Here is a 57,671-nt window from a genome sequence, read left to right on the forward strand (position 1 = left end):
GACCTTCAACAGGGTAGTAGCTGCCATCTTCAAGTTTTAATTTTACTTTGGTGTTGTTGCTGCTATTTAAACTACCTTGGCTCAATTGCTGACGTAAACGTAGTAACTCTGCGCTGGACTGATTGATGTCTACATAAATTGGGTCTAAGCGTTGAATCGTCACCAACGGTTCCGCCTGACTAGCCGTAACCAATGCACCTGCAGTCACAGTAGAGCGGTTGGTTTGCCCTGAAATTGGGGCACGTACAGTCGAATAACCTAAGTTAATTTCGGCATTGCGTACTTCTGCTTGAGTCGCAGCAACATCGGCTTCGGCAAGTTTTACTTGTGCCACAATGTCATCATATTCTTGTTTAGAGATTGCATTGCTGCCCACCAACTGACGGTAACGACCTTCTTTAATGCGTAACACATTCAATTGCGCTTGCTGGCGGGTAAGTGCTGCACGGCTACTGTCTAGACTGGCACGGTTGGTACGTGAGTCAATTTCATAAAGCGCCTGACCTTCACGTACGTAGCTGCCTTCGGTAAATAAGCGTTTCAGAACCACACCACTGGTTTGTGGGCGAACTTCTGAAATTTCAAAGGCTGTGGTACGTCCAGACAGTTCTACAGACTGTTCCACGCTTTGTGGCTGTGCCACCAGTACGCCAACCTCAGTCGGTGGCATTTGCTGAGCTGCACCTGCTTGCTGTGCATCTTTTGGATCTTTGCTACAACCCACAAGTGCTAAACTTGTGGCTAATGCGCAAGCAGTCAGGGCAGGAGCCCAAAGCTTTGCAGACATCATTCTTTCACCTCTATTAGATTTTTATCTAAACTTATATATTGGTTTGTCTTGCAGATATTGAGCGCAAAACAGATACCACAATGTGATCCAAATAAAACTTATGCTCCAACCAGAGAGGACATCTGAAGGATAGTGCACTCCCAGATACACACGGGAAATGCCCATCAGCAACATCCACAACCATGCACATACAGATAAAATTTTATGCGCTGAATGTTGCAAACTCAGGTAAATCACCAAACAACCTAAAGTTGCAGCATAGAAACTATGGGCGCTTGGAAATGATGTGCCAAAAGTTTCCACTAAATGCAATGCTTCAGGCGGGCGAGGTCGCGCGAATAGGTATTTGAGCAGCCATGAAAGCGCAATACTTACGACCAGTCCTACACTGATAAAAACAATTTTTGTGTATTTTTTATACCATGCCAAATAGAAACACCATAGGCAGGTTAAAAATAATACAAATGGCATGCCACCTAATACAGAAAGTGTGATTGCCAATTGATTCAAATGTGCGGTGCGCTGGGTACTTAAAAACTCCACACTGGCAACATCAAATTGTTGCCAACTTGGAATGTTTAGCACTAACACACTGATTATAAATAGTAAACTACCGAGATAAAGCAGTATTTTAGGCATGCTAAAAATCCCTGTAAGTTTAACCGATTTGAGCACGGTTGATGAATGGAATAAAGTGTACTAGTCAGTACACTTTATTTCAAGCCAATGTAAATGAGAAGAATTTCTTTTTTTGTTACTTTGTGCGCAATGTAAATGTGCACTAAATTTTAGCATTTCGTTCAGTATTTGAGGATGCATCGTCATCCACTGTAATTGGTTGTTTCGGTGGCCAAAAGAAATCACTTGGACGGGTTAAGAAGTGAGTCAGCACCAATTTTGCCAAAGGTTTCCACTGTTCAAAACGTACCCGACGCGCACGCAATGCCACAATAATGGTTAAAGTAAAGCTGACAAATAAGTTGGTTAAACCAATTAGTAGTACGCCTAAAAAGGACACAATAATCAGGCCAATTTCAGGTGAGCCATTAATATTCATTAAACCCTGAATAAAGTTGGCAGAAGCGAAGGCAATGTGGCGAATATCAATCGGTAAACCCAAAATATAACCCAGTGTGGCGGTACTGCCGAGCATAATCCCGAACAGGAAATTACCTGCCAAAGCCCCTAAGTTTCGTTCTATATAATTGGCAAATATATTGAGACGTTCTTGCCCGAGTAGCTTTTTTAAATGCAGATGGGCTTTTAGGCGTGGCCCGACTTTACGATACACGGCCATGTTATCGAAATAACCTGCAATCAAACCAGACAGAAATAAAAATACCCCTGCAATGGCGGCATGTGGAATGGCAAGTGAAGTAAACGGATTCAAGTCGTGCAGCATATTGGATGCTTTGGCATGTGACATCAACGGTTCATGCAACATGGCATCCCAACTAAAAGCAATTAAGGCTGCGACTGGAATGGCAATCGAGATATTGCCCAAAATGGCGACGAACTGCGTGCGGATAATATTAATAATTAAGGCAGCAAGTTCGGCAATTTGTGCCATTTTAGAGCCTTTACGATGCTGTACCGTAGAAGCCAATGCTGCAGCAGTCATTGCGGGTTGTTTGGTGGCAACAGTAAAGTGCAAGACATGAATCAGCATAAAACCAAATGAATAAATCATGCTGTTGATGATGGCCTGCATCATCGGAGCGAGCACTAAACGCGAGGCGAGGGTTTTTAAAGTCGCCATCGTGGCAATTAAAACACCTGCACCTGCCGCAGCTTTATACATGCCCCAAAAGCCGTCTTTGTCGGTACTTACATAATGCTCACCCGTTTTACTAGCATTTTCAGTGACTTGTAAGGCAATTAACTCACTGTTTTCTGCAAGCAAGGAGCGTACACTGCGTTCGCTATACAATGCCGCAGTTACATCTACCAGTAATTGTCCTGCCGAAACATAACGGACTTTGTCTTGCGCCACGATTAAATTCAGCAACAGTTCAATCCGCTCTAAACATTGTTCAAGTAAAGACAATAAGTAGGTCAGACTGATGCTGACGCCAGTTCGTTTGGTGGCACGACGAATTTTACTGCTGACATCATGACATTGGTCAATCATCACCAAAGCTTGAGAGGCATCGGGTGGTTGAATGGCACTGATTTGATCGTGTTGTTGATCGGCAACTTTATAAAGCTGAATAAACTCGTTGATTTCGCGGTTTTGTGCCAAAAAAGGTGAATCATATTCACTTAGTTCAGGATAGGCACTAATAAATTCAGGATATAAACCAATGCCGCTGACCCGATATGACAGCACTGTTAGAGCTTTAATAATTTCACTGCGAATCAGGCGTTTTTGTGTTTGTCCGCCATGTCCGCGATTCAGTAAAGTAAATAATTGCTGCCATTCGGTATCTTCAATATTGTCGAGCCAGTATTTATCACTACGTAGTGGAAAAACTCGACGGACTAAATCTTGCAGTTGGCTTTCATCATTAATCAGCGGTAAAAAGTGCGCGCCCAAACGCTGAAACAACTGATTCCAAAAACCATCGAGCGATAAAATTCCCGTGTCGGCATATAAACTGGTTTGTTTGTATTGATTGATTAGACGTAAAACAAAATGTTGCAAGGTTGAGCTGGCATCGGGTGTCAGCAGCAAGGCTTGTAAGAAAGCTTGAAACTTTTGATGAGTTTCTTCTAAATCTTGAGTGTCACTTGGACGGATACGATTGACCAGTTCAATCAGCAGATTTTCATCCAGAACAGCTTTTGGTGTATCCAGCTGTTCTTGCATTTTTCTAAATAAATCGTTGAGTTTTATATGCATAAGCTGCTTAAATTATTGAATGCGATGTAAAGCCAATAAGGCTAAATTCTTTAAGGCCTGACGATACTCCGAGTCTGGCAGTGCTTCTAAAGCGGCAATAGCGGCTTCTGTTTCTTCTGTGGCACGTTGGCGGCAATAATCGAGAGCGCCAGAGGACTGCACAATGGCAATAACCTGATCGAGGTCAGAAGTACCACCTGTCGCAATACTGCGACGAATAATTTGATGTTGTTCGCCAGTGGTATTTCTTAATGCAGAGATTAAAGGCAAAGTTGGTTTGCCTTCCATTAAATCATCGCCAATATTTTTACCTAATGTTTCAGCGTCTGATGTGTAATCTAAAATATCATCAATAATTTGGAAGGCATTGCCAAAGTGTCCTGCAAATAAACGCAACGGCTCACGGTACTGTGGCGTGCCTGTTAAAATTGCTGCACCTTCAGTGGCAAGTTCAAATAAACGTGAAGTTTTGCCGTGAATAATGTCTAAATAAATTTGTTCTGTAGTGTCAGGTTGATGCTGTGCCTGTAATTGTAAAACTTCACCTTCGGCAATTTCACAAGTCCCTGTAGAAAAGTCTTTTAGCAATACCAAATCGTTTAAATCGACCAATAAGTCAAAGGCGCGGGAGATTAAAAAGTCACCGACTAAAACCGCTGTTTGGTTATTCCAAGTGGCGTTAGCAGTAGGTCGACCACGACGTAAACCAGACTCATCCACCACATCATCATGCACCAAAGTTGCGGTATGCAGCATTTCAATAATTGCAGCCAGTTTACGTTGACGCTCTAAATCTTCTGCACCACAAGCTTTGGCAGCAAGTAAGCACATAATTGGACGCATGCGCTTACCGCCAGCTTCGACCACATGCTTACTAACCGCCATCACTAACGCGACTTTAGAGGTAATCCCTTCATTAATAAATGTATCCATCGCGGCAAAATCAGAAGCAACAGGGGCGAGAATGTCTTGCTTAAAGTCGATGGTCATGTGAAGAGAAACCTCAATAATATTGAATGACAACTTAGTTGAATCAGTTGTAACTTATGTTACAGCCAAGAAAACTGCTTAAGTCTGCGAAAATAACGCAATGAATGCAATAGTTAGGCACCTGCCAAATGCTGTAATTGTTAATTCTACTAGAAAACGAAGTCAATAACTTTGTGGGTAAATTCAGTTATTTGCTCAAGTTGGGCATGATTTTAACAAGCACAGCAGTTTACGCCAACACAATCTGTCTGTATTGATTGATCCATTGAATATGGATGAGGCTGCAGAAAGTCATTTACGCGGCTGGGTATTAAATAATCAACCTTGTTGTGCAATAATTGCCGTAAATGGCTTGTTGTTTGTGCGAATATCGCTTAAAATCTTTGCCCTTGAATAACCCCCAGTGGCGTTCGTTTTAAGATCGATATATCCCTTTATCGGCACGACGACACGGGCATGTTTGGAGTACATTATGTACGCAGTAATCCAAAGCGGTGGTAAACAGCACCGTGTTGTTGAGGGTGAAACCCTTAAAGTTGAATTATTGAAAGCTGAAACTGGCGCAACTATTACGTTTGATGACGTATTAATGGTTGTAAACGGTGACAACGTTCAAATCGGTGCTCCAGTTGTTGCTGGCGCTAAAGTAACTGCAGAAGTGGTTGGTCATGGTCGTCACGACAAAATCCGTATTGTTAAAATGCGTCGTCGTAAACACTACCGTAAGCAACAAGGTCACCGTCAATGGTTTACCGAGTTGAAAATTACTGGTATTGCAGGCTAATCACTAGGAGTAAATAGACATGGCAACTAAAAAAGCCGGTGGATCGACTAAGAACGGTCGTGATTCGAATCCTAAGATGTTAGGTGTTAAAGTTTACGGTGGTCAAACTGTAACTGCTGGTAACATCATCGTTCGTCAACGTGGTACAGAATTCCACGCTGGTGCAAACGTAGGTATGGGCCGTGACCATACTTTATTTGCTACTGCTGACGGCGTAGTAAAATTCGAAGTGAAAGGTCAATTTGGCCGTCGCTACGTATCTGTTGAAGCGTAAGCTGAAATAGTGAAAAAACCCACAAGTGATTGTGGGTTTTTTTATGCTTGTATGATGGAAAATTAGGGTCAAAGGATAACTTTTAGTTCTTCATCATGATGGATAAATTTCTACATTTTATATTAATAAGCATACAAAACTTCTTATTTTCTATCATATTAGCGCCAGAAATTGGTTTAAGATGGGACATCCAAAACATTGCGATTGAGCAAATATAAAAAGGTGAATCTATGAATATGCTTCGTAAAACGATGTGTGCTGTGGCATTGGGTGCAACCACTTTAGCGCCAATCATGAGTACTACAGTGTTTGCTGCGCCAGTGGCAGCATCGGAGCAACAAGCGACAGCAAACCTTGTTAAACAATTGAATGGTATTAAAAGTTTTACCGCCAATTTTGAGCAAACCACAAAAGTTAGCAACAATGGCAAGGCTTTGCCAAACCGTGGTTTATCGGCACAGCACATGAACCAGAATTTTAAAGGGGTTATGAAAGTTGAGCGTCCAGGTAAATTCTTTTGGGAAACCACCAGTCCAGCCAAACAAACAATTGTGACTACGGGTAAAACCGTATGGATTTATGACCCAGACTTACAACAAGCTGTACGCCAAAGCCTAGATGATCAAGTGGCAAATACGCCTGCGTTGTTGCTTTCGGGCAATACCAATCAAATCATGCAGTCGTATCGTGTGACCCAGCCGAATAAGTCAAAGACTTATTACACCTTATACCCAAAAAGTGATGATGGCGTATTTCAGAGTTTAACCATTAGTTTTGGTGCGCGTAACGCGCCAACCTTAATGATTTTACAGGACTCATTGGGACAAACCACGCATGTGCGCTTTAATAATGTAAAAGTCAATGCGGCGATACCAGCCTCAACTTTTAATTTTACTCCACCAAAAGGCACGGACATTATTGATCAATAATTGAATGTTTTCATACATTCTTTTAAAAGCATAATTTGTTATTCCTTATCCTAGCCTTCTCCCACAGGGAGAAGGTTTTCAGCTTCAGCATAGCGGAAATTTATTTGAATATTCTTCCCGAGAAATCCACAATTTCTGTGGATAAATCTTGGGATAATTCACATTTTGCAGTATGCAGGATATAGACTGAGTCATCACAGATCATCATTTTGCACTAATGATGTGTTATCAATATTTTGATTTATAATGAAAAAATAAAAATAATCATACAAAAATATGAGCATTAATTTTAAGCAACTTTATCCCCCGATTATTCCGTTACACAACTGCTCTAGGATTGAACAGCGAGAGTTATCTATAGTCTTGACTAATTCAATTGAAGCAATTTTATCGCAAGATTTGTGCAGGTTTGCATTTCTAATCATTGGACTTTATGAATCGTGGTAGAAGGGGAATTTAATGCAATATTTAAAATCACAGGTGTTTTTGGGTGCTGTCGCTTTAAGTTCGGTTCTGTTGTTGACTGCATGTCAGCCAAAGAGTGAGGCAACTTCTAAAACCGAAACTGAGCAAGCTGCGCCTGCATCTGTCACAGCCGAGATTCCTGTGATTCAAGCTAAAGTGGTGGCGCTTAAATTGCCACAACAGCAAATTTGTGATGAAGAAGGCTGTACTGCTTACGATATTCAGACAGTAAAAACCAATGTGGCGTGGATTGATGAATATTTTATGCAGCGTTTGCAAAAGGCAGACCCAATTGCATTTTCTGAAGCTGCGGCATCAACTGCAACGCCAAAGGTAGAAGAAACCGATCCTATGCGACTGAGTCAGAGTTCGAGCTATGTGCGTTATATCGGGCAACATGCCAATTTAGCGACGTTTAGTTTGCAAAGCTATAGTTACCCTGCGGGTGCAGCACATGGTATTCATCACCAAGAATTTGTGACTTTTGATTTAAAACAGAAAAAGCGTTTGGCGTTGCAAGATATTATGCTGCCCAATACGGAAGCCAAAATGACAGAAGAATTATTTAACCATAATTATAACTGGCTAGATGAACATGATATTTCCCGTGAAAAGTTTAAACTGAGCGATAATTTTTATTATGGCGCCAATGGTTTGGTCTTTGTCTACCCGTTGTATGAATTGGCATCTTATGCAGAAGGTATGCCTGAGTTGATTCTGCCTTACTACGCGACAGAAAAATTAATAAAGTCTGAATATTTGCCAAGTTTGCCGCAGTATCCTAGCCAATAAAATTGCACAAAAATACGCAGAGATTGCTGTAATAAGGTGCAGCCGTGAATCGGGTTACTGTATTTTTTAACCCGAAGCGCTTACACTATAGCCAGTTTTTTTCTTATTCCAAGATTGGCTATGATTGACCCGAAATTACTCAGAAATAATATTGAGGCTGTAAATTTAGCCTTGGCAAAACGTGGTGTGCAATTAGATGTGGCAGAGTGGGCAGCACTTGAAGCACGTCGTAAAGAATTGCAATCTAAAACCGAAGCATTACAGGCAGAGCGTAATTCGGGCGCAAAACAAGTCGGTCAGATTAAAAAAGCAGGTGGTGATGCTTCTGAAATTATGGCTCGCATGGCTGCTATTGGCGATGAAATCAAAGCCGCTGAAGTGGCTTTGGCAGAGTTACAAGATGAGTTAGAAGCTAAATCATTGTCTATTCCAAACTTGCCAGATGAGTCTGTGCCTGAAGGTAAAGATGAAGCTGATAATGTGGAAGTATTGAAATGGGGCACACCACGCCAGTTTGATTTTGAAATTAAAGATCATACCGACCTTGGCGAAATGATGGGTGGTTTGGAATTTGAAACTGCAACCAAATTAACAGGTTCTCGTTTTAGCGTTCTGAAAGGGCCATTGGCGCGTTTACAACGTGCGATTACACAGTTCATGTTAGATACGCATACTGTTCAAAATGGTTATACCGAAGCGTATGTACCGTATTTGGTCAATGCAGATTCATTGCGTGGTACTGGTCAGCTGCCTAAATTTGAAGAAGATTTGTTCAAGCTACAAGGTGAAAAAGAACACTATCTAATTCCAACTGCCGAAGTTCCAGTAACCAACTTTGTGCGTGATGAAATCATTGATCCTGAACGCTTGCCATTAAAATATGCCGCTCATACCCCTTGTTTCCGCAGCGAAGCAGGTTCTTATGGTCGCGATACTCGTGGTTTAATCCGCCAACACCAATTTGATAAAGTCGAAATGGTGCAGATTGTAAAACCAGAAACCTCAATGCAGGCTTTAGAAGAATTGACTGGACATGCAGAAGGTATTTTGCAGGCACTTGGTTTACCGTACCGTAAAATTATTCTATGTGGTGGCGATATGGGCTTTGGCGCAACCAAAACCTATGACTTAGAAGTTTGGGTGCCAAGTCAAAACACTTACCGTGAAATTTCATCATGCTCAAACATGGGGGATTTCCAAGCGCGTCGTATGAAAGCACGCTACCGTGCCGACCAAAAGAAAACTGAATTTGTGCATACATTAAACGGTTCAGGTTTGGCGGTAGGACGTACTTTATTGGCTGTTATGGAAAACTATCAACGTGCCGATGGTTCAATTGAAATTCCTGCAGTATTACGTCCGTACATGGGCGGTTTAGAGTTTATTGACTAAGTTGAGTGCAGGTCGACTTAGGATGAAATTGCTTACAATCAGATTTAAATATTGAGGTTTAGTGTGGATATTTTTCCAATCTCGTTAAAGTTGCAGCAGCAACCTTGTCTGATTGTGGGCGGTGGGCATATTGCTTATCGCAAAGCGGTGTTACTGGCTAAAGCGGGCGCAAAAGTTGATGTGCTTGCCCCTGAAATTGATGTCAATTTATTGCAACTGGTGCAACAAAGTCAGGGGCAGTATGTACAGGATGTTTTTAGTCCATCTACTGCGTTACGTCACTATCGTTTGGTGATTGCTGCAACGGATAACAATTTGGTCAATCAGCAAGTTTTTGCAGCTTGCGAAGCCGAAAATGTGCTGGTCAATAGTGTTGATGATCCACCACATTGCCGTTTTATGGTGCCTGCCATCATTGACCGTTCGCCTTTGGTGATTTCAGTCGCGAGTAATGGCACATCGCCTGTATTGTCACGTCAAATTCGTACACAACTGGAAAGTACCATTCCGCATGGTATGGGCAAACTGGCAGAGTTTTCAGGTCAGTGGCGTGCCGCAGTAAAACAGAAAATTGTAAATCCAGATGAGCGCCGTATTTTTTGGGAGGAGCTATATGCCAGTCCTCTTAAAGAACAGGTGTTCAACGACAATCTTGACGCTGCAAACCAAAGTATCCAACAGGCTTTAGCGGAATGGCAAACACCGAAAGGCGAGGTGTATTTGGTTGGTGCAGGGCCAGGTGATCCTGAGTTACTGACCTTAAAAGCCTTGCGTTTAATGCAGCAAGCCGATGTGGTGATTTATGATCGTTTGGTGTCTGCACCTATTTTAGAATTGTGTCGCCGTGATGCCGAAAAAGTCTATGTCGGAAAAGCACGTTCTAACCATGCTGTACCGCAAGAAGGCATCAATGCATTATTGGTGAAATATGCACAAGCAGGTAAGCGAGTTTGCCGTTTAAAAGGTGGCGATCCGTTTATTTTTGGGCGTGGCGGTGAAGAAATTCAAGAATTGTATGAAGCAGGTGTGTCATTTCAGGTCGTACCAGGCATCACCGCAGCCTCGGGCTGTTCGGCTTATGCAGGTATTCCACTGACTCATCGAGATTATGCGCAAAGTGTGCGTTTTCTTACTGGACATTTAAAAGAAGGTTCGCCTGAATTGCCGTGGTCAGAATTGGTGTATGAACAGCAAACTTTGGTGCTGTATATGGGCTTGGTTGGCTTAGAAAGCATTTGTGAAAAACTGATTGCACATGGACAACGGGCGGATATGCCTGTCGCCTTAATTTCTAAAGGCACGACACCTGAACAAAAAGTGGTGGTGGGGACGTTGGCGGATATTGCCAGTAAAGTCGCACAGCATCACATTCAGGCACCTACCTTGACCATTATTGGTGAAGTGGTCAATTTACGTGAACAGTTGAAATGGTAATGAATCTCCCCCAACCCCTCTTTTAAAAAGAGGGGAGTTCCCACATTTTCTAAAGGGAGCTGAGGAGGGATTGTGAAAAGTAGAGAAAATTTGTGATCCACGTTGTTTTATATGAGCCTGAAATTCCAGCCAATACAGGCAATATCATTCGTTTGTGTGCCAATACAGGTGCGCAATTGCATTTGATTAAGCCATTGGGTTTTGAGCTGGATGATAAAAAGCTGAAACGTGCAGGTTTGGATTATCATGAATGGGCACGTATGCAAATTTGGGACAATCTTGAGCAATGCTTGGCTAATTTAGACAGCAAAGGCGTGGGGTTGGATGCGATTTATCCATTAACCACCAAAGGCACAGAAACACCACATACTTCGGATTTAAACCGACCTGTTGCCTTGTTGATGGGGCCTGAAACACGTGGTTTGCCAGAAGCAGTACGCATGTTGTTTCCGCAGCAGCACTGGATTCGTTTACCCATGGCAGAAAACTCACGCAGTTTAAACTTGTCTAATGCAACGGCTGTGATTGTGTATGAGGCATGGCGTCAGCAAGGTTTTAAAGCATTGCTCTAATTTGAGCATCAATTCATTTCAAATTTAATGCGATCTTTAGCATCAATGCGTACAATTGATAGATAAAAAGCTGAGACAAAATTGTACTCAGCTTTTTTATTTTCGCTATTTTGCTGCTTTAAAGCTGAAACCCATTTGAGGCATAAGAAAAGGCGCATAAAGCGCCTGATCTTAAGAGGTTGAGATGCTATTTGTCTTAGCGATCATCAAACTCATTGTGCTGCGGAGCAGGGTGTTTAAAGCCTTTGGTTTTATAACCGAGGTATAAAACCCCAAACATCGCCCACCATAAGCCATACTTCAATGAAGTTTCATCGACTTCGAGCCATAAAGCAAAGACTGCAATAAAGCCGCACAACGGTACGATCACAAAATTGAGAAGGTCTTTAAAGCCTTTGGTGCGACCATCACGTAGCGCATAACGTGAAATCACCGATAAATTCACAAAGCTAAATGCGGTGAGGGCACCAAAACTGATTAATGAAATGACAAAATCCAAGTTCATAAAACCAGCAGTTAACGCCACAGCACCTACAATTAAAATATTGTATGAAGGTGTATAGCTACGTGGGCTGATATGACCAAAGATTTTTTTGTTGATCACGCCATCACGACCCATCACGTACATTAAACGCGATACGCCCGCATGAGCCGAAATACCCGATGCCATTACCGTTACAATAGCAAAGGCAAGCACATATGACTGGAACAACGAGCCGCCGACCAAGAGCAGAATTTCTGGCTGTGTTTCAGCAATATTTTTAAAGTAGCTGCCTGGTTCATTCGGGAAGAAAATCTGCATGAAATAGGTGCTGACAATAAAAATCACACCCGCAATCAGCGCAGTTAAGAACATTGCCTTCGGTAAGGTTTTTTCAGTGTCTTTGGTTTCTTCTGCAAGCGAGCTGAGTGAGTCAAAACCTGTAAATGAAAAGCAGAGTAGGGTTGCACCTGTAATCAATGCGCCTACCGAAGTCAGTTCATTCCAGAAAGGTTCTAAGCTCCATAACTGATAGCGTTGCTCGGCAGTGATTGGACCATCGGCATTGAAACCTGCCTGAAGTTTGGTGTACATCATCCATGTAAATACGCCAATGACCACCAACTGTACCAAAACGATCATACTGTTAAAGTTGGCGACAAAACGCGCACCACGCAAGTTGACACCCGTCATAAATGCCGTGAGTACCACTACCCAAATCCAGTGATTCACATCAGGGAATAAGGCTTCCAGATAAATCACCGCCAAGATGATGTTGACCATTGGCGAGAGTAAATAATCTAGCCAAGATGACCAACCCACCATAAAACCAACGTTGGGGTGAATCGATTTTTGTGCATAGGTATACGCCGACCCAGAAGAAGGATAACGACGAATCATATGACCATAACTTAAAGAAGTTAAAAGAATGGCAACCAGTGCAAAAATATAAGATGTGGGTACGTGAAAATGACTTTCTTCCGATACTAAGCCGAAAGTGTCGAATAACGTCATCGGTTGAATGTAGGCTAAACCAATAATAATAATGTGCCAGAGTCCTAGCGTTTTTTGCAGTTTAGCTGCCGATTGAGTCCCAGAGATATTTGTCAATGGCGTTATCCTCTTAATCGTTGATCAAGGATCAGTCATGTTTGTTCAGGATTGTTTGAGACGAACAATCCCCCCTACATAAAAAGTAAAAACGCGCCAATCTACTCCATAATGACGCGCCTTGTCAGTATCTTTGCTTTCTTTTTTAGCAGAAAAAACGCCATATTGATGAAAAAACATCAGACGCAGCAGTCTACCAATGAAAAGCCCGATGTTTAGAAAAACATCAGGCTAGATTTTCGGCTATGTTCGCCTATTTTGTAGGAATTACCAAGCCTTTTTTAAGATAGCTTTGAGTTCTTCTAAATTGGCTTCTTTCGGGTTGTAAATAATCGAACCATCGTTCAGGGCTTTTTCAGCGACTTCATCTAATTGTGCTTCGCTGACTTTACCAGTTTCTTGTAAAGTGCGTGGCAATTTGGTCAGTGCATATAAGCGGTCACGAATAGCTAAGAGTGTCGCAATGGTTTTATCGGCACGTAAATGTGCAGGGGTTTGCGCATAGACGTCTGCGCCTGCCAACGGTAATAGCAGCTCGGCAATTTTATCGGCATTGACGTCTTTGTTGTATTCCAACACGTATGGCAAGAATAAATTCATGCACAGTCCATGTGGCAAATGTGCCACAGCACCCAACGCATGACCTAGGGAATGCACTAAACCAACCATGGAATTTGAAAATGCAATGCCCGCCATAGTAGATGCTTGTGCCAATTCCAAACGGCCTTGTTCATCGCTTGGGTTGTCTAATACATTGAACAGGTTATTGCTGATTTTTTTAATTGCTGCAGTGGCATAAGCATCAGAAATTGGGTTGGCTGCCATGCAACTATAAGCCTCAATGGCGTGCGTCATGGCATCCATAGCCGTCATTGCTGTTAAATGTGGTGGCAAAGTTTGCGTCATACGCGGGTCTAAAATGGCTGCATGTGGCATTAAGTAATACGATGCAAATGGCATTTTGACGTTCTTTTCTGTGTCGGATACCACCGCAACCATAGTCACTTCTGAACCTGTTCCAGATGTGGTTGGAATCACAAAAAAAGGTTTCAGTGGGCGTGGTAAGTTATGCGCACCTGAATATTGCAATAAGTCATCACCGCCCTCGCTGACTAAAATATTGGTGGCTTTAGAAGTGTCAATGACTGAACCGCCACCCACCGCGATAATGGCATCACAGTTATTTTCACGGTACAACTGTGCCGCACGACGCACTGTTGCCACACTTGAATCTTGCGGGACATCATCAAAAACATAGCCAATCACGGCATCGGTAGATTCAAAAGCCGCTTCAATCGGTGCAAGCAAATTGTTGGAACGCACACCTTTGTCGGTAATGATCATTGGACGCTGCGAACCGAGTGTCGCCAATTCAAACGGAATATGTTCAAGCGCTGCATGACCTGCAATGACTTTGACTGGGCAAAAAAATTCGTAATAAGGCTTCGCCATGTTATGCACTCCGTTTGAAATAAGATTGGGCAACTTTTAGATAGATATTGGCTGCACCTGATAGTTTTTCTTTTAAGCTGAGTTCAGTCGGATATTGTTTTACCGCCAGTTCTGCCAGTAATTTAGGCAAGATCAGTGCTTCCATTTTATTCAGGCAACGTACCAAGCGAATTGCATAAGACACATCACCATCAGCAATCATGCGGTCATGCGCAAAGGCCTGTGCGGTACTTTCCTGAAATGAAAACACTAAAAATGCATGATTTAAGTGTTTGAAGGTAATGGTTAAATCGGGTTTTTGTGCCGTATTCTGTAACAGTTCTAATTGATGATTTGCAGTGACTTTGGCAACAAAGGCTGGACCATTCGGAAAAACTTTCATAGACAACACAAAGTTGCTGGGGAATTTTGCAACTTCCTGTTTAATTTCTTCATCGACCTGACTTGCCATGACTAAACCTCTGCCAATCACATCCATCATGAGTTTGACATAGGCCAGTTGCAAAGCGGGTTTCACAGATTTAGTTGAAATCACGCGCTGAATCCCTGTGTTATAAATCATTATTTAGAGTAAATACTCTATTTTATTTCTTATTGAAAAGAAAGCCATTTATACGTGAATGACTTGAACGTCATTAAAGTAACCGCTGTTTTGTAAAGTTTCAATGATATCTGCGCAGAAGTTTTCAAAATGTGGATAGTCATTGACTAAATCCATCACACGTACCATTTCCAAACCTGCATAGCCGCAAGGGTTGATACTTTGAAAACCAGTCAAGTCACAATCAATATTGAGGGCTAAACCATGATAACTACGGCCTTTACGAATTTTAAAACCAAGTGAGCCAATTTTCCGTTCATTGACATATACCCCCGGTGCATCGGCTTTGGCATAGGCTTCAATGCCGTATTTTTTAAGCAGCTCAATCATCAAGTTTTCAGCATAAGATACCAAAGTACGGACATTCCAGCCTAAACGGTTCAGGTCAAACATGAAGTAGGCGACCAATTGGCCTGGGCCATGCCATGTGACTTGACCACCACGATCAGTCTGTACCACAGGAATATCTGTCGCCATTAAAATATGTTCGGCTTTGCCTGCTTGCCCTTGGGTCAGTACATTCGGATGTTGCAAAATCCAGAGTTGGTCAGGGCTGTCTGCATCACGTTGTTCAGTCCAGTCTTTCATTTCCTGAAAGCGAGCTTGATAGTCAGTCAGGTCATGATATTGACGAATAATCAGGTTTGGCCGTTGTGCAGTATCCACAGTGATGCAGTCCTATCCATAAAAGCAAGAAATTGATTTTATTATACGAAAATGTGGCGGCTGTAGGGGATTTGTGGATTGAATAAGATTTTGGCAGCGCAGAAACAAAAAACACGCCCGAAAGCGTGTTATTTGAAAATCAATCTACAAAATTACAATGCAGTTTTAATCAGTGGGCAAGCTGCCAAATCTGCATAAATGGCATGCACTTGTTCCAATTCTTCAAAACGCAATTGTGCTGTAATTGAATGATACTTGCCTGTGCGTGATGGGGTAATGCTGATGCTTTGTGCATCAAACTCAGGGAAGTGCTTCACTAAAATTTCAACCACAGCAATACGCAGTTCATCACCCGCGTCACCAATGAGTTTAATTGGGTAATCCATTGGAAACACCCAAAGATGCTCTTGTAGTTCACGAGATGGGGTACGGTTGAATAACGTCATAAGCGTGTGTCTCTATCTCTATATCAAACGCCTGCATAGGGCAGGCGTTTTTTGTCTTGTTGAATAAATGAGGCTGAATTTAAAAATTTCAATAGCTCATTTATGCAGCAATCTTAGTCATTTTCCAAGAACGAGCGTAAGTGTTCAGAACGAGAAGGGTGACGAAGTTTACGTAAGGCTTTGGCTTCAATCTGACGGATACGTTCACGGGTCACATCAAACTGCTTCCCAACTTCTTCCAAAGTATGATCGGTTGGCATATCAATACCAAAACGCATTTTCAGAACTTTGGCTTCACGTTCAGTCAAGTTTTCAAGCACTTCACGGGTCGCTTCTTTTAAGCCTTCAGAGGTTGCCGCATCAACAGGTGAGGTGATGTTGCTGTCCTCAATGAAGTCACCCAAATGTGAATCTTCATCATCACCAATTGGCGTTTCCATAGAAATCGGCTCTTTGGCAATTTTCAGAACTTTACGAACTTTAACTTCATCCATTTCCAAGCGTTCGCCTAATTCTTCTGGAGTCGGTTCACGACCCATTTCCTGAAGCAATTGACGCGATACACGGTTGATCTTGTTAATGGTTTCGATCATGTGTACTGGAATACGAATGGTACGCGCTTGGTCGGCAATAGAACGGGTAATCGCCTGACGAATCCACCATGTTGCATAAGTCGAGAACTTATAACCACGACGGTATTCGAACTTGTCTACCGCTTTCATCAAGCCGATGTTACCTTCCTGAATCAAGTCTAGGAATTGTAAACCACGGTTGGTGTATTTTTTTGCAATCGAAATAACCAGACGCAAGTTGGCTTCAACCATTTCTTTCTTCGCACGACGGGCTTTGGCTTCGCCTACTGCCATACGCTTAGAAATTTCTTTGATGCCTTTAACATCTAAGCCTAACTCTTTTTCAATGTCGGCAATTTTTTGTTGGAACGCCAAAATATCTGGACGTACTTTTTCCAAATAGCCTTTTTGGTCGGCAGGTGCTTTGGCAATGTGCTCGTCTAACCAAGCAAAGTTAGATTCCTGACCTGGGAATGAGGTACGGAATTGAGTACGATCCATACGACCACGACGCACCGCATAACGCATCACTTCACGTTCAGCAGTACGAATTTGTTCATGTGTACCACGAATCATTTCCGAAATAATATCGAATAAACGTGGCGTAAATTTAAACATCATGAATACAGTCGCTAAAGCTTCTAAAGCCTCTTGAGCTTCGGCACTTTCACGACCATGTTTTTCAATGGCAGCAATTTTTGCAAGATAAGCCTGTTCCAATTCACCAAAACGCATTCTTGCAATTTCTGGGTCTGGACCTGAATCTGCTTCAGATTCTTCTTCGGCTTCAGCTTCTTCTTCCTCATCGTCATCATCAAGTTTGACGTCTTTGGTTGGTTTGTTGCTGGTGTCTTCTTCTTTGTCTAAATCGGCTTCGTCTTCTAAAACTTCTGGAATTTCTTCATCGGTTTCAGGGTCTAAATAACCTGATAAAATATCGGCAAGGCGACGTTCGCCTGCTTCATAATCTTTATATTCTTGCAGTACCACTTGCACTGCGTTTGGCCAGTAGGCAATCGAGTGAAGTACATCGCGAATCCCTTCTTCAATACGTTTCGCAATGCTAATTTCACCTTCACGCGTTAACAGCTCAACCGTACCCATTTCACGCATATACATACGCACAGGGTCTGTGGTGCGACCAGGCTCATTTTCTACAGAGGCAAGTACCGCTGCAGCTTCTTCTTCAGCAACTTCGTCGGCAGCTTCCGCATTATCCTCGAACATTGCATCATCAGATTCAGGCGCACGTTCATGCACAGGAATACCGACGTCTTGAAGCATTTGAATAATGTCTTCAATCTGCTCGCTTTCTGTGATTGAGTCCGGGAGATGATCGTTAACCTCAGCGTAAGTTAGGTAACCTTGCTCTTTGCCTCGGCTAATCAGAGCCGCTACTTGCGAAGTAGGGGAATTCATATCGCTCATCTTTGCTTACTCTTCGTTGAATCTGTGGCAGTGAAAAACCGTGCATGATAGCACAATTCGCTTTAAATAGGGGGTGAATTGATCAATCAAGCATGATTTTAAAATGATGTTTGAATGAAGAATGTGATAGGAATATGGGGCTTCATTACTGTTTTTCAAGTCAATTTCCTTTTTGCCCGCAAAATATTTTTATGATTGGGGCGAATCTCAAATAATGATACTAACTTGTTCATAAATACACAAATTTGCCGCAATGTTGCAAGCTGTCTATGTTGCAGTTTTTTGAAAAAAATAAATAAAACTTGACAATATTTATAAAGGCAGATAAATAGCGGCTAGACCCTTCACATTTTTTCATTCTGAGGTAGTTTTAGTGTCTTCTACAGATTTTGAACTAGATGATAACTACGGTGATGATGATGTTAATTTCGATGAGGCATCAAACAAAATAAGCGCGAAAGAATCTTTAGAAAAGCGCCGTTTGATTGATGATTTACTCGCACAACGTCGTTTGGAACGTGAGCTCAAAGATTTTGATTATGATTTTGACGATGACGACGATTTTGACGATGAAGATGACTAAAATCAGGTACTGTATCTGGCATTGAAAATGCTATGCTACACCCCTAAATTGACACCGATGGATTTGAAATGACTGCTTTAGATTTAGACCTGTTAAGTGAATATCTAGATGGTGACCAAAACGAGTATGGTCTAGACTTCGCTGCAACGCATGGTTTCTTGTGTGCCATTGCAGTTGGACCTCAATTTGACCCATGGTTAAATGAATTGTTTGAAGGCAACCAAAAGAAAGTGCCTGCTGAAATTATTGCGCAAATTCAGGCTTGGTTAGAAAGCATTCGCCAAAGTTTAGCCAATGAAGAAGGCATTGAGTTTCCATTTGAAATTGAAGAAGCAGAAGTTGATTCAAGTTTGGGTGATTGGAGCGTTGGCTTTGTCGATGCGATGTTCTTAAACGAAGAAGCATGGTTTACGCCTGAATTTGAAGAGCAATTGGTTGATTTAACTTTGCCAATGATGGTGTTTAGCGGCATTGATGAAGAAGATCCACAAATGGAATCTTTCCGTCGCAATGGTCAGTTAATGGACGAAATTGCAGAAGAAATTCCTGAAAACCTGAATGAATTATATTTGATGTACCACACGCCTGATTAATGGCTTGGTTTACATATTGTGTAATATGTAATCCTCATAAAAAAAACGCACTGCGCAAATCGCAGTGCGTTTTTTATTATGGCGCTTCAATGATCATGTTACCAATTAGCGTGTCGCACGATCCCAAGCATCTTTGACAGCAAATTTAGCTTGTTCCCACGTTAAGCGTGAACTGCCTTTAATTTGTTCCCATTTGCTTCTTAGATCGGGCTCAACATCTTCGAAACGTGTGTGCGTATCATAATGTGGGCGGTTTTCATAACCAATGCGATAGGCATTTTGATAGTCACGATCATAATCTAAATCATGATAATGGTTGCGTGTTTCTGTAAAGTAGGTTGTATTTAAGCTATTGGTACGCCAGTAAGCTTCTTCTTCGGTAGGGTTCACAACTTCTGCTGCACCTTTACCTGCCAAACCACCCACTACAGCGCCTACAGCACCACCGACCACAGCACCTACTGGACCACCCAGCGCACCTACTGTTGCACCAGTAGCCGCACCGCCAACAGCACCTAAACCAGTACCGACAGGGTGTGCACCAGGTTCTCCTGTAATTGGATCGGCATTTAAGCGATCACGTTCTTCTTTTGGTAAGTTCTTAACCACATCACGGTCAATTTTTTCATTGCGTTCAAAATCTGACATTCGAATCACCTTTTTATCTTTGTATGCGTTATAGCGTTCCTATATTCATAAATCGCTATGAATAGGCTTAATCTACGCTGCTACAATGTAGGCTTATAGCCTATTCAGAATGCATTTCAGTTACAGCGCATGTCAGACGTAAATTTATGTGTGATATATCAGCCTGATGTTGATTTTAAGTGTTTGATGTTGCGGTTCAGTGTGAAATACGTACTTTAGGTAAGCTTATAAGTACTTTTTTTGATAATAACGGTTCGCATACCAACCATAGGCAACATGAAAAACTGCACCATGAATCGCAATCAAACACAGCATCACCACCGCAGCCAGTGCTAGTCCTGCTTTATCTGCAGCTTTTAAAATGGCTTCTGCATTCGGATTCATCAGCACCAAGAAAAACACAAAGAAGCTACCAATAATAATTGCCACCGCACTTGAGCCCCAAACCAGTTGAATTTTTTCATCACTGCTCGGTAAGCGTTGTTCTTTTTTGACAAAATGTCCTGCGCTAATGAATGCTGCGGCAATTAATGCAGGGAGCAAGGTCAAGCCACCTAAGTTCAGACCAAAAATCAATACGGTAATGAGTAAGACCAGCGTAATACTGTAAACCGCAGCAAAAAATAATAAATATGGTTTCATGTCTGATTTTCCCCAAAAAATTGATTCAATTGCGCAGCAACACAAGCATTAGTCACGCATTTTACGGCGATGCCTACGGTATAAAATAATTGCGATGACTAAGAGCACCAAGCCTATAATGACATGGCTGACCTGACTGAAAATTTGCTGCATCAATTGTTGGTTTTCACCAAAATAATAACCCACGCAAGCTAAAAAAGTGGTCCAAATAATTGTGCCTAAACCACTATAAAACATAAATTTCCAAAATGGCATGTGGCTCATGCCTGCAGGAATACTGATGAGAGAACGAATAGCGGGAATCATGCGCCCAAAAAATACAATCCGATGTCCATATTGTTCAAACCAATGCAGGGAGTTTCGGACGTCTTGTTCTTTAATCCATAGATATTTACCGTAGCGATTGACCCAGTGGTAAATACTTTCATGTTTGCAGCGATAACCTACCCAATATAACACTGCCGCTGCGAACAACGAGCCGATACAGCCTGCAATGATGACACCCAATAGCAGTAATTGCCCTTGCGATGCAGAATAGCCTGCAGAGGGCATAATAATTTCAGAAGGAACGGGTGGAAAAACATTATCCAGAAACATTAACAGGGCAATACCAAGGTAGCCCAGTTGTTCCATAATGGAAATAATCCATTCAGTTAAGTTCATGCAAGTTGTGCTTTAGAAAAGTGCTTCTATCCTAAGCAGTATTGGACGAACAGTAAAGTCTTGCGCAATTTAGACTTAATCAAGCTCTGCATGGGTCAGGGTATAGATATATACACGTCTTAAGCTATATGCCACAAGTATAGGAATGGCACAGAGCAGGGCGTAATTCAAGAAATGCGCTTGTAGATGATAGCCAACAAATGCCGCAATAATACTGCCTAAAATTGCACCTAAAGCCACAATAAAAGTATGAGATTCATGTTCCAAACCATCTTGCATTGTTGCGCTATGCGTAGCAGTCACAGATTTTACAGGCGTAAAACGTAGTGTGTGCATTGAATTTGAAATTGTTGTTTTAGGCATAGCGTCACTCCTGATTGCGGCATATAAATTTAGGAATACATAACGATCCTTGAATTTTGGGTTATGGGAGATGTTGAGTTTGTGCTGAACATCTGCACCAATATAGCCACAGATTTTGTGGCTTATTTTGATTGAATGCTATCACCCAATCTGGGGATATTGCGCAATGCTTGGTAAACAAGCGTTGTATTTTTATGTTCTATGTAATCTTGCGTGAAGCATATATGTAGACATAAAAAATCCCCATACTGGATGAGGACTTTTTCAATATGATTAGAGTGGTCGATACAACATCAACATGGCTTTTGTTAGACCTTGTTGATGTGTATGAGCCTGTACGGATTACAGACGTTTACGTTTAGCTGCGGCAATTTGTGATTGGCGCATACGGAAACCTTCTTTTTGTTTCTCACTGGTTTTATCAATACAGTACACACAAGATACACCGTGTTCATAGCTTGGTAATTCAACTTCTTCAGGCAGTAATGGCCAACCGCAAGCATGACATTTGGAGTTTTGACCTTCTTGCATACCATGTGTCACCGCAGTACGGCCATCAAATACGAAACATTCACCTTCCCATAAGCTTTCATCGGCTGGTGTTTCTTCTAAGTATTTAAGTACGCCACCTTTTAAGTGATAAACCTCGGTAAAACCTTCTTGCAACAATAAAGAGGTCGACTTCTCACAACGAATCCCGCCTGTGCAGAACATCGCAATTTTTTTATCTTTATGCTGTTCTAGGTTTTGTTTCACATATTCTGGAAATTCACGGAACGTTTCGGTTTTCGGGTCAATTGCGCCCTTAAACGTTCCTGCTTTGTATTCATAGTCATTACGGGTATCAATCAGAATGACATCGTCACGAGCAATCAGTTCATTCCATTCTTTCGGGTCTAGGTAGTGACCGACTAAATCACGTGGTTTTACTTCTACACCCAAAGTCACAATTTCTTTTTTCAGCTTGATTTTCATTTTACGGAATGGCTTTTCAGAGCTATGTGACTCTTTGTATTCCATTGCGGTAAAGCCTTCATCCAACAGAAATTGGTGAACTTGATCAATCGCGGCACGATCACCCGCTACAGTTCCATTAATGCCTTCACCTGCCACAATAAGAGTACCGCAAAGGTTGATTGAATTTATCAAATCTAATAAGCGTTGTTGAAGATCGGCAGGATCTGCAACTTCTTTGAATTGATAAAGTGCGGCGACAACCCAAGTCGTGGTCGCTGGCTGTTCTACAGGTGCAAGCTGTTCTACAGTAGCGTTCATGGAGTACTCCAATAGATGAAAGACAAAAATTTAAGGCGCATATTCTAACCTGCTTTGTGTGAATATGCGAGAAAACCGAGTGCGGTACATGGTTTTTAAAGCACGACACAACATTTTAAAAATGTAGCAGAACGGGGTATGATGCCACTCGTTTCAAAGAAGAATGTTGTGTTCATGTTGATGCGCCAACAGGTGTTGTTAAATATTGGAGTGTTGTGTTGAGTAAGGATCGTCAAATTGCCACTTTAACCCCGTGTGCAGGTCGTTGTTCTACGGTGTTTGGTGATGCTGTCTGTCGAGGTTGCCGTCGCTTTAACCATGAAGTGATTCGATGGAACAGCTATACGCCTGAACAACACACTGCCGTTTGGCGTCGTTTAGATGCACAGCTCGATCAGATTTTAGTGCCTATGTTGCCTTTTGCTGACCTGCGTCATGTCGAAGGGTTTATCCGCTCTAAGCGTGTGCGTTTACGAGATGATGCTTCAAAAGGGCGTAAGCTGTACCATGCACTGAAAATTTGTGAAAAAAATCGACATTTTACCGATGAAAGCGGCTTGGGCATTCACTACAAAGAAGTGCGACCTTTGTGGCAGGAGTTTGAACGTCGCGTGTTGGCGCTTGCAACCGCAAGTTATGATTTTGCATTTTTAAGGGCTGATGGTATTAGCCATAGCTTATTGCATAGCTTGCAAGATGATTAATTTGTAATTCTTGCGATTAAAGGCTAGAAAGACTTTTATTGAACCATAAAAAAACTCGCAAAATTTGCGAGTTTTTTTATTTTGTACAGGAATGGCTTAAGCCACTTGTACAGGAATACAGTTTGCAGTGTGATTCACGGTATTGTCTGGGTTTGCATAGACCAAACGTGGTTCGTGTGCATTGGCTTCTGCTTCAGTGAAGTCACCAAAGGTTGCAATAATAATAATATCGCCTACATCGGCTTGGTGTGCAGCACCACCATTGACTGAAATGATGCCTGAGTTGTCTTCACCACGAATTGCATAAGTTGTGAAGCGCTTACCATTGGTCACGTTCCATACGTGGATTTCTTCATATTCACGAATGCCAGCCAAATCCATGAGTGTTCCGTCAATTGCACATGAACCTTCGTAGTGAAGTTCTGCATGAGTTACAAAAGCACGGTGGATTTTGCATTTTAATAAACGAGATAGCATGGTGAGCGTCTCCTTAGTGGACCTAAGATTTTATCTTATGGTTGAATTCAAGCACTGCTTGCTGGATGTCAGTTCCGAGCAGAAAGCGCATTTTGCTCTGAAAATTGCGACATGGCAAGTGTGATTGTTCAACAATTGTGGATTCATCAGTTCGGTTTATAGGCATTGATTTGATTCATGGCTTGTTGTACTTCGCCATTGACCAGTAACTTGATACGACCTAATGCATGTGCAAGTGCATCATCCATTAAAGTTTGCTCGCTACTTGGTGCTTTGCTCAGTACATGACCAGACACGCGTTCTTTTGAACCCGGATGCCCAATACCAATGCGTAAACGATGGAAGTTTGGACCTGTGTGCGGCACGATGTCACGTAAACCATTATGTCCACCATGACCACCACCCGTTTTTAGGCGAATAATCCCTGGGTTCATATCCAGTTCATCATGAGCAATCAGCATTGCTTCAGGTGCAATTTGATAGAATTTGGCGAAGGGAACAACACTTTGACCAGAACGATTCATAAAGGTTGTGGGTAATAACAGACGAACGTCTTGACCTTCGATATTACCACGTCCGCTGATCCCGTGAAATTTAGGATCGGCTTTTAATGTAATGCCATATTGATCTGCAAGGCGTTCTACAAACCAGAAGCCTGCATTATGGCGGGTTTGGGCATACTCTTTACCAGGGTTGCCCAAACCAACAATCAGTGAAATATTAGCCACTAATTATACCATGAACACTTATGCGCGTTTGAAGTCAGCGTGCATAGGTGTGTTTTTAGCAGGGTGACGTTGTAACGCTTGGATTTTCACGTTTTCAACTTTGTCGCCTACTTTGATTTCTACAACTTCTTCAAAGAAAGCATTGCTTTCTAAAGCTTTTACAAGCTCACGAAGTTCTAAAGTGATTGTTACAGGCTCAGCGTCGCCACCATAAATGATAGCTGGAACTAATGCAGCGTGACGAAGGCGGCGGCTCGCACCTTTCCCTTGGTTAGCTGCTTCACGCGCTTGAGCGTTTAATACGAAGTTTGCCATGATAGACATCCTTATTTTGAGTTTAAATAAACTAGATCTGCGACCAATCTAGTGATAGAAAACCCTGCCAAGTGGCAGGGCTTTGAAAATTTAGCGCTCTATTATAGATAAGAATCGAACATTGCGCTAATAGATTCTTCGTTGTTAATACGGCGAATTGTTTCTGCAACCATACTTGCTACAGATACTTGGCGAATTTTACCAAGTGCTTGAGCTTCTTCTGAAAGAGGAATGGTGTCTGTAACAACCAGTTCATCAATCACAGAATTTTTCAGGTTTTCAATCGCTTTGCCTGAAAGTACAGGGTGGGTAGCATAAGCAACAACGCGGCGAGCACCAAAAGTTTTAAGTGCATCGGCAGCTTTGCATAATGTACCTGCAGTATCCACCATGTCATCTACAATGACACAGTCACGATCTTTTACATCACCAATCAAATGCATCACTTGTGATTCATTCGCTTTTTGACGACGTTTATCGATAATTGCAAGATCGATATCACCCATTTGTTTTGCAACAGCGCGCGCACGAACCACACCACCAACGTCTGGTGAAACTACCATGAGATTGTCGTGTGACTGTTGACGCAGGTCAGCCAATAGCGCAGGCGTACCATAAATGTTGTCTACAGGGATGTCGAAGAAACCTTGAATTTGGTCTGCGTGCAAGTCAATCATCACTACACGGTCAATCCCTACAGTGGTGAGCATATCTGCAACCACTTTAGCGGTAATTGGAACACGTGTAGAACGAGGACGACGGTCTTGGCGGGCATAACCGAAGTAAGGAATAACGGCAGTAATACGACCTGCACTTGCACGACGCAACGCGTCAGCCATCACCAAGATTTCCATGAGGTTGTCATTGGTTGGCGCACAAGTAGGTTGTACGATAAATACGTCTTTACCACGGACATTCTCGGTAATCTCTACAGCAATCTCACCATCAGAGAAGGTAGAAACTGATGCAGCACCTAAAGGAATGTGCAAGTGGCTTACGACTTTTTGAGCGAATTGTGGATGCGCGGTTCCACTAAAAACGACAAGATTGGGCATGAAGCACCCTTGGCGGTTGGTGTATGTAAGAATAGATGGCAGGGGTAGCTGGATTCGAACCAACGGATGCCGATATCAAAAACCGGTGCCTTACCACTTGGCGATACCCCTAATGCGGCAGAACTTTAATATTTTTACTGCGTTCTGTCAAGGTAAATTAACAGGATAGCGGTAATATTGGGGGTTCTGTCTAATGCGAGAAAATGGCAGGGGTAGCTGGATTCGAACCAACGGATGCCGATATCAAAAACCGGTGCCTTACCACTTGGCGATACCCCTAGATTTGATCACTGTAAGATGGCAGGGGTAGCTGGATTCGAACCAACGGATGCCGATATCAAAAACCGGTGCCTTACCACTTGGCGATACCCCTAATACAGTAATCTACAGGTGAAAGAGATGGCAGGGGTAGCTGGATTCGAACCAACGGATGCCGATATCAAAAACCGGTGCCTTACCACTTGGCGATACCCCTATTGTACTGTGAAATGTCGTAATGGAGATTCATCTAAGCTGTTCACAACGTACGCAGTACATGGTGAGTGTGCCAAAATGTCGTCTACATTCATTTCTGCAGTCACTTCAGTAAAGACACAAGCACCTGTACCTGTAAGCTTTGCTTGACCAAATTGGTCTAAATAACGCATTGCTTCATCAACTTCGGGGTATAAATTTCGTGCCACAGGCTCAAAATTATTTCCAAAGTCAGATGGCTTTATCTGATAGCCGCAGAATTTAGTGGGCTTCGTGTTTCTTGTCAATGTTTTTTGTGAAAAAAGTAGTTGAGTGCTGATAAAACAGTCAGGTTTTAACACAATATATTGTTTTGGGGCTAAGTCTATGAATGTTAACTGTTCACCAATGCCTTCTGCCCATGCATTACGACCATGCACAAAGATCGGTACATCTGCTCCGAGCTGTAAACCAAGTTCAGCTAGTTTTTGAGTATCCAAGCCACATTGCCAAAGTTGATTGACTACAATTAAGGTGGTTGCGGCATTGGATGAACCTCCGCCAAGCCCTGCACCCATAGGGATGTGCTTCTCAATTTTAATATTTAAACCTGTGGCTTGTTTCGCGTAGGGTTTTAAAATTTGCGTGGCTTTGTAAATCAGGTTTTGCTCTAAATTGACACTGTTTAAACCCTGAATTTGAATGCTTTGAGTATCATTGACTTCAAATTCTAGCCAGTCGTATAAATCAATCAGTTGAAAAATAGTCTGCAATTCATGGTAGCCGTTGTCACGACGCCCAGTAATGTGCAAAAACAGATTTAATTTGGCAGGTGAGGGTACACGAATCATGGCGAAACTTGGCAAGTGATTAACGATTTTGGATGAGCATTGTAATACGGTTTTCTTGCCCTGATTCAAGTGCTTGTTTCAAAATCAGACGGTTTGGCAAACTGGCACTGTCGTTATAGCTCAAATCGACCGTCCAACCATCTTCAATAAATTGAGTCGGGCGCTGTTGGGGGTCTTTTTGAATTTGGGCATTGACCGTTGCAGGTCGGGCTTGTACCCAATCGACCAAGTGGGTGATGGGCGCTTGCCAACCTGTGGCTTGTTCTAACAGTTCTTCAGGACTTTCGGCATAAATTATCCCTGTTTTGGCACTGTTGAGGGTGACTTGTCCTGGTTGTCCGCTAATTTGCGTTTTACCAACGCCCAAAATGCCGCTCAGTTCAATATCAAACTGCTGTTGCTGCTGTACCCAAGTAAAAAAGGCACTGCCAGATTGCTGCGGAGTGCGCACACCAATTTTGCCTTGTAGGTTAAATTGATTTTCGGCTTCAACTTGCTGTGAAATGTTGGCTGGTTTTTGTACGAAAGGCTGACAACCTGTCAGTACAAGGCTACTGGTGGCAAAAAGGGTTAATCCTAATTTTGAAAATAAACGCATGAATCTTTTAACTCTTTTTAACTGGCTGCGGTAACAATAGCGAATTTAATTGTTGCAATTGCGGATCATTCGGATGATTTTGTTGTAATTGTTGTAACACTTGGCTGAATTTTTGAATATCTCCTTGCATATACAACGATTTTGCATAACGTGAGCCAATCGCGGCACTATGACTCAGCGCGTAGGCTTTTTCCAAAGCCTGTGCCGAAGCAGTGTAGTCATTTTGCAAATAGCTGACATAACCTAAAGTATCTAAAATAGAGGCTTGTTCAGGTGCAAACTCAAGTGCTTGCTCTACATAGCGACGCGCTTCATCCAAACGACGATTTTGCAGTGCAAGAGTATAGGCGTAGGCATTTAAATAGGTTGGGCTGTTCGGCTCAATTTCCAGTAACTTGGTGAGCAGTTGATCCAGTTTGTCTTTTTCCTGATGTGCATCCAATAGTAAGACTTCTGAATAGATCAGGTCAGGATCATCGGGCAGGTTTTTGATGGCTTCATCTAACAAACGCAGTGCTGCTTTTTTATTGTCCATGCGTTTTAAAATATCGGCCTGTGCCTGATATAAAAAACTGGCGTGCTGCGGATAGTTGACCCGTTCCTGCGTTAAAAAGCGCAGGGCATCGTTCAGTTTATCTTGCTGGGCAAAAATACTGATCATGTTGCGACGTGAAACCGTATAAAGGCTACCATCGACCAAACGATAATAGGCTTTGGCTGTTTCAAAGTGCTGTTTACGTTCGGCATTGACCGCTAAATAAAAATAGGCTTCGTTTTGATATTGTGCCGAATAGCGTAGCTCTACCAAATATTTTTCGGCTTTTTCGTATTGTTTCAAGTCAATACTGGTCAAACCTGCAATAAATAAGGCTTCATCTTCCGTAGGCCATTTTTTTAAAATAGCTTCTAGCTTTGTTAGCGCCAAAGTTGCTTCATTTTTTTTGACCAAATATTTGGCTTCGGCTAAACGGACTTCAAAATTATTTTTGTGTTTACGGCTGGATTTTGCATACCAAGCTGCCGTTTCTTCTTCATTGCCAAGTACGCTCAACAAATTGGCTTTCATTAAAATATAGCCAGTGACTTTCGGGCGTTTGCGCAACGCTCGGTTAATGGTATCGAGCGCGGCTTGATATTGTCCATTTTGCGCTTTTAAACCTGCAATCAATACCAAAATAGATGGATTGTCTTTGGCTTTGCTGGTGCGCAGGGCTTGAATCAGAAATTCACGGTCTTCTACAGATTCAGGGGAAATTCCCGCCAAAATTTGTTCTAAGTCAGCCGTGGCATCAATATTTAGAATTTTATCTAAGGTTTCTGCAGCCAAGTCATATTCATGCGCTTTGAGTGCAATGTGCGCCAAATAAAACAGTGCAGGGACATCGGATGGTTCTTGTACCACCCAATGTGTTGCAATATCTAATGCGGCACGTAGGTCATTTTGTTCAATGGCAATATTCAGGGCGCGTTGTTTAATGGAAGTCGAATTGTTCTTAATTGCCAAGACCGTGTAGTTGTGTAATGCAGTTGGAATATCGCCATAAGCCAAGGCAAATTCTGCCACCATGGTTTGTTTTACCGCATTATAATTTGAATTTGCATGATAAATTTCTTCAGATGCTCTAAGATGAGCAACTGAAGCCATGCTACCGACCAGTAAGAATGTGGTAGAATATTGCTTAATTGTCGCGCCGTATGGTCGGCTATTTGTTTGACGCAATTTTTCTTGATCCAAGTAATGCTTTTTATGACACCGTTATTGCACAATAGCATAAATTTAGCGAAATGATGATCTGATATGTCTTTCTTTGCATTGGGTGTCAACCATCAAACCGCCTCTGTAGAGTTGCGCGAGCAAATTGCATTTAACCCAGAAAAGTTAAGTGCCTTACTTGCTGAGCAAAGCCAACATCCCGAACTGAATGATTTGGTGGTGGTGTCTACCTGCAACCGTACCGAAGTCTACGCCATGTCTGAACATCCAGAACAGGTGTTGGATTGGCTTGCACACGTCAATGGTATTGATGCGAAGCAATTGAGTCGTCATGTTTATCGTTATGAAAATGCACAGGCGGTGTCGCATTTAATGCGCGTAGCCAGTGGGCTAGATTCACTCATGTTGGGTGAGCCGCAAATTTTAGGTCAGGTCAAAACTGCGCTGTCTTTAGCCAAAGACTCACATACGGTTTCGCAACAACTCAACCGAATTTTTGAATATGCGTTTTATGCTGCCAAACGGGTACGTTCAGAAACTGCCGTAGGCAGCCATGCCGTGTCTATGGGTTATGCGGTAGCGCAACTGGCGTTACAAGTATTTAGCCATCCTGAAAAACTAACAGTGATGGTGGTGGCTGCAGGCGAAATGAATAGCCTTGTGGCGAAGCATTTGGCCGAGATGGGCGTCGCTAAAATTTTAATTTGTAACCGTACCCGCGCTCGTGCCGAAGCTTTGGCACAAGAAATTGCGCATCGGGTTGAAGTTGAAATTATTGAATTTGATCAGTTAGCGGCCAATTTACACCGCGCTGATGTAATTTCAAGCTGTACGGGTAGTTTGCATCAGGTGATTGCTTATCCTGAAGTAAAAGCAGCGTTAAAGAAACGTCGCTATCAGCAAATGTTGTTGGTCGATTTGGCCGTACCACGTGATATTGATCCTAAAATTGAAAACTTGGATGGCGTGTATTTGTACGGGGTCGATGACCTGCAAAGCGTGATTGATGAAAACTTGGCGCAGCGTCGTCAGGCGGCTGTGGAAGCAGAGCTAATGGTCAATCAGCTTGTGACTGAGTTGGTGACCCATCAAAAAGTTCAGCAAGCAGGTGCGACCATTCATGCTTACCGTGAACATGGCGAAAGCTTGCGTCAGGAAGAATTAAATTTGGCGATGGCGCGTATTGCCAAAGGTGAAGATGCTGCACAGGTTCTGCAGGAATTTTCCTATCGTTTAACCCAAAAACTGCTGCATCCAACTTCTATTTTATTGCGTGAAGCAGCCAAAGGTGATGAGCCTGAATGTTTTGAGTTTATGCAGGAAAATTTAGCAGCGACTGCCAAACATCGTCGCAAATAAGCAAGATTAACGTGATTCACAAAAAAGATTTTTGATGATACAAACTTAATCTAATCAGATCGCTTATTCCTCTAACAAGGTCAGCGATCTTTTTTTATCAATTTCATAAATTTGATGTTTCAATCGCTTCATTTCTTCAATGCTGCTGAATTTTTTGGAGCGAATTTTTTGCTGTAAGCAGTCGTATTGCAATTTGGTTGAAAAATCCTGCGCCAACTTATCAACATGCTCAGGAGAAGTTGTGTAATCACTGACATTGGCTTGTTGTAAAATGCGCTGTAATTCATAGTGATATGCTGAGCATGCACCCAAAATATAATATTTGGCTTGTTCAGGATCATCGGGTAGATCATCAAAAATAGTATTTAAAATATTTAAGATTTGATGCAGCAGGTGATCATTTGGAATCAGCGCACGTAACGGTTCAAAGTGAATATATAAATATGGATGATTGATTAGAATCGCAATCACATATTCTTCGGCATCGACTTTGGTGCTAAAACTCAAAGATGCATCGTTATTGGTCTGTGCCTGCCATTTACGGTTAAAGCCTAATTTTTCGCGGAAAAACTGTTGCAGCAAATAGCGATAAGAACCCGTTTTGGGCAAAAGTTCGGTCAACTGCCGCAGTTCACCCATGACCTGACTTTTGCCTTCAGGGGTACTGATATTATGGTTTTGGGTGAGATGCGCAAAGACAAAATCTGATAGCAAAGGTGCTTGATCTAATAAACGTCGGAAATTTTCGATGCCTTCACGACGAATAAGTGAGTCAGGGTCGTGCTCATTGGGTAAAACAAAGAACTTCAGTTCACGTCCATCATTGAGCAAAGGCAGTGCAATTTCCAGTGTACGACGTGCGGCTTTTTGACCTGCGGCATCGCCATCAAACGCGATGGTAATGCGGTTGTTTTGGCGGAATAGAATGTTTAAATGATCGGTATTACTGGCTGTACCGAGTGTCGCTACAGCACCATGAATGCCGTATTGCTGCAAGGCAATCACATCCATATAGCCTTCGACCATTAAATAATCTTGGGCTTTTTGTTTGCGTCCTTCATATAAACCATAGAGCAATTGGTTTTTATGAAACACTTCCGAATCGGGCGAGTTGATGTATTTGGGTTTGATTTCATCATTAAGTGCGCGACCACCAAAGCCGACCACACGTCCTTTGCTGTCACGGATTGGAAAAATCACCCGATCACGTAATAAATCGAAGTCACGTCCCTTGTCACTGGTACGAATTAAGCCTAGCAGTTTTAAACCTGCAATGTCTTGCGGAAAGGCTTTTTCTAAATGCTGCCAATCTTCGGGTGCGTAACCCAAGCGCCAAAACTGCAAGGTTTGTGCGGTTAAACCACGTTTTTGAAAATACTGTTGCGCGGCAGGGCTGTGCGGCAATTGCTGCTCATAATATTGCGCTATATTTTCTAGCAAGTCGTATAAGTTGCCTTCTTGTGCAGGTGTGTCCTGCATGGTGTCCCATTGCTCAAAACCTGCAAACGGGTCGGCATTGTTTTGAAATTCCGAGTTCTGAAATTCCGAGTTTGCGTATTCAGTACTTTGAAACTCGGCAAAAGGATCAAAGTCGATGCCAGAAGCTTCAAAAGTATGTTCGCTTGATGTGGTTTGAGCTGCAGAAGTTTCATTCTGGTCTTTTGCTGTTGGCTTGGGTTGAGCTATCGATGTTGGCTTTTTGGCTTCACGTTTATAAGAGAGTTTTTTATTGTCGTGCTGATCTTTTGGGAGTTCGATGCCTGTTTGACTGGCCAAGTCTTTCATGACATCTACAAAATTGCGGTTATCAATATCCATTAAAAAACGGATGGCGTTACCATTTGCCTGACAGCCAAAGCAATGATAATACTGCTTGTCACGGTAAACGTGAAAAGACGGGGTTTTTTCCTGATGGAACGGGCAGCAGCCCGAATAGGTACGACCAGTTTTTTTTAATTTCACGCGCTGACTAATCAGATCGACAATATCAGTGCGATCTAAAATTTGATCAATCGTGTGCTGTGGAATGGCCATACGGTTTTGTCTGTTATCTCTTGGTAGTGAAAGGTTCGCCGAACAGGTTGAATACATCAGACTGTGCTGATTGACTCAATGAGTATTCTCTTTTGTATCTTTTTCTAGGACAGGAAACAAGCCCATAAAAGAACAAAGGGCAAGTATCATAACTTGCCCTTTGCATTTTTCAAAACTGAAAAATCAGTCGGAATGGTTTTATTCAGTGCTGTCGTTTTGAGATTTTGGACGATCGAGCAAGCCAAAACTCAAACGGTTGGTGAGGCTGCGTGATGGCTCTGCTTGTGCTTTAGTATCTGACTGTTGTGTTTCAGTGCTGCTTTGCGCTTCACGTCCGAAAATACCCAAAGTTGCACGGTTAATCCAGCTTGCGTCATGACGGGCAGCACGTAAATTCACGCTACCATCTGCTTTAACCAAATTTGGATAGTTCAGTTTCAACACATCAATATATTGTTGAGCTGTGGCTTGATCGCCCAATTTGCCATAACCATAAGCCACCGTTGCCAACGCTTCTGGAATTTGCGGAGTTTGCGGATAATGCTCAACTACCCACAATGAACGCTCTACTGCAGCCACCCATGCTTTACGTTTAATGTTATAACGTGCCGCATTCATTTCGGCTTCCGCCAGTTCCTGACCAATAAACTGCATGCGCTGTGCAGCATCTACCGCATAAGTGCTTGATGGATAGCGACGGATAAAATCGACAAAATTTTGATACGCCAATTTTAAATAGCTAACATCACGGTGTGATTGCTTGAGCGAGGTATAACGCAACAAACCATCATAGTTTTGTTCCATATTCGCCACACCACGTACATAGTAGGCATAATCGGCTTTAGGATGCTGCGGGTTCATGCGGATGAAACGATCTGCAACAGCAATTGCGCCTTCATAATCTTTTTGCTGGAATTTTGCATACAACAATTCAAGCTGCGCCTGCTGCGCATAATCACCCGTTGGGTAATAGGTTTCTAAAGCTTCAAGATGCTTAACGGCATCGGTGTATTGACCACGATCCAGTGCTTTTTCTGCTTTTTCAATATAAACTTGTTCGCTAGATTGCGGACCAGTATCGACCACTTCTTTTTTTGGATTGCTGCTACAGCCCACAATTGCAGACGCAACGCCGAGTGAAAGAGCAAGCATTGTTATTTTATAACGTGGTAGCGACATAAAAATTCCTCTGTTAATACGGGCAATGAGCTACAATTGCGCTATTAAACCACTTTTGTCTGAATGAGCAAATGAGTCAAGCACAATCTACCCATTCCAATTTACCTGAAACTGAGTTCAATTTACTTGAAGATGCTGAGGATGCAGATAACCATACTTCAGACTCAACTGCAACACGTTTATCGTTGCAATTTCAATTGGATGACAGCCACTTAGGACTACGCATCGACCAAGTTGCAGCCATCATTTGGAGTGAATTTTCACGTGAAAAGCTAAAACAGTGGCTCAAAGACGGTCATTTGTTGGTAAATGGTAACACGGTCAAACCTAAATATAAGTGTGAAGGAGATGAGCTTCTTACCCTAGAAGTCGAGCTTGAAGCGCAAACCCGCAGCCTGCCTGAAGATATTCCACTGGATATTATTTATGAAGATGATGATATTATTGTGATTAATAAACCTGTGGGTATGGTGGTGCATCCAGGGGCGGGCAATAGCTCTGGAACTTTGGTAAATGCCTTGCTGCATCATTATCCAAAATCGGCAGAGTTAACTCGTGCAGGTTTGGTGCATCGTATTGATAAAGATACTTCGGGTTTGCTGGTGGTTGCCAAAAATCTGGAAGCACAGTTTGCCTTGACCAAGCAACTGGCGAAAAAGTCAGTTTATCGTTTATACGACTTGGTGGTGTACGGCAACATGATTGCGGGAGGCACTGTCGATGAGCCGATTAAACGCCATCCTGTAGATCGAGTGAAAATGGCTGTTTTGCCGGGCGGCAAAGACGCCGTCACACATTACAATGTTAAAGAACGCTTTCAGCATTTCACTCGTGTTCAGGCGCGTTTGGAAACTGGACGTACTCATCAAATTCGTGTGCATCTAAGTTATATTGGTTATGGTTTGGTTGGCGATCCTGTTTATACGCCACGTGTACGTGTGCCAGCAGGCGCATCGGCATTATTAAACGATACGTTGCGTAACTTTAAACGTCAGGCCTTACATGCCGTCAAACTCGGTTTGGTGCATCCACGTACTCAAGAAGAAATGATGTTTGAAGCGCCGTGGCCTGAAGACTTTAAACAATTGGTAGACGTGTTACGCAGTGAAAATGCTGCCTATTAATTGTTGCATAGACAGCATTAACAAGATCAACTCAGATACGGCAATGCCAGAAAACGACTAAGGATAGATTTATGCAATTTGTTCAAGGATTACCTGCAGGTGTGTATGTTGGGCAAACCCGCATACAACATGTGCAAGCTTTAGCGACAGACTGTGCCGATGTATCTGGTTTTAATCTGGCGCTGCATGTGCAGGATGATGCATGGCGTGTGCAGCAGCATCGTATGAGTTTACTGGCAGAGTTTGCTGAATATGGGGTCGATAAAATGACGTGGATGACGCAAACACATAGCGTGTTGTGTCAGACCATTAATGAGCAAATCACTTGTGAAGCTTTAGAAGGCGATGGTTTGGTCACTCAGCGTAAAGCGCATGCTTTAATGATGATGAGCGCAGACTGTTTACCTGTGGTTTTGGGCAATGCCGAAGGCACTGAGGTTGCGAATCTGCATGCAGGCTGGCGTGGTCTTGCCAACGGTATTATCGAAAACACCATCGTCGAAATGCAAAGTGCTCCAACATGGGCGTGGTTGGGTGCGGCTATTAGTCAGCCGTGTTTTGAAGTTGGGGCTGAGGTGAAACAGGCATTTTGCGATAAATATCCTGAATTAGACACGGCTTTTATTGCAGGGCAGCAGCAAGGTAAATATCTTGCTGACTTGTATGCGATCGCGCGTTTTATTTTGCAGCAGCATGGTGTTACAACGGTCTTGGGCGGTGATCAGTGCTCGTATCAACAAGCCGATGATTACTATTCTTACCGCCGTCAAGCACGTACAGGACGTATGGCAACATTCGTGTTTATGCAGGCTTAGTGTTAAACTTGACTTAATTATTTGGTTTTAAACATTCTCATGTCAGTGACTCATTCAACATCTTCTTGCGCTGCTATTCGTGTGGCGGTGGTTTATCACAGTCCTTATGGTCATACTGCTAAGGTGGCACAGCATATTGCACAAGGTGCTGCGCAAATGGATGCTCAGGTGACTTTGATGGATGTGGCTGAAATTGAATGGGATAGCCTAGATCAAGCCGATATTATCATTATGGGCTGTCCAACTTATATGGGCAGCATTACTTCGGCTTTAAAACAGTTTATGGAGCAATCGTCTAAGCGTTGGTTGGCCAGAACTTGGCAGGGCAAACTGGCGGCAGGTTTTACCAATGGCGGTGGTTTAAGTGGCGATAAACTGGCGGTGCTGCAACAAATTAATTTATTTGCGATGCAGCATGGCATGTTGTGGTCAGGTTTACCGTTTATGCCGACAGGGCGTAGTCCACACGATATTAACCGCATGTCGAGCTTTTTGGGTTTAATGACGCAGTCTGATAATGCCTGTGTTGAAATTACGCCACCCGAAGGTGATTTGGAAACTGCAGTCAAATTTGGTAAATATTTGGTGGAATTAAAACTTAAAGACTAAGCATTTTTAGTTTTACAACTTCCATAAAAAATGCTCGATGTTGATCTCGAGCATTTTTTATGGGCGGAATGTGCAAAATTATTTGTGCATCAAACGTGCTTTATCACGCTGCCAATCACGGTCTTTTTCAGAAGCGCGTTTATCGTGCAATTGTTTACCTTTCACCAAAGCAATTTCAAGCTTCGCTAAAGGGCCTTTCCAATAACATGCTAAAGGTACGCAAGAATAACCTTTTTGATTGACTGCACCCATCAACTTTTCAATTTCACGTCGTGAAAGTAAGAGTTTGCGGGTACGGGTCGCTTCAGGCACTACATGCGTTGAAGCCGACAAGAGTGGTTGAATTTGTGCACCAAATAAAAAGGCTTCATTGTCACGAAACAGGATATAACTTTCGGTAATAGTCATACGTCCTGCGCGCAAAGATTTGACTTCCCAACCTTGCAAAGAAAGTCCTGCTTCAAATTTTTCTTCAATAAAATAATCGTGGCGTGCACGTTTATTCTGTGCAATTGTTCCGCCCGTATTTTTTTTAACTACAGTTAGCTTCGCCATATTCAATTACTTCCAAACTTATGACTATTGTGCCTCAAACCAAGGCTTGCTGACAAATCAAAATCATCACAACTGTTGGCTAAACTGCTTTGATATTTCATAATTTGGTAGACTTTAGTTCACTAAAATTTTTTGTATTTGTTAAACTAACTTTGACAAAACCAACTAGAGCATAATGGATGTCTAAAACTCGCGTAATTTATCCGGGCACCTTTGACCCGATTACTAATGGTCATATTGACTTGGTGACACGTGCTGCAAAAATGTTTGATGAAGTCGTGGTCGCAATTGCCATTGGACATCATAAAAATCCAATTTTTACTTTGGAAGAACGTGTGGAATTGGCACAGGCATCTTTAAAGCATTTGCCTAATGTTGAATTTGTCGGATTTGATGGTTTATTGGTTAATTTTTTCCGTGAGCAAAATGCGACTGCAGTTTTGCGTGGTTTGCGTGCTGTTTCAGATTTTGAATACGAATTTCAGTTGGCAAATATGAACCGTCAATTAGATGCGAAATATGAAGCGGTATTTCTGACTCCTTCAGAGCAATATTCATTTATTTCTTCTACATTAGTTCGTGAAATTGCACGCTTAAAAGGTGATGTGACTAAATTTGTTGCACCTGTTGTGGTCGAAGCCTTTGAGCGTAAATTACGACAAGGTTGGTAGCGTGTCTTTATATATTACCGATGAATGTATTAACTGTGATGTCTGTGAACCTGTATGCCCAAATGAGGCAATTTATATGGGTGAGCTGATTTATGAGATTAATCCAGCATTATGTACTGAATGTGTAGGACATCACGAGCAGCCGCAGTGTCAGTTATTTTGCCCAGTCGATTGTATTCCGCTCGATCCAGAGCATGTAGAAACACAGGAACAATTGCTGGAAAAATATAAAAAACTGATTGCTCAAAAAAGCGCAAGCAATTAACTTATAATTTTGCTAAGATGCGCCTTCGAAGTGAACCAGACGATCGCTGCTGTGGAGGTCTCCGTGACTGAAACAGGGGAGGAAAGTCCGGGCTTCATAGGGCAGGGTGCCAGGTAACGCCTGGGCGGCGTGAGCCGACGGAAAGTGCAGCAGAGAGTAGACCGCCTTCGTATGGTTTCTTTTTCGGAAGAAATTGAAGGTAAGGGTGAAAGGGTGCGGTAAGAGCGCACCGCATGGCTGGTAACAGTTCATGGCATGGTAAACCCCACCAGAAGCAAGACCAAATAGGAATCCTGAGGTACGGCCCGTACTGGATTCGGGTAGGTCGCTTGAGCGTATGAGTGATTGTACGCCTAGAGGAATGATCGTTCTCGACAGAACCCGGCTTATCGGTTCACTTCACCAAATTTTAAGCAATTGATGCGTGATAAGGCTTGACGTTGCCTAGATTACAGCAGATAATGCGCGCACAGTTTTTGGCTATGTAGCTCAGTTGGTTAGAGCACCGCACTCATAATGCGGGGGTCACAGGTTCAAGTCCCGTCATAGCCACCATTTTTCAGACCACGTTCACTAACGTGGTCTTTTTTTGTTTAAAATTTATTTGTGCAATCTATTTGAGCTGTATCTAGTTGAATCTGCATTTGTAGGTTTTGAATCTGTTGCCAATTGGCTTGTTGATCAGAGTGAGCAAAAATTTTGGCATCGACCTGATTTAATTTTTTTATCGAAATGTGTTGTGATGCACAATAACGCCCTACAGCACGCTCATAAGCCAGTTGTTGCTGCGCTGCAGCATTGAGTTGATGTGCCGTTAAAATCTTTTGCTGCCCTTTGGCATAAGCAACCAAGACACGTCGGTCTGCGATGCTATAACTCATTTTAGAATTAATAAATTGCGCAACATCACGCCGTACACCGTTGTAATCTACAAAAATAGGTGAAACCAAAGCGCAGGAACTTAAGCCAACAACAAGGCTACTCAGTATTATAGACTTCAAGATCATGGTTGAATTTATTCTCTTTTTTCTGTGTGACTTGATATAGATTTTGCTGCAAATATTTAAGAATCTCCGTAAGAAAATAGTAATTTGATTAAAATTAAACAAATTGCACTGTTTTTGCTTAAACTGTGAGCGTTTGTAAATTAAAATACTTGACGATGCAGGGCTAAGTTTAGATAATGCGCACACAGTTTATGGCTATGTAGCTCAGTTGGTTAGAGCACCGCACTCATAATGCGGGGGTCACAGGTTCAAGTCCCGTCATAGCCACCATTTTTATAGACTAAGCTCTCAGCTTGGTCTTTTTTTATGTCAAAATTTTAGGCTACTTTTTGCAGCATTGGTTTAATGGCAGGTACAAAAAAACCAAGCCGTGGCTTGGTTTTTTTGTATCTTTGTTTAAGCAATGCTTTAGCGTTAAATCCCTGCTTTCCAACCATTGACGAGCGGATAGCGACGTTCACGACCAAAAGCGCGTGAACTAATACGTGGTCCTAATGCACCTTGGCGACGCTTGTACTCGTTGCGATCAACCAATTGAATGACTTTCTCGACCATCGCGCGTTCAAAGCCTTTGCCAATGATATCTTCTTGGCTTTGATCTTCTTCAATATACGCATACAAAATCGCATCGAGCACTTCGTATGGTGGTAAAGAATCTTGGTCTTTTTGGTCTGGACGTAATTCTGCTGAAGGTGGGCGGGTAATCACACGTTCAGGAATCACAGGAGTATCAGCGATGCTGTTACGGTATTTTGCCAATTCAAACACAATGGTTTTGTACACATCTTTGAGTACCGCATAACCACCGACCATATCGCCATAAAGCGTGCAGTAACCAACTGCTAACTCAGATTTGTTACCTGTAGAAAGCACGAGGTTACCAAACTTATTCGACAGACCCATTAAGATTGTGCCGCGTGCACGAGCTTGTAAATTTTCTTCTGTGGTGTCGCTAGGGCTGTTACCAAAGAAAGGATACAGCGTTTGCATAAAGCTATTTACGATCGGGTGAATTTCAGCAATACCAAAAGTCACGCCTAAAGTTTTGGCTTGTTCTGCAGCATCTTCCACACTAATTTGCGCAGTATAAGTGTACGGCATCATTACCGCTTGTACCTTGTCTGCACCAATTGCATCAACCGCAATGGCAAGGGTAAGTGCTGAATCAATTCCACCCGACAAGCCTAGAATTACACCTGGAAAGCCAGAGCGTTGCACATAGTCACGGGTTGCTAATACTAAACCTTGATAGATTTCTGCAAGGGTGTCTAAAGCTGGGCTAATTTCGGCAGTTTTAAAGTGCTTCTGTGCAGCGTCATATTCTGCGTAGAATAAACCTTCTTGGTAGGTTGGGGCTTGTAATGCAACATTGCCTGCTTGGTTAATCACAAAGCTCGTACCATCGAAGATTAAATCATCTTGACCGCCAACTTGGTTTACATACACCACATTGAGATGTAATTGTTTTGCCAGTTCGGTCATGGTCTGTACACGATGCTGCGGTTTACCCACTTCATAAGGCGATGCGTTCAAGACCAATGCAGTTTCTACATTCAACTGTGCCAATTGCTGCACGGTTGGCAAAGACCATAAATCTTCGCAAATCAAAACGCCAAATTTATGACCAAGGTATTCAAAAACTAAGTGTTGATGACCTTCATCAAAATAGCGTTTTTCATCAAATACAGCATAATTTGGTAAATTTTGCTTGTTGTAAATACCTAAGATGTTGCCATCTTTCATGACGGCAGCCGAGTTAAAGCGCTGACCATCTTCAGTTTCATTGACAAAGCCGAAAACTAAAACAATATCTTTAATTTCACGTAATTGTTCAAATGCTTGTTGTGTGCGTTGATTCAAGCTTGGGCGCAGTAATAAATCTTCTGCAGGGTAGCCCAAAATTGAAAGTTCAGGAAAAATAATCAAATCTGCATGTTGTTTTTTCGCTTCATTTGCTTGTTCAAGCATTTTTTGCGCGTTTGCTTCGAGATTGCCAATGTGTGGAGAGAACTGTGCAAGGGCAATTTTAAAAGATTTCATTTAAATTAAGTCCTATTCCTATAGGTGTAGAATACACGTAAGTGGCTGATGATTATTGTTATAAAAATTTCAGCGTAGTGTATTGTGGATTAAACGACTGCCGAAAGGCACAAATAAAAACCATTTATTATCTAACAGATAAAGATCTTATTTTGCAGTGCAAAAATGGAGACTTTTGCTATTTTATCTTAATTTAGAATAGATGCTAGCATCGAATACACTTTATTGTCTTGTCTGCAAGAATATCATTGAAATGTGACAGAATTTTTATGCTATTTATTTGAAAAGCATTATATTTTTAGGTTGTATGATGCATGTGTTTTTCGTGAAATAAGCATGTACCAAGATGAGTGAGCTAAGTCGAGCGGTGCGGGCTGTTTAAAATAATATTGTCTATTTTTTTAAGAAAAATATCTTTGGCAATTTCACCTTGTTGCTCAATGTTGTAAGCAAAAAAAGGTTTCGCTTCAATTAAGCGATAATGATATGGATTGTAACGCTTAAAACTCAAAAAATACGCGGTTTGCAATACCGCACCACGCAGTAAGACATTGATGTGATGTTGATGCTGTAAAATGTGCGCCATCTCATGAATAAAGATCGCTTGATAGCCACGGTGTGCTTGGCTGTAGTCGGCTAGATAATGCCGATTACGCACATGAATATAGCCACAGGGGGCCATAAAAATGTGCTGTGGCTGCCAAGGCAAATAAGGATGGTTCATGACTTTGACTTGGCTGTAGTCAATCAGATTGCCAAACACAGATTGGCACAACTGTATTTCCATTGCAGTTAGGCTTCGACATCTAAACTGATCTAGTTTGAGCAGTCGCATCAATAAGCTGAGAATGAATAAATGCAGTTGTAGCATGGAAATGAGTCGTAAGTGACAGACATCAAAAATATAGCCTAAATCCGCAATGATCTAAATTTTATTTTACGTTTTGGTTGTGGTTTAGGACAAACCAAACAGAAATGAGTTTGGTGAGCTAAATAAAAGCAATAAAAAAACCACCCGAAGGTGGTTTTTTTGTCGTGTCGTTTTACACGCTACAACGCAGACCGAATTAACGGTTGATGTCGCGTTGAGTGTGGCCAGTGTAAAGCTGACGAGGACGACCGATTTTGTAAGGGCCGCTGTGCATTTCTAACCAGTGGCTGATCCAACCAACTGTACGTGCAAGTGCGAAAATTACAGTAAACATTTCTGTTGGGATACCAATCGCTTTAAGGATGATACCTGAGTAGAAGTCTACGTTAGGGTATAAGTTACGCTTGATGAAGTATTCATCAGATAACGCAATACGCTCAAGTTCCATTGCAAGAGCGAGTTGTGGATCGTTGATACCTAAGTCGTTAAGTACTTCGTCACAAGTTTGCTTCATTACAGTTGCACGTGGGTCATGGTTTTTATAAACGCGGTGACCAAAGCCCATAAGTTTAACTTCTTTAGTCTTCACTTTTTCCATGAACTCAGCAACGTGTTCTACAGAGCCGATTTCATCAAGCATCTTAAGAACAGCTTCGTTCGCACCACCGTGAGCAGGACCCCAAAGTGCAGAAATACCTGCAGAGATACATGCGTATGGGTTAGCGCCAGTAGAACCAGCTAAACGTACAGTTGAAGTAGACGCGTTTTGTTCGTGGTCAGCGTGAAGCGTGAAAATACGATCCATTGCGCGAGCGTGAACAGGGTTTACTTTGTAATCACGGTCTGCTGGTGTAGCAAACATCATGTACAAGAAGTTTTCTGCGTAGCTTAAGTCGTTACGTGGGTAAACAAATGGTTGACCAACAGTGTACTTGTAGCTCCAAGCCGCTAAAGTAGGAATCTTCGCGATTAAACGAATCGCTGTGATTTCACGGTGGTTAACATCTTCGATGTCTAAGTTGTTGTGATAGAACGCAGATAACGCACCAACAACACCTACCATGATTGCCATAGGGTGAGCGTCACGACGGAAACCGTTATAGAAACGTTTTACTTGGTCGTGAACCATAGTGTGGTTGCGAACTTTAGCGTCAAAATCAGCTTTTTGTTCTGCAGTTGGAAGCTCACCATTTAATAATAAGTAGCAAGTTTCTAAGTAGTCAGCTTTAGTCGCTAATTGGTCAATTGGGTAACCACGGTGTAAAAGAATACCTTTGTTACCATCAATGAACGTAATTTTAGACTCGCAAGACGCTGTTGCCATAAAACCAGGATCAAAAGTAAAGTGACCTGCCGCCAACACATCCTTAACGTCAATTACATCTGGGCCTAATGTGCCGCTGTAAATTGGTAATTCAATTTCTTTTCCATCAAGCTGTAATACGGCTTTTTTGCCAGTTGCTTCAGACATTCAATAGATCTCCTGTCCTGGTGAATGTTGATCTGACTCGAAGTATCAATCTTTTAATGCGCAAGTCAGACGGATTAAAAATTAGCTCTAAGATTAGAGAGTACTGAAATTTTGTCAATTATACTTATGGATTAAGCAGACGACTATTTATAGAAAAAGTCGAAAAAATTCCAGTAAAAAAATCAATAAAATCACAGCACAGCCGCCGTATCATAAGTCAAAATTTGTCGGATGTGCAGAAAAAAATCATCAATACGGATTAATTGTAAGCAATTTTAAATACTAGTTTTGATGTGCTATTTCTTTAGCAGGATTCAGTCCAATACTTAAATTTATCTAATTCTCATAACTTACACGTTTTTACATACACGGTAGGGTGGTCAGATTGTTTGTAATAGGCAGTAAGTCTGGTATTTAAATTCGATATTGATTGATCAAAAAATGACTGATTAAACTCCTGAAAATAGCCATAACCCATCATATTTTGAGTGGGAAATGATGAAATCTTTGTGAATAAAGCGCGGTTATTTATCCATACAGATACAAAAAATACTGGATAAGTTATTCATTCGCATGATGATTATCATTTTTAATATTTATTTAGGTGTGGTGTTTAAAGTAAATATAAGTTGTATAAATAGATTGAGGTATGTGCCGACATTAAAGTTTAATCCATGATCAGGTGTACCTTGACCAAAGCAAAGTGATGGGCTGTCTGGATCTAAGAGTCTTGTGTTGTGGTTGTAAATTGCTGCAAACAGTGGAGTACACACATATATAGTGCTGCTACTTATATATAAGTATGTGAAAACCCGAAGAACATCTGAAAAACAAAGTACAAATTTATCTTTAGTCTAAATATTCTAAAGCCACTGATTGTGTCATCAAGAGTTTTCACTTTAATAATTTATTTAAAAACATAGATTTATGTTTGATTGTGTGGTTGTGGATGGTAATTGGTTTGTCTTTATACTTGTTAATGATTCTTATTTAAGGGTTTTTTAGCCAAAAAGCCGAGTAGAGTTGTTTGTATTTTAACAGTTGACGTTTTATAATTCAGTGTCGTTTTAAGGTTAGGCATGAATTTGCCTAACAATGCCAGCTTTCCTTCGAATTTATTCCAACAAACTCCGGATGGAGTTTTTACTTACAGGATGCCCGCTGTGAAAAGCAACAGACCTGTCAATTTGTCCATGGGTCAAGTTTTAGAAGTAAACTTAAAATCGCCCGTGGCTATTGCATCAATTCTACACCGTCTTTCTGGTGTCATCGTATTTTTACTCGTACCGGTACTTTTATGGTTGTTAGACAAGTCATTGTCTTCACCTGAAGGTTTTGCTCAAGTTCAAGAAATTTTTAACGGTTTCTTTGTACGCTTTATCGTATGGGTATTTGTAGCCGGCTTAATTTATCACTTCATTGCTGGTATTAAGCACTTACTTGCTGACCTTGGTTTTGCAGAAGAACTGCAAAGCGGTCGCATTGCAGCTACTATTTCATTGATCTTGTCTGCAATTGGTATCGTTGCAGCATTTGTATGGATTGTAATCTAATGAAAAGTGCTACAGGTTTAACGGGTTCAGGTTCTCGCGATTGGTATATCCAACGTGTTAGTGCTGTAGTTCTTGCTGTTTATACCGTTGTGGTATTTGGTTGGATTCTTCTTAACGGTGGATTCAACTTTGAACAGTGGTACGGCTTTATGATGACATTACCAATGAAGATTATGTCTTTATTGGCAGTCTTATCTCTTGTTGCACATGCTTGGATCGGTATGTGGCAAGTATTCACTGACTATGTGACTACTCGTCAAATGGGTCCTTCAGCTTCAGGTTTACGCCTAGTGCTGACTTCAGCAGTGATTATTGCTGTTTTTGCATACGCAATCTGGGCAATCCAGATTTTCTGGGCGAATTGATAGGAAAATATCATGGGCGCGATTAACCCTAAAGAAGATTATACAAATATTCCACACCAATTCTTTGACGCAGTCATCGTTGGTGGTGGTGGTTCAGGTATGCGTGCATCTTACCAACTTGCTCAAGCAGGTTTGAAAGTTGCGGTATTGACCAAAGTATTCCCTACACGTTCACACACTGTTGCAGCGCAAGGTGGTATTGGTGCATCTCTTGGTAATATGCAAGAAGATAACTGGCACTACCACTTTTATGACACAGTAAAAGGTTCTGACTGGTTGGGCGACCAAGACGCGATTGAATTCATGACGCGTGAAGCGCCACAAGTGGTTTATGAATTAGAACACTTGGGTATGCCATTTGACCGTAACGCAGACGGTACAATTTACCAACGTCCATTCGGTGGTCACTCTGCAAACTACGGTGAAAAAGCAGTTCCACGTGCATGTGCTGCAGCTGACCGTACAGGTCACGCACTTCTTCACACGCTTTATCAAAGCAACGTGAAAATGGGCACTCAATTCTTCGTAGAATGGATTGCTCTTGATTTGATCCGTAACGAAGCTGGCGATGTACTAGGTGTGACTGCAATTGACCAAGAAACAGGTAAAATCGCAGTATTCCAAGCGAAAGCGACATTGTTTGCTACAGGTGGTGCAGGTCGTGTGTACCGTGCATCTACAAACGCATATATCAACACTGGTGACGGTCTTGGTATGGCTGCGCGTGCAGGTATTCCATTACAAGATATGGAATTCTGGCAGTTCCACCCAACAGGTGTTGCGGGCGCGGGCGTATTGTTAACGGAAGGCTGTCGTGGTGAGGGTGGTATCCTTCGTAACGATTCAGGCGAACCGTTCATGGAGCGTTATGCACCAACTTTGAAAGACTTGGCGCCACGTGACTTCGTATCACGTTCTATGGACCAAGAAATTAAAGAAGGTCGTGGTTGTGGTCCAAACAAAGACTACATCTTGCTTGATATGACGCACTTAGGTGCAGACACAATCATGAAGCGTCTTCCATCTGTATTTGAGATTGGTAAGAAATTCGCGAACGTTGACTGTACTAAAGAGCCAATTCCTGTTGTGCCTACAATCCATTACCAAATGGGTGGTATTCCAACCAATATTCATGGTCAAGTGGTTGTTCCAGAAAGCCGTGAAACTCAAGAGTTGGTTGCGAACTACAACGCAGAAACTGATACATATACAACCAACGCGGGTGACCGTGACTTTGCTAAACCAGTAAAAGGTTTCTATGCAATTGGTGAGTGTTCATGTGTATCTGTACACGGTGCAAACCGTTTAGGTACAAACTCATTGCTTGACTTGGTTGTATTTGGTAAGGCTGCTGGTCAACACATCATTGAGTATGTGACTAAGCAACATGATGGTGAGTACGAACCACTTCCAACAACTGTACTTGAAAATACTGTGAACCGTATTCGTAAACTTGACGAATCGACTTCAGGTGAAAACGCTCAAGAAGTTGCTGATGCAATTCGTAACATCGTTCAAGACCACGCAGGTGTATTCCGTACTTCAGCATTGCTTGATGAAGGTGTGAAACAAATTCTTGCGCTTGAGCCACGTGTTCGCAACATTCATTTGAAAGACAAATCTAAAGTATTCAACACTGCACGTGTAGAAGCATTAGAAGTTGAAAACTTGTATGAAGTTGCTAAAGCGACACTAATCTCAGCTGCTGCACGTAAAGAATGTCGTGGTGCGCATACGGTTGTAGACTTTGAGTTACCACCAGATCACCCAACTTATTCTTATGGTCGTCGTGATGATGAGTGGATGAAGCATACTTTATGGTTCTCTACAGATAACCGTCTTGAGTACAAACCAGTACGTTACAAGCCGCTTACTGTAGCTGCTATTCCACCTAAACCACGTACATTCTAATTGGGAGAAGTAAGATGAGTAGAGGTACTCGTACATTTAATATCTACCGCTACGATCCTGATAAGGATAAAGCACCGTACATGCAAACTTTTAAGCTTGAATTGACTGATAAGCACCGTATGTTGCTTGATGCACTTCTTGAATTGAAAGTACAAGACGAATCTTTGACATTCCGTCGTTCATGTCGTGAAGGTATTTGTGGTTCTGATGGTGTAAACATCAATGGTAAAAACGGTTTAGCGTGTCTTTGGAACCTAAACGATTTACCAGAAGTGATCACAATTCGTCCACTTCCGGGTCTTCCTGTAATTAAAGACTTGGTTGTAGACATGAATCAGTTCTACGATCAGTATAACAAGATTCATCCGTTCTTGATCAACAACCAACCTGCGCCACCAAAAGAGCGTTTACAATCTCAAGAAGAGCGTGAGCATCTTGATGGTTTGTATGAATGTATTCTTTGTGCATGTTGTTCAACTTCATGCCCATCATTCTGGTGGAACCCAGACAAGTTCTTGGGTCCTTCAGCGTTGTTGAATGCATATCGTTTCATTATCGATTCGCGTGATACTGCAACTCAAGAGCGTTTGGCTCGTCTTGACGATCCATTCTCTTTGTTCCGTTGTAAAGGTATTATGAACTGTGTATCTGTATGTCCTAAAGGCTTGAACCCAACTAAAGCAATCGGTCACATCCGTAACATGCTTTTAGATATGGCTGGCTAATAGACTGCGTGATCAGTTGAAAAAAGCACACCTAGGTGTGCTTTTTTTTGTGCCAAAATTACGATAAAAGTCGTGTGATAAGTTGCTTGTTTTTGATGAGTACATAAATGAAAAATGTTGCATGCAAAGAAGTGATTAAAAAGTGAGTATTTGATATTTTTTAGGTATAACTGTTGGATAAATAGACAAAAACAGCATTTAGCCGACTAAAGTTGCACACAATTGTAATCCAGTGCTGCTATTTTGTTGTAAAGCATGGGCAAATGCCAAGTTTAGCTGCAATATTTATTTTTAGATGTTATCATGTAACGTGTAAGTGAGAGGGCAGATTGAGAGATGTGCTCTCTTTTATTTTATCTGAAATAGCGGTGTTGGACTTTGGTCTAAATTGCATCTGTTTTTTAAATAAAGCACCATATGTTAGATGAAAATAGAATCAGTGTATTTCGCCAATTTATAGGAGGTATGTGTCAAAAAAATCAATTGCATTTCTGAGATCATGTTACGATTAACAAATGACTATATCTGAAAAATGTTGAATTTTCGTACATTTTATCAACATTTTAAGTGCAAATGATGTGTTATTAAATCAGGACTATTGCAGAAAAGTCGTATTAGAAAAGCTAAGACTGAGCACTTATTTTTTCTAAAACGATTTTGCAAAAAATTGCTCGGCTTGGGTCGAGTATATAAATGAGTGATGATGCCAATGAGGGCGTTATGATTCATAAATGACATTGGGTTTTCCTAATGTAGTGATAACGCCTCATGACATATGTCAACTGGGGACTAATGTCATGTTACCAATTTGACATTATCAATCATGGGTTTTGCTTAAAAAGCATCCTGGAAAATGTTTTTGCAATAGGAAATGGGTCCACAAATGCAAGAAGTTGCTGACGCACTGCGTCTTGACACTGAACTTTCCGCTGATAGTGCAGCGTATATTGAAGAACTTTACGAGCATTATTTGACGTCACCGGAATCAGTCGGTGCTGATTGGCGCGAATATTTCGATAAATTCCCGAAGGGTGATCAACCACACAGTAATGTACGTGAGCAATTCCTTTTATTAGGTCGTAATTCAAATCGCGTTCAAGCCATTGTTCAAGGTTCAGTGAGTTCTGAACATGAACAACGTCAAATTGGCGTGTTGCAACTGATTGCTGCTTACCGTAACCGTGGTCACCAAAAAGCAAAATTAGATCCACTAGGTTTGGCAAAACGTGAAGACGTGCCAGATCTTGATCTTGCTGCACATGGTTTAACCAAGTCTGATTTAGATACTGTTTTCCATACAGGTAATTTGGAAATTGGTAAGTCTGAAGCAACACTAGGCGAAATGGTTGATGCCATGCAGGCGATCTACTGCGGTTCAATTGGTGCAGAATACATGCACATTGTTGATACCAAAGAAAGACGCTGGATTCAACAACGCTTAGAAAGCGCACGTGGTAAGTTCACATTTACTGCAGATCAAAAGAAACACGTTCTTGAACGCTTAACAGCAGCTGAGGGTCTAGAAAAATATCTAGGTAATAAATACGTTGGTGCGAAACGCTTTGGTGTAGAAGGCGGTGAATCATTTATCCCTATGGTGAATGAAATCATTCAACGTGCGGGTGCTGTTGGCTGTAAAGAAGTCGTGATTGGCATGCCACACCGTGGTCGTTTGAACCTGCTTGTGAACATCATGGGTAAAAACCCTGCAGACCTATTTGGTGAGTTCGAAGGTAAGAGCTTGCATAAAAAAGGTTCTGGCGACGTAAAATATCACCAAGGTTTCTCATCTAACGTGATGACTCCGGGTGGTGAAGTGCACTTGGCACTTGCGTTTAACCCATCGCACTTAGAAATTGTTGGACCTGTGGTTGAGGGTTCTGTACGTGCGCGCCAAGTACGTCGTAAAGACATTGGTGGTGATGATGTATTGCCATTAATCGTTCACGGTGATGCCGCATTTGCAGGTCAAGGTGTTAACCAAGAAACCTTCCAAATGTCACAAACTCGCGGTTATACTGTAGGTGGTACAGTTCACATTGTGATTAACAACCAAGTTGGTTTCACAACATCTGACCCACGTGACGCACGTTCTACTGAATACTGTACTGACATTGCAAAAATGATTCAGGCGCCAATTTTCCACGTGAATGGCGATGATCCTGAAGCGGTGATTTTTGTATCTCAATTGGCACACGATTTCCGTCATACATTCCGTAAAGACGTTGTGATTGATTTGTTCTGCTACCGTCGTCGTGGTCACAACGAAGCTGATGAACCTGCAGCAACTCAGCCAATGATGTATCAAGTGATCAACAAAAAGACCACTACACGTACTTTGTATGCTGACCAATTGGTGCAAGAAGGTGTGTTGGATCGCGCAGCAGCAGATCAAATGATTGAAGATTACCGCGCAGATTTAGAAGCGGGTAATCACGTTGCGAACGCATTGGTACTTGAGCCAAATACCAAAATGTTTGTAGATTGGTCGCCATACTTGGGTCACGACTATACAGACGTTTGGGATACAACTTTCCCTATCGAGCGTTTGAAAGAACTTGGTCAAACCATGCGTAAACTTCCAGAAGGTTTCGTGATGCAGCGCCAAGTTGCCAAAGTGATTGACGATCGCTTGAAAATGCAAACAGGTGAAATGCCACTAAACTGGGGTGCAGCTGAAACTTTAGCTTACGCATCTTTGTTGGATGAGGGTTACCTTGTTCGTTTGACTGGTGAAGACGTTGGTCGTGGTACTTTCTCGCACCGTCATGCAAAACTGCATAACCAAGTCGATGGTAAAACTTATATTCCACTTTGCCACATCAAAGAGAACCAACCACGCGTTGCAATCTACGACTCATTATTGTCTGAAATGGCAGTATTGGCATTTGAATATGGTTATGCGACGACCCTTCCAAAGAGCTTGATTATTTGGGAAGCACAATTCGGTGACTTTGCCAACTGTGCTCAAGTGGTAATCGACCAGTTCATTTCATCTGGCGAAACCAAGTGGGAGCGTGTGTGTGGTTTAACGATGCTTCTTCCACACGGTTTTGAAGGTCAAGGTCCTGAGCACTCATCTGCACGTTTAGAGCGTTTCTTACAGCTTTGTGCGGAAGAAAACATGCAAGTGATGACACCAACAACACCTGCACAGATTTTCCACGCTTTACGTCGTCAGGCGATTCGTCCAATCCGTAAGCCAATGATCATCATGTCGCCGAAGTCTTTACTTCGTCACAAGTTAGCAGTATCTAACCTTGATGAGCTTGCAACTGGTACATTCCAGACTGTGATTGATGAAATTGACAACATCAACAAATCAGACGTGACGCGTTTGGTATTGTGTGGTGGTAAAGTGTATTACGACTTGCTTGAAAAGCGTCGTGAATTAGAATTGAACAATACTGCAATTGTTCGTATTGAACAGTTGTACCCATATCCAGAACAACGTCTTGCTGAAGTTCTTGCTTCTTATCCAAACGTAAAAGAATTAGTTTGGACTCAAGAAGAGCCGAAGAACCAAGGTGCTTGGTTATTCATCGCGCCACGTTTATATGATGACGTAATGAAAACTGGTAAACAGATTCGCATTAGTTATGCGGGTCGTGAAGCATCTGCAGCACCAGCGTGTGGTTCACCATATTTGCATGCAAAACAACAAGCTCAGCTCATCAATGACGCGCTTGCGATCGTAGCTGAATAACAGGAGATTCGAAGTAATGGCAACCGAAATTAAAGCACCGGTATTTCCAGAGTCAGTTGCAGACGGTACGATTGCAACTTGGCACAAACAACCAGGTGAAGCAGTTTCACGTGATGAAGTGATCTGTGATATTGAAACCGATAAAGTTGTTTTGGAAGTAGTCGCTCCTGCTGATGGCACAATCTCTGCAATCATCAAAAACGAAGGCGACACCGTTCTTTCTGACGAAGTAATTGCTCAATTTGAAGCGGGTGCTGTTTCTGGCGCTGCTCAAACTCAAGCAGTTCAGTCTGAAGCACAAGTAGAGCAAGCTGCGGCGAAAACTGAAGCAGGCGCTGCGCCAGTTGTTGAGCGTGCACAACCAGTTGCTGACCAAGCACCAGCAGTACGTAAAGCGTTGACTGAAACAGGTATCAATGCTGCAGACGTTTCTGGTACAGGTCGTGGTGGTCGTATCACTAAAGAAGATGTTGCAAATCATCAAGCTAAACCTGCTGCTGCAGCTGCGCCATTAAGCGTTGCGGTAGGTGAGCGTATCGAGAAACGTGTTCCTATGACACGTTTACGTAAGCGTGTTGCAGAGCGTTTACTTGCAGCGACTCAAGAAACTGCAATGTTGACAACATTCAACGAAGTGAACATGAAGCCAATCATGGAAATGCGTGCACAATACAAAGACGCATTTGAAAAACGTCATGGTGCACGTTTAGGCTTTATGTCTTTCTTCGTGAAAGCTGCAACTGAAGCATTGAAACGTTACCCAGCAGTAAACGCTTCTATTGATGGTGAAGATATCGTATATCACGGTTACTACGACATCGGTGTAGCGGTTTCTTCTGACCGTGGTCTAGTGGTTCCTGTATTACGTGATACAGACCGTATGAACTACGCTGAAGTAGAAAACGGTATTCGTGACTATGCTTATAAAGCACGTGACGGTAAGCTAGGTATTGAAGATATGACTGGCGGTACATTCACCATTACTAACGGTGGTACTTTCGGTTCATTGTTATCTACTCCAATTCTAAATACGCCACAAACTGCAATTTTGGGTATGCACAAAATCCAAGAGCGTCCTATGGCGGTTAATGGCCAAGTAGAAATCTTGCCAATGATGTATTTAGCGCTTTCTTATGACCACCGTTTAATTGATGGTAAAGAAGCTGTAGGTTTCCTTGTAACAATCAAAGAATTGTTAGAAGAACCAGCTAAACTCATCCTTGACCTTTAATTCTAAAGAATAAATCAGTGGGCTTGGAGCGATCCTCTAAGCCCATTTTTGGAGATAAAAATGTCTCAACAATTTGATCTTGTTGTTATTGGCGGTGGCCCAGGTGGTTATGAAGCGGCAATTCGTGCGGCTCAACTTGGCTTTAAAGTTGCGTGTATCGAAAAACGTATTCACAAAGGTAAACCATCTTTGGGTGGTACATGCTTAAACGTGGGCTGTATCCCATCTAAAGCATTACTTGATTCTTCACATCGTTATGAAGATACGGTTCATCACTTGGCTGATCATGGTATCACTACAGGTGAAGTACAGTTTGACCTTGCGAAGCTATTAGCACGTAAAGACAAAATCGTTGACCAATTAACTGGCGGTATTGATCAGTTATTAAAAGGTAACGGTGTTGAGTGGTTAAAAGGTACGGGTAAATTGCTTGCAGGTAAAAAAGTTGAGTTCGTTTCTCATGAAGGCGAAACTCAAGTTTTAGAGCCTAAGTATGTGATTCTTGCGACTGGTTCAGTTCCTGTAAATATTGCTGTTGCTCCTGTAGATCAAGACATTATTGTTGATTCTACTGGTGCATTAGAATTCCCAGAAGTGCCTAAGCGTTTAGGTGTGATTGGTGCAGGCGTAATTGGTCTTGAACTTGGTTCAGTATGGCGTCGTCTAGGTGCAGAAGTTGTTGTATTTGAAGCAATGGATGCATTCTTACCAATGGCTGACAAAGCTTTGGCAAAAGACTACCAAAAACTATTGACCAAGCAAGGTATGGATATCCGTATCGGTGCGAAAGTTTCAGGTACTGAAGTTAATGGTCGTGAAGTGACTGTTAAATATACCCAAGGCGGCGAAGACAAAGAACAAACTTTCGATAAATTGATCGTTTGTGTAGGTCGTCGTGCTTATGCTGAAGGTTTATTGGCAGATGACTGCGGTATTAAACTGACTGAACGTGGTTTGGTTGAAGTAAACGATTGGTGTGCAACTTCTGTTGAAGGTGTATATGCAATTGGTGACTTGGTACGTGGTCCAATGCTTGCACATAAAGCAATGGAAGAAGGCGTGATGGCTGTTGAGCGTATTCATGGCCATGCTGCACAAGTGAACTACGACACCATCATTTCAGTGATTTACACACACCCTGAAGCGGCGTGGGTAGGTTTAACTGAAGAGCAAGCGAAAGAAAAAGGCCACGAAGTGAAAACTGGTCAATTCGGTTTCGCGGTAAATGGTCGTGCTTTAGCTGCAGGCGAAGGTGCTGGTTTCGTGAAGTTTGTTGCAGATGCAAAAACAGATCGTTTATTGGGTATGCACGTGATTGGCCCTGCTGCGTCTGACATCGTTCACCAAGGTATGATTGCACTTGAGTTTGTATCTTCAGTTGAAGATTTACAATTAATGACATTTGGTCACCCAACCTTCTCTGAAGTGGTGCATGAAGCCGCTTTAGCTGTAGATGGGCGTGCGATTCACGCGATTCAGCGTAAACGCAAATAAAACTAAAAAGAGCGGCTTAGGCCGCTCTTTTTGCATTTGATGGTTGTATTTATGGGAATAATCATCTAAAAGTAAAGAGCATAGGAAAAACACCACACAAGGAAAGCAATATTAAAACTTCGGTTTGATATTAGTGGTGATAACTGAATAAAAGAAGTAGTAAAAGGTTAGTCAATGAATCTACATGAGTATCAAGCAAAAGCGCTATTAAAAAAATATGGTATGCCAGTACAAGAAGGCATTTTGGCAACTACAGCCGTAGAAGCCGTGCAAGCTTTCGAGCAACTGGGCGGTAAATTTGCGGTGATGAAAGCTCAGGTGCATGCAGGTGGTCGCGGTAAAGCGGGTGGTGTAAAAGTGGTGAAATCTGCACAGGAAGCTGCAGACTATGCCAATGAAATTATTGGTACACGCTTGGTCACTTATCAAACTGATGCTTATGGTCAGCCGGTAAACAGTATTTTGGTTGCAGAAGATGTCTATCCTGTAGAGCGCGAATTGTACTTAGGTGCTGTGGTAGATCGTTCAAGCCGTCGTGTCACCTTTATGGCATCTACCGAAGGTGGGGTTGAAATTGAAAAAGTCGCAGAAGAAACCCCTGAAAAAATTATTAAAGTAGAAGTCGATCCATTGGTGGGGTTATTGCCATTTCAGGCGCGAGAAGTTGCTTTCGCCTTAAAACTAAAAGATAGCCAAATCACTCAGTTTGTAAAAATTATGACTGCGGCTTATCAGGCATTTATTGATAATGATTTTGCATTGTTTGAAATTAATCCACTTTCAGTGCGCGAAAATGGTGAGATTTTATGTGTCGATGCTAAAGTCGGAATTGACTCTAATGCGTTGTACCGTTTACCTGAGGTATTGGCGCTGCGAGATAAGTCACAAGAAAATGAGCGTGAATTGCGTGCTTCAGAATTTGACCTGAACTATGTAGCTTTGGAAGGCAACATTGGCTGTATGGTCAATGGTGCGGGCTTGGCAATGGCAACGATGGATATTATTAAGTTGTATGGTGGCCAGCCTGCGAACTTCTTAGATGTAGGTGGTGGTGCAACCAAAGAGCGTGTGATTGAAGCCTTTAAAATTATTTTGGCAGATCACTCAGTCAAAGGCGTGTTAATCAATATTTTTGGTGGAATTGTACGTTGTGACATGATTGCAGAAGCAATTATTGCAGCGGTTCAAGAGGTAAATGTTACTGTGCCTGTGGTGGTTCGTTTAGAAGGAAACAACTCAGAGCTAGGTGCTAAATTACTAGATGAATCAGGATTAAAACTTATTTCTGCAAATGGCTTGTCCGATGCTGCAGAAAAAATTGTTGCTGCAGTGAAAGCTTAAGGAGAATCAGGCATGAGCGTATTAATTGATAAAAACACCAAAGTATTGGTTCAGGGTTTTACGGGTAAGAACGGGACTTTTCACTCAGCACAAGCACTCGACTATGGCACGAAAGTGGTGGGTGGGGTCACGCCAGGTAAAGGTGGTCAAACACATTTAGAATTACCCGTGTTTAACACTATGAAAGAAGCGGTACGTGAAACAGCTGCAGATGCATCCGTGATTTATGTACCAGCACCATTTGTTCTAGATTCGATTGTGGAAGCTGTAGATTCAGGCGTAGGTTTAATTGTCGTGATTACAGAAGGCGTGCCAACCATCGACATGCTCAAGGCTAAGCGCTATTTGGAAACCAATAGCAATGGAACACGTTTAGTTGGGCCGAATTGTCCAGGCGTGATTACACCAGGCGAATGTAAAATTGGCATTATGCCAGGACATATTCATCAACCAGGCCGTATTGGAATTATTTCACGTTCAGGTACGCTGACGTATGAAGCGGTAGCTCAAACTACAAAACTTGGACTTGGACAATCGACTTGTATTGGTATTGGAGGGGATCCAATTCCAGGAATGAATCAGATTGATGCTTTAAAATTATTCCAAGATGACCCAGATACTGATGCCATTATTATGATTGGTGAGATTGGCGGAACGGCAGAAGAAGAGGCTGCTGAATATATTCAGTCCAATGTCAGCAAACCTGTAGTGGGTTATATTGCAGGTGTGACTGCACCAAAAGGCAAGCGTATGGGGCATGCGGGTGCAATTATTTCAGGCGGTAAAGGCACAGCAGAAGAAAAGTTTGCTGCCTTTGAGCGAGCGGGAATGGCATATACACGTAGTCCTGCAGAATTAGGTTCTACCATGTGGCAAGTCTTAAAAGATCAGGATTTGCTTAAATAAGTCAAATTTTGAAGAGCTTGATTTTATTCTGCGCTCAATCCCCAATATTGGGGATTTTTTTATGCTGAAAAATTAGCCATACTTAAAAGATAAAGTATTTGTTATGAGTTGATTTGGTATAAATTGTGTGAGCAGGTAACATTTTGCCAAAAGTGTTGCTATCAAAGATGGGCATAATATTGCGAAATATTTCACATTAATTACATTTTGTGTGCGGAGTAGCGCGTGTTAACAAGAAGAAAGAAATTTTCAATCTATTATGTGTCTGCATTATCTTGCATGTCACTGTTTCCAACGGTTTATGCGCAAGAGAGTGTGGATCAACTGCGTGAACAAAGCATTGTTGCGATACGTTCAGGGCAAGTTGATGCTGGCTTTCAGCAGCTTGAGTCCTTGCTGCAGCAATATCCACAAAATCAAAAGCTTTTAGCAGATTATATTGTGACTGCGTATAGTCACAATAAAATTGGTTTGCATCAGTTGCCATACTTGAACGCTATTCAGGCAGCGCAATTTCCTGAATATGGGCAAGTCAGTGCGATTAAAACTTTGCGTGATTTAAAACAATATCCTGCTGCTTTGGCATTGGTGCAACAATTTCAACAGTTGAAACCTGCTGAGTCTTGGCAAGTTTGGCGTGCAGTATTACATGCAGAATCTAGTCAAATTGAACAAGCCCGTCAAGACGTGAAAAGTATCCATCTAGCTACGCTAAGTGCAGATTATCTAGCACAATTGTCTTATGTTTACAGACTTT

At 42.1% G+C, this 57,671-nt stretch carries 55 protein-coding genes, 6 tRNA genes and 1 other RNA gene (2 of these 62 cut by a window edge); 29 read left to right on the forward strand and 33 right to left on the reverse strand.

Features of this window, described 5'->3' with window-relative positions; genetic code table 11:
* The 4 genes from FTT78_RS03155 to sdsA form a co-directional block, all read right to left on the reverse strand.
* Window positions 1–790: the 5' portion of an efflux RND transporter periplasmic adaptor subunit gene (locus FTT78_RS03155; RefSeq protein WP_167845836.1), read on the reverse strand. It extends 455 nt beyond the left edge of the window; 790 of the gene's 1,245 nt are visible here — the first part of the coding sequence; it begins with the start codon at window positions 788–790; its stop codon lies off the left edge, out of view.
* A 21-nt stretch (window positions 791–811) separates the two neighbouring features.
* The gene (locus FTT78_RS03160; protein WP_180043588.1) at window positions 812–1,429 is read right to left on the reverse strand and encodes a phosphatase PAP2 family protein; all 618 of its coding nucleotides are present in this window, start codon (window positions 1,427–1,429) and stop codon (window positions 812–814) included.
* 142 nt (window positions 1,430–1,571) lie between these two features.
* Window positions 1,572–3,632 carry a site-specific recombinase gene (locus tag FTT78_RS03165; RefSeq protein WP_167845837.1) on the reverse strand — a complete coding sequence of 687 codons (2,061 nt, stop codon included), beginning with the start codon at window positions 3,630–3,632 and terminating at the stop codon, window positions 1,572–1,574.
* A 12-nt stretch (window positions 3,633–3,644) separates the two neighbouring features.
* On the reverse strand, window positions 3,645–4,622 hold the full coding sequence (gene sdsA, locus FTT78_RS03170; protein WP_104853134.1) for an All-trans-nonaprenyl-diphosphate synthase: 978 nt from the start codon (window positions 4,620–4,622) through the stop codon (window positions 3,645–3,647).
* Window positions 4,623–5,094: 472 nt separating this feature from the next.
* On the opposite strand from sdsA, the gene rplU reads away from it, so the two are divergent.
* The 7 genes from rplU (at window position 5,095) to FTT78_RS03205 (ending at window position 11,264) form a co-directional block, all read left to right on the forward strand.
* A complete protein-coding gene (rplU, locus tag FTT78_RS03175) occupies window positions 5,095–5,406 on the forward strand; it encodes a 50S ribosomal protein L21 (protein WP_004972275.1) in 312 nt (103 codons plus the stop codon).
* Window positions 5,407–5,425: 19 nt separating this feature from the next.
* Window positions 5,426–5,680: a 50S ribosomal protein L27 gene (gene rpmA / locus FTT78_RS03180; protein WP_004760935.1), complete on the forward strand. Its 255-nt coding sequence runs from the start codon at window positions 5,426–5,428 to the stop codon at window positions 5,678–5,680.
* A gap of 230 nt (window positions 5,681–5,910) precedes the next feature.
* The gene (gene lolA, locus FTT78_RS03185; protein WP_096902723.1) at window positions 5,911–6,609 is read left to right on the forward strand and encodes an outer membrane lipoprotein chaperone LolA; all 699 of its coding nucleotides are present in this window, start codon (window positions 5,911–5,913) and stop codon (window positions 6,607–6,609) included.
* 459 nt (window positions 6,610–7,068) lie between these two features.
* Complete coding sequence (locus tag FTT78_RS03190) at window positions 7,069–7,866, forward strand: RsiV family protein (protein ID WP_131260689.1); 798 nt, start codon at window positions 7,069–7,071, stop codon at window positions 7,864–7,866.
* Between the two features lie 120 nt (window positions 7,867–7,986).
* Complete coding sequence (gene serS, locus FTT78_RS03195; RefSeq protein ID WP_179996285.1) at window positions 7,987–9,258, forward strand: serine--tRNA ligase; 1,272 nt, start codon at window positions 7,987–7,989, stop codon at window positions 9,256–9,258.
* A 63-nt stretch (window positions 9,259–9,321) separates the two neighbouring features.
* Entirely contained in the window at window positions 9,322–10,692 is a 1,371-nt protein-coding gene (cysG, locus tag FTT78_RS03200) for a siroheme synthase CysG (protein ID WP_004972262.1), read from the forward strand.
* Between the two features lie 92 nt (window positions 10,693–10,784).
* Window positions 10,785–11,264, forward strand: a complete 480-nt coding sequence (locus tag FTT78_RS03205; protein WP_136144597.1) for a tRNA (cytidine(34)-2'-O)-methyltransferase — start codon at window positions 10,785–10,787, stop codon at window positions 11,262–11,264.
* Between the two features lie 196 nt (window positions 11,265–11,460).
* Here the strand turns inward: FTT78_RS03205 and FTT78_RS03210 are convergent, their stop codons facing one another.
* The 6 genes from FTT78_RS03210 to rpoD all read right to left on the reverse strand — a co-directional run bounded on the left by FTT78_RS03210 (window position 11,461) and on the right by rpoD (window position 18,020).
* Entirely contained in the window at window positions 11,461–12,855 is a 1,395-nt protein-coding gene (locus tag FTT78_RS03210; RefSeq protein WP_004972258.1) for an APC family permease, read from the reverse strand.
* 267 nt (window positions 12,856–13,122) lie between these two features.
* Window positions 13,123–14,307 (reverse strand): iron-containing alcohol dehydrogenase, encoded by a 1,185-nt coding sequence (locus FTT78_RS03215; protein WP_104853139.1) that lies wholly within the window; start codon window positions 14,305–14,307, stop codon window positions 13,123–13,125.
* 1 nt (window position 14,308) lies between these two features.
* Entirely contained in the window at window positions 14,309–14,842 is a 534-nt protein-coding gene (locus tag FTT78_RS03220) for a hypothetical protein (protein ID WP_180043590.1), read from the reverse strand.
* 75 nt (window positions 14,843–14,917) lie between these two features.
* Window positions 14,918–15,574 carry a lipoyl(octanoyl) transferase LipB gene (gene lipB, locus FTT78_RS03225; RefSeq protein WP_004972253.1) on the reverse strand — a complete coding sequence of 219 codons (657 nt, stop codon included), beginning with the start codon at window positions 15,572–15,574 and terminating at the stop codon, window positions 14,918–14,920.
* Between the two features lie 152 nt (window positions 15,575–15,726).
* Window positions 15,727–16,020 carry a YbeD family protein gene (locus FTT78_RS03230; RefSeq protein ID WP_019837061.1) on the reverse strand — a complete coding sequence of 98 codons (294 nt, stop codon included), beginning with the start codon at window positions 16,018–16,020 and terminating at the stop codon, window positions 15,727–15,729.
* Between the two features lie 113 nt (window positions 16,021–16,133).
* Entirely contained in the window at window positions 16,134–18,020 is a 1,887-nt protein-coding gene (gene rpoD, locus FTT78_RS03235; protein ID WP_004972247.1) for an RNA polymerase sigma factor RpoD, read from the reverse strand.
* A gap of 373 nt (window positions 18,021–18,393) precedes the next feature.
* Here rpoD and FTT78_RS03240 point away from each other — a divergent pair, with 373 nt between their 5' ends.
* Both FTT78_RS03240 and FTT78_RS03245 read left to right on the forward strand, forming a co-directional pair.
* Entirely contained in the window at window positions 18,394–18,603 is a 210-nt protein-coding gene (locus FTT78_RS03240) for a PA3496 family putative envelope integrity protein (RefSeq protein ID WP_004972246.1), read from the forward strand.
* 68 nt (window positions 18,604–18,671) lie between these two features.
* Entirely contained in the window at window positions 18,672–19,196 is a 525-nt protein-coding gene (locus FTT78_RS03245) for a YecA family protein (protein WP_004972244.1), read from the forward strand.
* 105 nt (window positions 19,197–19,301) lie between these two features.
* On the opposite strand, the gene FTT78_RS03250 is transcribed toward FTT78_RS03245, so the two are convergent.
* From FTT78_RS03250 to FTT78_RS03270, 5 genes are all read right to left on the reverse strand, one after another.
* Window positions 19,302–19,844 (reverse strand): hypothetical protein, encoded by a 543-nt coding sequence (locus FTT78_RS03250; protein WP_096901027.1) that lies wholly within the window; start codon window positions 19,842–19,844, stop codon window positions 19,302–19,304.
* A gap of 225 nt (window positions 19,845–20,069) precedes the next feature.
* Window positions 20,070–20,486 (reverse strand): ABZJ_00895 family protein, encoded by a 417-nt coding sequence (locus tag FTT78_RS03255; protein WP_004972241.1) that lies wholly within the window; start codon window positions 20,484–20,486, stop codon window positions 20,070–20,072.
* Between the two features lie 48 nt (window positions 20,487–20,534).
* The gene (locus FTT78_RS03260; RefSeq protein WP_004972240.1) at window positions 20,535–21,149 is read right to left on the reverse strand and encodes a DedA family protein; all 615 of its coding nucleotides are present in this window, start codon (window positions 21,147–21,149) and stop codon (window positions 20,535–20,537) included.
* Between the two features lie 75 nt (window positions 21,150–21,224).
* A complete protein-coding gene (locus FTT78_RS03265) occupies window positions 21,225–21,512 on the reverse strand; it encodes a hypothetical protein (RefSeq protein ID WP_180043592.1) in 288 nt (95 codons plus the stop codon).
* 342 nt (window positions 21,513–21,854) lie between these two features.
* Window positions 21,855–22,787, reverse strand: a complete 933-nt coding sequence (locus FTT78_RS03270; RefSeq protein WP_180043594.1) for a rhodanese-related sulfurtransferase — start codon at window positions 22,785–22,787, stop codon at window positions 21,855–21,857.
* Between the two features lie 218 nt (window positions 22,788–23,005).
* Between FTT78_RS03270 and FTT78_RS03275 the strand changes: the two genes are divergently transcribed.
* Window positions 23,006–23,491 (forward strand): DUF1289 domain-containing protein, encoded by a 486-nt coding sequence (locus FTT78_RS03275; RefSeq protein ID WP_180005774.1) that lies wholly within the window; start codon window positions 23,006–23,008, stop codon window positions 23,489–23,491.
* Between the two features lie 96 nt (window positions 23,492–23,587).
* Here FTT78_RS03275 and panD read toward each other — a convergent pair whose 3' ends face one another.
* The 11 genes from panD to FTT78_RS03330 all read right to left on the reverse strand — a co-directional run bounded on the left by panD (window position 23,588) and on the right by FTT78_RS03330 (window position 29,688).
* Window positions 23,588–23,968 carry an aspartate 1-decarboxylase gene (gene panD, locus FTT78_RS03280; RefSeq protein WP_179991147.1) on the reverse strand — a complete coding sequence of 127 codons (381 nt, stop codon included), beginning with the start codon at window positions 23,966–23,968 and terminating at the stop codon, window positions 23,588–23,590.
* A gap of 146 nt (window positions 23,969–24,114) precedes the next feature.
* Window positions 24,115–24,696 (reverse strand): aminoacyl-tRNA hydrolase, encoded by a 582-nt coding sequence (pth, locus tag FTT78_RS03285; RefSeq protein WP_004972230.1) that lies wholly within the window; start codon window positions 24,694–24,696, stop codon window positions 24,115–24,117.
* Between the two features lie 18 nt (window positions 24,697–24,714).
* Window positions 24,715–25,011, reverse strand: coding sequence for a 50S ribosomal protein L25 (gene rplY / locus FTT78_RS03290; RefSeq protein WP_004972228.1), 297 nt, complete (start codon window positions 25,009–25,011; stop codon window positions 24,715–24,717).
* A gap of 101 nt (window positions 25,012–25,112) precedes the next feature.
* Entirely contained in the window at window positions 25,113–26,066 is a 954-nt protein-coding gene (locus FTT78_RS03295; protein WP_004972226.1) for a ribose-phosphate pyrophosphokinase, read from the reverse strand.
* 36 nt (window positions 26,067–26,102) lie between these two features.
* A tRNA-Gln gene (locus FTT78_RS03300) sits at window positions 26,103–26,177 on the reverse strand.
* Window positions 26,178–26,270: 93 nt separating this feature from the next.
* A tRNA-Gln gene (locus FTT78_RS03305) sits at window positions 26,271–26,345 on the reverse strand.
* 19 nt (window positions 26,346–26,364) lie between these two features.
* Window positions 26,365–26,439, reverse strand: a tRNA-Gln gene (locus FTT78_RS03310).
* A gap of 27 nt (window positions 26,440–26,466) precedes the next feature.
* Window positions 26,467–26,541: transfer RNA gene (locus tag FTT78_RS03315), tRNA-Gln, on the reverse strand.
* A complete protein-coding gene (gene ispE, locus FTT78_RS03320; RefSeq protein WP_131260682.1) occupies window positions 26,540–27,370 on the reverse strand; it encodes a 4-(cytidine 5'-diphospho)-2-C-methyl-D-erythritol kinase in 831 nt (276 codons plus the stop codon). Before ispE ends, FTT78_RS03315 begins: the two co-directional genes overlap by 2 nt.
* 19 nt (window positions 27,371–27,389) lie before the next feature.
* The gene (lolB, locus tag FTT78_RS03325; protein WP_004972223.1) at window positions 27,390–27,968 is read right to left on the reverse strand and encodes a lipoprotein insertase outer membrane protein LolB; all 579 of its coding nucleotides are present in this window, start codon (window positions 27,966–27,968) and stop codon (window positions 27,390–27,392) included.
* Between the two features lie 7 nt (window positions 27,969–27,975).
* A complete protein-coding gene (locus FTT78_RS03330; protein WP_178866170.1) occupies window positions 27,976–29,688 on the reverse strand; it encodes a tetratricopeptide repeat protein in 1,713 nt (570 codons plus the stop codon).
* A gap of 78 nt (window positions 29,689–29,766) precedes the next feature.
* Here FTT78_RS03330 and hemA point away from each other — a divergent pair, with 78 nt between their 5' ends.
* Window positions 29,767–31,041: a glutamyl-tRNA reductase gene (gene hemA / locus FTT78_RS03335; RefSeq protein ID WP_131260679.1), complete on the forward strand. Its 1,275-nt coding sequence runs from the start codon at window positions 29,767–29,769 to the stop codon at window positions 31,039–31,041.
* Window positions 31,042–31,104: 63 nt separating this feature from the next.
* On the opposite strand, the gene FTT78_RS03340 is transcribed toward hemA, so the two are convergent.
* Both FTT78_RS03340 and FTT78_RS03345 read right to left on the reverse strand, forming a co-directional pair.
* On the reverse strand, window positions 31,105–33,075 hold the full coding sequence (locus FTT78_RS03340) for a DNA primase (protein WP_180043596.1): 1,971 nt from the start codon (window positions 33,073–33,075) through the stop codon (window positions 31,105–31,107).
* Between the two features lie 198 nt (window positions 33,076–33,273).
* Window positions 33,274–34,254 carry an outer membrane protein assembly factor BamD gene (locus tag FTT78_RS03345; RefSeq protein ID WP_154320974.1) on the reverse strand — a complete coding sequence of 327 codons (981 nt, stop codon included), beginning with the start codon at window positions 34,252–34,254 and terminating at the stop codon, window positions 33,274–33,276.
* Between the two features lie 71 nt (window positions 34,255–34,325).
* Here FTT78_RS03345 and rluD point away from each other — a divergent pair, with 71 nt between their 5' ends.
* The 3 genes from rluD (at window position 34,326) to FTT78_RS03360 (ending at window position 36,802) form a co-directional block, all read left to right on the forward strand.
* Window positions 34,326–35,378, forward strand: a complete 1,053-nt coding sequence (gene rluD / locus FTT78_RS03350; RefSeq protein ID WP_154320973.1) for a 23S rRNA pseudouridine(1911/1915/1917) synthase RluD — start codon at window positions 34,326–34,328, stop codon at window positions 35,376–35,378.
* Between the two features lie 71 nt (window positions 35,379–35,449).
* A complete protein-coding gene (gene pgeF / locus FTT78_RS03355; protein WP_180043598.1) occupies window positions 35,450–36,193 on the forward strand; it encodes a peptidoglycan editing factor PgeF in 744 nt (247 codons plus the stop codon).
* 39 nt (window positions 36,194–36,232) lie between these two features.
* Window positions 36,233–36,802 (forward strand): flavodoxin family protein, encoded by a 570-nt coding sequence (locus FTT78_RS03360; RefSeq protein ID WP_180043600.1) that lies wholly within the window; start codon window positions 36,233–36,235, stop codon window positions 36,800–36,802.
* A 78-nt stretch (window positions 36,803–36,880) separates the two neighbouring features.
* Here FTT78_RS03360 and smpB read toward each other — a convergent pair whose 3' ends face one another.
* Window positions 36,881–37,357 (reverse strand): SsrA-binding protein SmpB, encoded by a 477-nt coding sequence (smpB, locus tag FTT78_RS03365; protein WP_004972209.1) that lies wholly within the window; start codon window positions 37,355–37,357, stop codon window positions 36,881–36,883.
* Window positions 37,358–37,536: 179 nt separating this feature from the next.
* Between smpB and coaD the strand changes: the two genes are divergently transcribed.
* From coaD to FTT78_RS03385, 4 genes are all read left to right on the forward strand, one after another.
* A complete protein-coding gene (gene coaD, locus FTT78_RS03370) occupies window positions 37,537–38,028 on the forward strand; it encodes a pantetheine-phosphate adenylyltransferase (RefSeq protein WP_004972207.1) in 492 nt (163 codons plus the stop codon).
* Between the two features lies 1 nt (window position 38,029).
* Window positions 38,030–38,293, forward strand: a complete 264-nt coding sequence (locus FTT78_RS03375) for a YfhL family 4Fe-4S dicluster ferredoxin (RefSeq protein ID WP_004972206.1) — start codon at window positions 38,030–38,032, stop codon at window positions 38,291–38,293.
* A 27-nt stretch (window positions 38,294–38,320) separates the two neighbouring features.
* Window positions 38,321–38,698, forward strand: an RNA gene (gene rnpB, locus FTT78_RS03380) — RNase P RNA component class A.
* Between the two features lie 73 nt (window positions 38,699–38,771).
* A tRNA-Met gene (locus FTT78_RS03385) sits at window positions 38,772–38,848 on the forward strand.
* Window positions 38,849–38,886: 38 nt separating this feature from the next.
* Here FTT78_RS03385 and FTT78_RS03390 read toward each other — a convergent pair.
* Window positions 38,887–39,300: a hypothetical protein gene (locus FTT78_RS03390; protein WP_180043602.1), complete on the reverse strand. Its 414-nt coding sequence runs from the start codon at window positions 39,298–39,300 to the stop codon at window positions 38,887–38,889.
* A gap of 193 nt (window positions 39,301–39,493) precedes the next feature.
* Between FTT78_RS03390 and FTT78_RS03395 the strand changes: the two genes are divergently transcribed.
* A tRNA-Met gene (locus FTT78_RS03395) sits at window positions 39,494–39,570 on the forward strand.
* A 144-nt stretch (window positions 39,571–39,714) separates the two neighbouring features.
* Here FTT78_RS03395 and FTT78_RS03400 read toward each other — a convergent pair.
* The 3 genes from FTT78_RS03400 to gltA all read right to left on the reverse strand — a co-directional run bounded on the left by FTT78_RS03400 (window position 39,715) and on the right by gltA (window position 43,682).
* Entirely contained in the window at window positions 39,715–41,340 is a 1,626-nt protein-coding gene (locus FTT78_RS03400; protein WP_167845846.1) for an NAD+ synthase, read from the reverse strand.
* 355 nt (window positions 41,341–41,695) lie between these two features.
* Window positions 41,696–42,211: a hypothetical protein gene (locus tag FTT78_RS03405; RefSeq protein ID WP_004972203.1), complete on the reverse strand. Its 516-nt coding sequence runs from the start codon at window positions 42,209–42,211 to the stop codon at window positions 41,696–41,698.
* A 196-nt stretch (window positions 42,212–42,407) separates the two neighbouring features.
* Window positions 42,408–43,682: a citrate synthase gene (gene gltA, locus FTT78_RS03410; protein WP_004972202.1), complete on the reverse strand. Its 1,275-nt coding sequence runs from the start codon at window positions 43,680–43,682 to the stop codon at window positions 42,408–42,410.
* Window positions 43,683–44,836: 1,154 nt separating this feature from the next.
* Here gltA and sdhC point away from each other — a divergent pair.
* The 10 genes from sdhC to pgaA form a co-directional block, all read left to right on the forward strand.
* Window positions 44,837–45,235: a succinate dehydrogenase, cytochrome b556 subunit gene (sdhC, locus tag FTT78_RS03415; RefSeq protein WP_143228670.1), complete on the forward strand. Its 399-nt coding sequence runs from the start codon at window positions 44,837–44,839 to the stop codon at window positions 45,233–45,235.
* Complete coding sequence (gene sdhD / locus FTT78_RS03420) at window positions 45,235–45,600, forward strand: succinate dehydrogenase, hydrophobic membrane anchor protein (RefSeq protein ID WP_096901012.1); 366 nt, start codon at window positions 45,235–45,237, stop codon at window positions 45,598–45,600. The genes sdhC and sdhD overlap by 1 nt, the downstream gene beginning before the upstream one ends.
* A 12-nt stretch (window positions 45,601–45,612) precedes the next feature.
* Window positions 45,613–47,511, forward strand: coding sequence for an FAD-binding protein (locus FTT78_RS03425; RefSeq protein ID WP_004972199.1), 1,899 nt, complete (start codon window positions 45,613–45,615; stop codon window positions 47,509–47,511).
* 14 nt (window positions 47,512–47,525) lie between these two features.
* Entirely contained in the window at window positions 47,526–48,236 is a 711-nt protein-coding gene (locus FTT78_RS03430) for a succinate dehydrogenase iron-sulfur subunit (protein WP_004972196.1), read from the forward strand.
* A gap of 883 nt (window positions 48,237–49,119) precedes the next feature.
* Entirely contained in the window at window positions 49,120–51,942 is a 2,823-nt protein-coding gene (locus tag FTT78_RS03435) for a 2-oxoglutarate dehydrogenase E1 component (protein WP_096901045.1), read from the forward strand.
* 16 nt (window positions 51,943–51,958) lie between these two features.
* Complete coding sequence (odhB, locus tag FTT78_RS03440) at window positions 51,959–53,173, forward strand: 2-oxoglutarate dehydrogenase complex dihydrolipoyllysine-residue succinyltransferase (RefSeq protein ID WP_004972191.1); 1,215 nt, start codon at window positions 51,959–51,961, stop codon at window positions 53,171–53,173.
* Window positions 53,174–53,233: 60 nt separating this feature from the next.
* Window positions 53,234–54,667 (forward strand): dihydrolipoyl dehydrogenase, encoded by a 1,434-nt coding sequence (lpdA, locus tag FTT78_RS03445; protein WP_180043604.1) that lies wholly within the window; start codon window positions 53,234–53,236, stop codon window positions 54,665–54,667.
* A gap of 174 nt (window positions 54,668–54,841) precedes the next feature.
* Complete coding sequence (sucC, locus tag FTT78_RS03450) at window positions 54,842–56,008, forward strand: ADP-forming succinate--CoA ligase subunit beta (RefSeq protein WP_168418044.1); 1,167 nt, start codon at window positions 54,842–54,844, stop codon at window positions 56,006–56,008.
* A gap of 12 nt (window positions 56,009–56,020) precedes the next feature.
* A complete protein-coding gene (gene sucD / locus FTT78_RS03455) occupies window positions 56,021–56,914 on the forward strand; it encodes a succinate--CoA ligase subunit alpha (protein WP_180043606.1) in 894 nt (297 codons plus the stop codon).
* A 279-nt stretch (window positions 56,915–57,193) separates the two neighbouring features.
* Window positions 57,194–57,671 carry the start of a poly-beta-1,6 N-acetyl-D-glucosamine export porin PgaA gene (gene pgaA, locus FTT78_RS03460; RefSeq protein WP_180043608.1) on the forward strand. 1,925 nt of this gene lie beyond the right edge of the window, so 478 of the gene's 2,403 nt are visible here — the first part of the coding sequence; the start codon lies at window positions 57,194–57,196; its stop codon lies off the right edge, out of view.

The sequence above is a fragment of the Acinetobacter sp. YH01011 genome, from assembly GCF_013420785.1.
In the GTDB taxonomy this organism is placed as follows: Bacteria; Pseudomonadota; Gammaproteobacteria; order Pseudomonadales; family Moraxellaceae; genus Acinetobacter; species Acinetobacter towneri.

Bases quoted from the DNA above. Each gene is read 5' to 3' on its own strand.
- FTT78_RS03430 (WP_004972196.1), top strand. From the start codon at position 47,526: ATGAGTAGAGGTACTCGTACATTTAATATCTACCGCTACGATCCTGAT.
- FTT78_RS03255 (WP_004972241.1), bottom strand. From the start codon at position 20,486: ATGAAACCATATTTATTATTTTTTGCTGCGGTTTACAGTATTACGCTG.
- lpdA (WP_180043604.1), top strand. From the start codon at position 53,234: ATGTCTCAACAATTTGATCTTGTTGTTATTGGCGGTGGCCCAGGTGGT.
- FTT78_RS03295 (WP_004972226.1), bottom strand. From the start codon at position 26,066: ATGCCCAATCTTGTCGTTTTTAGTGGAACCGCGCATCCACAATTCGCT.
- smpB (WP_004972209.1), bottom strand. From the start codon at position 37,357: ATGGCGAAGCTAACTGTAGTTAAAAAAAATACGGGCGGAACAATTGCA.
- FTT78_RS03215 (WP_104853139.1), bottom strand. From the start codon at position 14,307: ATGGCGAAGCCTTATTACGAATTTTTTTGCCCAGTCAAAGTCATTGCA.
- FTT78_RS03190 (WP_131260689.1), top strand. From the start codon at position 7,069: ATGCAATATTTAAAATCACAGGTGTTTTTGGGTGCTGTCGCTTTAAGT.
- rpmA (WP_004760935.1), top strand. From the start codon at position 5,426: ATGGCAACTAAAAAAGCCGGTGGATCGACTAAGAACGGTCGTGATTCG.
- FTT78_RS03265 (WP_180043592.1), bottom strand. From the start codon at position 21,512: ATGCCTAAAACAACAATTTCAAATTCAATGCACACACTACGTTTTACG.
- sucD (WP_180043606.1), top strand. From the start codon at position 56,021: ATGAGCGTATTAATTGATAAAAACACCAAAGTATTGGTTCAGGGTTTT.
- FTT78_RS03390 (WP_180043602.1), bottom strand. From the start codon at position 39,300: ATGATCTTGAAGTCTATAATACTGAGTAGCCTTGTTGTTGGCTTAAGT.
- lolA (WP_096902723.1), top strand. From the start codon at position 5,911: ATGAATATGCTTCGTAAAACGATGTGTGCTGTGGCATTGGGTGCAACC.
- lolB (WP_004972223.1), bottom strand. From the start codon at position 27,968: ATGCGTTTATTTTCAAAATTAGGATTAACCCTTTTTGCCACCAGTAGC.
- FTT78_RS03260 (WP_004972240.1), bottom strand. From the start codon at position 21,149: ATGAACTTAACTGAATGGATTATTTCCATTATGGAACAACTGGGCTAC.
- FTT78_RS03245 (WP_004972244.1), top strand. From the start codon at position 18,672: ATGACTGCTTTAGATTTAGACCTGTTAAGTGAATATCTAGATGGTGAC.
- FTT78_RS03160 (WP_180043588.1), bottom strand. From the start codon at position 1,429: ATGCCTAAAATACTGCTTTATCTCGGTAGTTTACTATTTATAATCAGT.
- ispE (WP_131260682.1), bottom strand. From the start codon at position 27,370: ATGATTCGTGTACCCTCACCTGCCAAATTAAATCTGTTTTTGCACATT.
- rpoD (WP_004972247.1), bottom strand. From the start codon at position 18,020: ATGAGCGATATGAATTCCCCTACTTCGCAAGTAGCGGCTCTGATTAGC.
- FTT78_RS03250 (WP_096901027.1), bottom strand. From the start codon at position 19,844: ATGTCAGATTTTGAACGCAATGAAAAAATTGACCGTGATGTGGTTAAG.
- panD (WP_179991147.1), bottom strand. From the start codon at position 23,968: ATGCTATCTCGTTTATTAAAATGCAAAATCCACCGTGCTTTTGTAACT.
- FTT78_RS03345 (WP_154320974.1), bottom strand. From the start codon at position 34,254: ATGTCGCTACCACGTTATAAAATAACAATGCTTGCTCTTTCACTCGGC.
- sucC (WP_168418044.1), top strand. From the start codon at position 54,842: ATGAATCTACATGAGTATCAAGCAAAAGCGCTATTAAAAAAATATGGT.
- FTT78_RS03340 (WP_180043596.1), bottom strand. From the start codon at position 33,075: ATGGCCATTCCACAGCACACGATTGATCAAATTTTAGATCGCACTGAT.
- sdhD (WP_096901012.1), top strand. From the start codon at position 45,235: ATGAAAAGTGCTACAGGTTTAACGGGTTCAGGTTCTCGCGATTGGTAT.
- FTT78_RS03270 (WP_180043594.1), bottom strand. From the start codon at position 22,787: ATGAACGCTACTGTAGAACAGCTTGCACCTGTAGAACAGCCAGCGACC.
- sdsA (WP_104853134.1), bottom strand. From the start codon at position 4,622: ATGACCATCGACTTTAAGCAAGACATTCTCGCCCCTGTTGCTTCTGAT.
- hemA (WP_131260679.1), top strand. From the start codon at position 29,767: ATGTCTTTCTTTGCATTGGGTGTCAACCATCAAACCGCCTCTGTAGAG.
- serS (WP_179996285.1), top strand. From the start codon at position 7,987: ATGATTGACCCGAAATTACTCAGAAATAATATTGAGGCTGTAAATTTA.
- rluD (WP_154320973.1), top strand. From the start codon at position 34,326: ATGAGTCAAGCACAATCTACCCATTCCAATTTACCTGAAACTGAGTTC.
- rplY (WP_004972228.1), bottom strand. From the start codon at position 25,011: ATGGCAAACTTCGTATTAAACGCTCAAGCGCGTGAAGCAGCTAACCAA.
- odhB (WP_004972191.1), top strand. From the start codon at position 51,959: ATGGCAACCGAAATTAAAGCACCGGTATTTCCAGAGTCAGTTGCAGAC.
- FTT78_RS03230 (WP_019837061.1), bottom strand. From the start codon at position 16,020: ATGACGTTATTCAACCGTACCCCATCTCGTGAACTACAAGAGCATCTT.
- FTT78_RS03400 (WP_167845846.1), bottom strand. From the start codon at position 41,340: ATGAAATCTTTTAAAATTGCCCTTGCACAGTTCTCTCCACACATTGGC.
- gltA (WP_004972202.1), bottom strand. From the start codon at position 43,682: ATGTCTGAAGCAACTGGCAAAAAAGCCGTATTACAGCTTGATGGAAAA.
- sdhC (WP_143228670.1), top strand. From the start codon at position 44,837: ATGCCCGCTGTGAAAAGCAACAGACCTGTCAATTTGTCCATGGGTCAA.
- coaD (WP_004972207.1), top strand. From the start codon at position 37,537: ATGTCTAAAACTCGCGTAATTTATCCGGGCACCTTTGACCCGATTACT.
- FTT78_RS03405 (WP_004972203.1), bottom strand. From the start codon at position 42,211: ATGCTACAACTGCATTTATTCATTCTCAGCTTATTGATGCGACTGCTC.
- FTT78_RS03425 (WP_004972199.1), top strand. From the start codon at position 45,613: ATGGGCGCGATTAACCCTAAAGAAGATTATACAAATATTCCACACCAA.
- FTT78_RS03435 (WP_096901045.1), top strand. From the start codon at position 49,120: ATGCAAGAAGTTGCTGACGCACTGCGTCTTGACACTGAACTTTCCGCT.
- pgeF (WP_180043598.1), top strand. From the start codon at position 35,450: ATGCAATTTGTTCAAGGATTACCTGCAGGTGTGTATGTTGGGCAAACC.
- FTT78_RS03165 (WP_167845837.1), bottom strand. From the start codon at position 3,632: ATGCATATAAAACTCAACGATTTATTTAGAAAAATGCAAGAACAGCTG.
- rplU (WP_004972275.1), top strand. From the start codon at position 5,095: ATGTACGCAGTAATCCAAAGCGGTGGTAAACAGCACCGTGTTGTTGAG.
- FTT78_RS03360 (WP_180043600.1), top strand. From the start codon at position 36,233: ATGTCAGTGACTCATTCAACATCTTCTTGCGCTGCTATTCGTGTGGCG.